Source organism: Pseudomonas iranensis (genome assembly GCF_014268585.2).
GTDB lineage: Bacteria > Pseudomonadota > Gammaproteobacteria > Pseudomonadales > Pseudomonadaceae > Aquipseudomonas > Aquipseudomonas iranensis.
Map to the genome: position 1 here is coordinate 3,259,346 of NZ_CP077092.1, position 55,928 is coordinate 3,315,273.

General features: G+C 59.4%; 56 protein-coding genes (2 of these 56 running past the window's edge). 24 read left to right on the top strand and 32 right to left on the bottom strand.

All coding sequences use genetic code 11. The annotated features are described in order from the left end of the window. Nucleotides 1-231 carry the 5' portion of a dermonecrotic toxin domain-containing protein gene (locus HU724_RS14545; protein ID WP_186566754.1) on the bottom strand. Its footprint begins 4,620 nt before the window's first position, so the window shows 231 of its 4,851 coding nt (coding positions 1-231); it begins with the start codon at nucleotides 229-231; the stop codon falls past the left edge of the window. A 231-nt stretch (nucleotides 232-462) separates the two neighbouring features. Between HU724_RS14545 and HU724_RS14550 the strand changes: the two genes are divergently transcribed. Beyond that, entirely contained in the window at nucleotides 463-1,491 is a 1,029-nt protein-coding gene (locus tag HU724_RS14550) for an Ldh family oxidoreductase (RefSeq protein WP_186566752.1), read from the top strand. Between the two features lie 202 nt (nucleotides 1,492-1,693). On the opposite strand, the gene HU724_RS14555 is transcribed toward HU724_RS14550, so the two are convergent. Then, nucleotides 1,694-2,011: an ElaB/YgaM/YqjD family protein gene (locus HU724_RS14555; protein WP_016774661.1), complete on the bottom strand. Its 318-nt coding sequence runs from the start codon at nucleotides 2,009-2,011 to the stop codon at nucleotides 1,694-1,696. A gap of 154 nt (nucleotides 2,012-2,165) precedes the next feature. Here HU724_RS14555 and HU724_RS14560 point away from each other — a divergent pair, with 154 nt between their 5' ends. Then, the gene (locus tag HU724_RS14560; protein WP_186566750.1) at nucleotides 2,166-2,420 is read left to right on the top strand and encodes a hypothetical protein; all 255 of its coding nucleotides are present in this window, start codon (nucleotides 2,166-2,168) and stop codon (nucleotides 2,418-2,420) included. 6 nt (nucleotides 2,421-2,426) lie between these two features. On the opposite strand, the gene HU724_RS14565 is transcribed toward HU724_RS14560, so the two are convergent. Continuing rightward, nucleotides 2,427-3,341, bottom strand: a complete 915-nt coding sequence (locus HU724_RS14565; RefSeq protein ID WP_186566748.1) for a LysR family transcriptional regulator — start codon at nucleotides 3,339-3,341, stop codon at nucleotides 2,427-2,429. Between the two features lie 84 nt (nucleotides 3,342-3,425). Between HU724_RS14565 and HU724_RS14570 the strand changes: the two genes are divergently transcribed. Next, the gene (locus tag HU724_RS14570; protein WP_186566746.1) at nucleotides 3,426-4,349 is read left to right on the top strand and encodes a carbon-nitrogen hydrolase family protein; all 924 of its coding nucleotides are present in this window, start codon (nucleotides 3,426-3,428) and stop codon (nucleotides 4,347-4,349) included. A 147-nt stretch (nucleotides 4,350-4,496) separates the two neighbouring features. Here HU724_RS14570 and HU724_RS14575 read toward each other — a convergent pair whose 3' ends face one another. Beyond that, nucleotides 4,497-4,970, bottom strand: a complete 474-nt coding sequence (locus tag HU724_RS14575) for an LEA/WHy family protein (protein ID WP_186566744.1) — start codon at nucleotides 4,968-4,970, stop codon at nucleotides 4,497-4,499. Between the two features lie 64 nt (nucleotides 4,971-5,034). Next, nucleotides 5,035-6,501 (bottom strand): nucleobase:cation symporter-2 family protein, encoded by a 1,467-nt coding sequence (locus HU724_RS14580; RefSeq protein WP_186566742.1) that lies wholly within the window; start codon nucleotides 6,499-6,501, stop codon nucleotides 5,035-5,037. Nucleotides 6,502-6,797: 296 nt separating this feature from the next. Here HU724_RS14580 and zapE point away from each other — a divergent pair, with 296 nt between their 5' ends. From zapE to HU724_RS14595, 3 genes are all read left to right on the top strand, one after another. Further along, complete coding sequence (gene zapE, locus HU724_RS14585; RefSeq protein WP_186566740.1) at nucleotides 6,798-7,916, top strand: cell division protein ZapE; 1,119 nt, start codon at nucleotides 6,798-6,800, stop codon at nucleotides 7,914-7,916. A gap of 18 nt (nucleotides 7,917-7,934) precedes the next feature. Continuing rightward, nucleotides 7,935-8,516: a DinB family protein gene (locus HU724_RS14590; protein ID WP_186566738.1), complete on the top strand. Its 582-nt coding sequence runs from the start codon at nucleotides 7,935-7,937 to the stop codon at nucleotides 8,514-8,516. 201 nt (nucleotides 8,517-8,717) lie between these two features. Next, on the top strand, nucleotides 8,718-9,215 hold the full coding sequence (locus HU724_RS14595; protein ID WP_186566736.1) for a GNAT family N-acetyltransferase: 498 nt from the start codon (nucleotides 8,718-8,720) through the stop codon (nucleotides 9,213-9,215). Between the two features lie 115 nt (nucleotides 9,216-9,330). On the opposite strand, the gene HU724_RS14600 is transcribed toward HU724_RS14595, so the two are convergent. The 3 genes from HU724_RS14600 to HU724_RS14610 form a co-directional block, all read right to left on the bottom strand. Beyond that, nucleotides 9,331-9,540 (bottom strand): hypothetical protein, encoded by a 210-nt coding sequence (locus HU724_RS14600; RefSeq protein WP_186566734.1) that lies wholly within the window; start codon nucleotides 9,538-9,540, stop codon nucleotides 9,331-9,333. A gap of 176 nt (nucleotides 9,541-9,716) precedes the next feature. After that, a complete protein-coding gene (locus HU724_RS14605) occupies nucleotides 9,717-11,459 on the bottom strand; it encodes a phosphoethanolamine transferase CptA (protein WP_186566732.1) in 1,743 nt (580 codons plus the stop codon). A 211-nt stretch (nucleotides 11,460-11,670) separates the two neighbouring features. Next, nucleotides 11,671-11,853 carry a DUF6026 family protein gene (locus tag HU724_RS14610; RefSeq protein ID WP_016774671.1) on the bottom strand — a complete coding sequence of 61 codons (183 nt, stop codon included), beginning with the start codon at nucleotides 11,851-11,853 and terminating at the stop codon, nucleotides 11,671-11,673. A 275-nt stretch (nucleotides 11,854-12,128) separates the two neighbouring features. Here HU724_RS14610 and gnd point away from each other — a divergent pair, with 275 nt between their 5' ends. From gnd to HU724_RS14625, 3 genes are read left to right on the top strand one after another with little or no spacing between them, the layout of a single operon-like run. Continuing rightward, nucleotides 12,129-13,109, top strand: coding sequence for a phosphogluconate dehydrogenase (NAD(+)-dependent, decarboxylating) (gene gnd, locus HU724_RS14615; protein ID WP_016774672.1), 981 nt, complete (start codon nucleotides 12,129-12,131; stop codon nucleotides 13,107-13,109). Then, on the top strand, nucleotides 13,106-14,629 hold the full coding sequence (zwf, locus tag HU724_RS14620) for a glucose-6-phosphate dehydrogenase (RefSeq protein WP_186566730.1): 1,524 nt from the start codon (nucleotides 13,106-13,108) through the stop codon (nucleotides 14,627-14,629). Before gnd ends, zwf begins: the two co-directional genes overlap by 4 nt. Next, entirely contained in the window at nucleotides 14,626-15,447 is an 822-nt protein-coding gene (locus HU724_RS14625) for an HAD family hydrolase (protein ID WP_186566728.1), read from the top strand. The genes zwf and HU724_RS14625 overlap by 4 nt, the downstream gene beginning before the upstream one ends. A 123-nt stretch (nucleotides 15,448-15,570) precedes the next feature. On the opposite strand, the gene nhaB is transcribed toward HU724_RS14625, so the two are convergent. The 4 genes from nhaB to HU724_RS14645 form a co-directional block, all read right to left on the bottom strand. Then, entirely contained in the window at nucleotides 15,571-17,073 is a 1,503-nt protein-coding gene (gene nhaB / locus HU724_RS14630; RefSeq protein WP_186566726.1) for a sodium/proton antiporter NhaB, read from the bottom strand. A 248-nt stretch (nucleotides 17,074-17,321) separates the two neighbouring features. Beyond that, nucleotides 17,322-17,942, bottom strand: coding sequence for a hypothetical protein (locus HU724_RS14635; RefSeq protein ID WP_186566724.1), 621 nt, complete (start codon nucleotides 17,940-17,942; stop codon nucleotides 17,322-17,324). Nucleotides 17,943-18,084: 142 nt separating this feature from the next. Beyond that, entirely contained in the window at nucleotides 18,085-19,374 is a 1,290-nt protein-coding gene (locus HU724_RS14640) for an NHL repeat-containing protein (RefSeq protein ID WP_186566722.1), read from the bottom strand. Between the two features lie 254 nt (nucleotides 19,375-19,628). Then, nucleotides 19,629-19,895, bottom strand: a complete 267-nt coding sequence (locus HU724_RS14645; RefSeq protein ID WP_095179983.1) for a hypothetical protein — start codon at nucleotides 19,893-19,895, stop codon at nucleotides 19,629-19,631. 523 nt (nucleotides 19,896-20,418) lie between these two features. On the opposite strand from HU724_RS14645, the gene HU724_RS14650 reads away from it, so the two are divergent. Next, nucleotides 20,419-21,744, top strand: a complete 1,326-nt coding sequence (locus HU724_RS14650; RefSeq protein WP_137213555.1) for a sigma-54 dependent transcriptional regulator — start codon at nucleotides 20,419-20,421, stop codon at nucleotides 21,742-21,744. A 54-nt stretch (nucleotides 21,745-21,798) separates the two neighbouring features. Here HU724_RS14650 and HU724_RS14655 read toward each other — a convergent pair whose 3' ends face one another. The 10 genes from HU724_RS14655 to HU724_RS14700 all read right to left on the bottom strand — a co-directional run bounded on the left by HU724_RS14655 (nucleotide 21,799) and on the right by HU724_RS14700 (nucleotide 32,632). Further along, nucleotides 21,799-24,012 (bottom strand): hypothetical protein, encoded by a 2,214-nt coding sequence (locus HU724_RS14655; protein WP_186566720.1) that lies wholly within the window; start codon nucleotides 24,010-24,012, stop codon nucleotides 21,799-21,801. A 230-nt stretch (nucleotides 24,013-24,242) separates the two neighbouring features. Further along, nucleotides 24,243-25,559, bottom strand: coding sequence for a fibril amyloid transporter FapF (gene fapF / locus HU724_RS14660; RefSeq protein WP_133337853.1), 1,317 nt, complete (start codon nucleotides 25,557-25,559; stop codon nucleotides 24,243-24,245). Nucleotides 25,560-25,604: 45 nt separating this feature from the next. Then, nucleotides 25,605-26,351, bottom strand: a complete 747-nt coding sequence (fapE, locus tag HU724_RS14665) for a fibril amyloid subunit FapE (RefSeq protein ID WP_186566718.1) — start codon at nucleotides 26,349-26,351, stop codon at nucleotides 25,605-25,607. Nucleotides 26,352-26,394: 43 nt separating this feature from the next. Next, nucleotides 26,395-27,075, bottom strand: a complete 681-nt coding sequence (gene fapD, locus HU724_RS14670; protein ID WP_024012915.1) for a fibril amyloid maturation endopeptidase FapD — start codon at nucleotides 27,073-27,075, stop codon at nucleotides 26,395-26,397. A 66-nt stretch (nucleotides 27,076-27,141) separates the two neighbouring features. Further along, nucleotides 27,142-28,125: an amyloid-like fimbrin subunit FapC gene (gene fapC / locus HU724_RS14675; RefSeq protein WP_133337851.1), complete on the bottom strand. Its 984-nt coding sequence runs from the start codon at nucleotides 28,123-28,125 to the stop codon at nucleotides 27,142-27,144. 73 nt (nucleotides 28,126-28,198) lie between these two features. After that, nucleotides 28,199-28,771: a fibril amyloid subunit FapB gene (fapB, locus tag HU724_RS14680; RefSeq protein ID WP_186566716.1), complete on the bottom strand. Its 573-nt coding sequence runs from the start codon at nucleotides 28,769-28,771 to the stop codon at nucleotides 28,199-28,201. Nucleotide 28,772: 1 nt separating this feature from the next. Beyond that, on the bottom strand, nucleotides 28,773-29,222 hold the full coding sequence (gene fapA / locus HU724_RS14685) for a functional amyloid chaperone FapA (protein WP_024012918.1): 450 nt from the start codon (nucleotides 29,220-29,222) through the stop codon (nucleotides 28,773-28,775). Nucleotides 29,223-29,544: 322 nt separating this feature from the next. Further along, nucleotides 29,545-30,069 (bottom strand): AAA family ATPase, encoded by a 525-nt coding sequence (locus tag HU724_RS14690; RefSeq protein WP_186566715.1) that lies wholly within the window; start codon nucleotides 30,067-30,069, stop codon nucleotides 29,545-29,547. Beyond that, complete coding sequence (pnuC, locus tag HU724_RS14695) at nucleotides 30,066-30,629, bottom strand: nicotinamide riboside transporter PnuC (RefSeq protein ID WP_186566713.1); 564 nt, start codon at nucleotides 30,627-30,629, stop codon at nucleotides 30,066-30,068. The genes HU724_RS14690 and pnuC overlap by 4 nt, the downstream gene beginning before the upstream one ends. Before the next feature lie 368 nt (nucleotides 30,630-30,997). Further along, nucleotides 30,998-32,632 (bottom strand): methyl-accepting chemotaxis protein, encoded by a 1,635-nt coding sequence (locus tag HU724_RS14700; RefSeq protein ID WP_122611301.1) that lies wholly within the window; start codon nucleotides 32,630-32,632, stop codon nucleotides 30,998-31,000. Nucleotides 32,633-32,936: 304 nt separating this feature from the next. On the opposite strand from HU724_RS14700, the gene HU724_RS14705 reads away from it, so the two are divergent. Together HU724_RS14705 and HU724_RS14710 are read left to right on the top strand one after the other, a co-directional pair. After that, nucleotides 32,937-33,767, top strand: a complete 831-nt coding sequence (locus HU724_RS14705; protein ID WP_016774688.1) for an undecaprenyl-diphosphate phosphatase — start codon at nucleotides 32,937-32,939, stop codon at nucleotides 33,765-33,767. After that, nucleotides 33,764-34,192 carry a DUF1294 domain-containing protein gene (locus HU724_RS14710; protein WP_186569698.1) on the top strand — a complete coding sequence of 143 codons (429 nt, stop codon included), beginning with the start codon at nucleotides 33,764-33,766 and terminating at the stop codon, nucleotides 34,190-34,192. The genes HU724_RS14705 and HU724_RS14710 overlap by 4 nt, the downstream gene beginning before the upstream one ends. Nucleotides 34,193-34,250: 58 nt before the next feature. On the opposite strand, the gene HU724_RS14715 is transcribed toward HU724_RS14710, so the two are convergent. Further along, complete coding sequence (locus HU724_RS14715) at nucleotides 34,251-34,610, bottom strand: MmcQ/YjbR family DNA-binding protein (protein ID WP_186569697.1); 360 nt, start codon at nucleotides 34,608-34,610, stop codon at nucleotides 34,251-34,253. Continuing rightward, nucleotides 34,607-35,515 carry a LysR substrate-binding domain-containing protein gene (locus HU724_RS14720; RefSeq protein ID WP_186569696.1) on the bottom strand — a complete coding sequence of 303 codons (909 nt, stop codon included), beginning with the start codon at nucleotides 35,513-35,515 and terminating at the stop codon, nucleotides 34,607-34,609. Before HU724_RS14720 ends, HU724_RS14715 begins: the two co-directional genes overlap by 4 nt. A gap of 126 nt (nucleotides 35,516-35,641) precedes the next feature. On the opposite strand from HU724_RS14720, the gene HU724_RS14725 reads away from it, so the two are divergent. Together HU724_RS14725 and HU724_RS14730 are read left to right on the top strand one after the other, a co-directional pair. Beyond that, complete coding sequence (locus HU724_RS14725; RefSeq protein WP_186569695.1) at nucleotides 35,642-36,253, top strand: FMN-dependent NADH-azoreductase; 612 nt, start codon at nucleotides 35,642-35,644, stop codon at nucleotides 36,251-36,253. Nucleotides 36,254-36,420: 167 nt separating this feature from the next. Continuing rightward, complete coding sequence (locus HU724_RS14730) at nucleotides 36,421-37,458, top strand: alpha/beta hydrolase family protein (RefSeq protein ID WP_122507326.1); 1,038 nt, start codon at nucleotides 36,421-36,423, stop codon at nucleotides 37,456-37,458. Between the two features lie 130 nt (nucleotides 37,459-37,588). Here HU724_RS14730 and HU724_RS14735 read toward each other — a convergent pair whose 3' ends face one another. Continuing rightward, complete coding sequence (locus tag HU724_RS14735; RefSeq protein ID WP_186569694.1) at nucleotides 37,589-38,776, bottom strand: MFS transporter; 1,188 nt, start codon at nucleotides 38,774-38,776, stop codon at nucleotides 37,589-37,591. A 326-nt stretch (nucleotides 38,777-39,102) separates the two neighbouring features. Beyond that, on the bottom strand, nucleotides 39,103-40,689 hold the full coding sequence (locus tag HU724_RS14740; protein ID WP_016774693.1) for an ABC-F family ATPase: 1,587 nt from the start codon (nucleotides 40,687-40,689) through the stop codon (nucleotides 39,103-39,105). A gap of 376 nt (nucleotides 40,690-41,065) precedes the next feature. On the opposite strand from HU724_RS14740, the gene HU724_RS14745 reads away from it, so the two are divergent. The 4 genes from HU724_RS14745 to HU724_RS14760 all read left to right on the top strand — a co-directional run bounded on the left by HU724_RS14745 (nucleotide 41,066) and on the right by HU724_RS14760 (nucleotide 45,670). Beyond that, entirely contained in the window at nucleotides 41,066-42,292 is a 1,227-nt protein-coding gene (locus tag HU724_RS14745; RefSeq protein ID WP_186569693.1) for a zinc-dependent alcohol dehydrogenase, read from the top strand. A 15-nt stretch (nucleotides 42,293-42,307) separates the two neighbouring features. Further along, nucleotides 42,308-43,237, top strand: a complete 930-nt coding sequence (locus HU724_RS14750) for a ZIP family metal transporter (protein WP_186569692.1) — start codon at nucleotides 42,308-42,310, stop codon at nucleotides 43,235-43,237. 106 nt (nucleotides 43,238-43,343) lie between these two features. Then, the gene (locus HU724_RS14755) at nucleotides 43,344-44,711 is read left to right on the top strand and encodes an iron-containing redox enzyme family protein (protein WP_186569691.1); all 1,368 of its coding nucleotides are present in this window, start codon (nucleotides 43,344-43,346) and stop codon (nucleotides 44,709-44,711) included. 14 nt (nucleotides 44,712-44,725) lie between these two features. Next, complete coding sequence (locus tag HU724_RS14760) at nucleotides 44,726-45,670, top strand: methyltransferase (protein ID WP_186569690.1); 945 nt, start codon at nucleotides 44,726-44,728, stop codon at nucleotides 45,668-45,670. A gap of 33 nt (nucleotides 45,671-45,703) precedes the next feature. Here HU724_RS14760 and HU724_RS14765 read toward each other — a convergent pair whose 3' ends face one another. Further along, the gene (locus HU724_RS14765) at nucleotides 45,704-46,138 is read right to left on the bottom strand and encodes a hypothetical protein (protein WP_024012933.1); all 435 of its coding nucleotides are present in this window, start codon (nucleotides 46,136-46,138) and stop codon (nucleotides 45,704-45,706) included. A gap of 309 nt (nucleotides 46,139-46,447) precedes the next feature. Between HU724_RS14765 and lpxO the strand changes: the two genes are divergently transcribed. Further along, complete coding sequence (gene lpxO / locus HU724_RS14770) at nucleotides 46,448-47,347, top strand: lipid A hydroxylase LpxO (protein WP_039764006.1); 900 nt, start codon at nucleotides 46,448-46,450, stop codon at nucleotides 47,345-47,347. Between the two features lie 132 nt (nucleotides 47,348-47,479). On the opposite strand, the gene ku is transcribed toward lpxO, so the two are convergent. Further along, the gene (ku, locus tag HU724_RS14775) at nucleotides 47,480-48,346 is read right to left on the bottom strand and encodes a non-homologous end joining protein Ku (protein ID WP_039762960.1); all 867 of its coding nucleotides are present in this window, start codon (nucleotides 48,344-48,346) and stop codon (nucleotides 47,480-47,482) included. A gap of 189 nt (nucleotides 48,347-48,535) precedes the next feature. On the opposite strand from ku, the gene HU724_RS14780 reads away from it, so the two are divergent. From HU724_RS14780 to nudC, 4 genes are all read left to right on the top strand, one after another. Beyond that, nucleotides 48,536-48,856, top strand: coding sequence for a hypothetical protein (locus tag HU724_RS14780; RefSeq protein ID WP_186569689.1), 321 nt, complete (start codon nucleotides 48,536-48,538; stop codon nucleotides 48,854-48,856). A gap of 52 nt (nucleotides 48,857-48,908) precedes the next feature. Next, a complete protein-coding gene (locus HU724_RS14785) occupies nucleotides 48,909-50,054 on the top strand; it encodes a PQQ-dependent sugar dehydrogenase (protein ID WP_186569688.1) in 1,146 nt (381 codons plus the stop codon). Nucleotides 50,055-50,243: 189 nt separating this feature from the next. Beyond that, on the top strand, nucleotides 50,244-51,056 hold the full coding sequence (locus HU724_RS14790; protein ID WP_122698299.1) for a crotonase/enoyl-CoA hydratase family protein: 813 nt from the start codon (nucleotides 50,244-50,246) through the stop codon (nucleotides 51,054-51,056). A 7-nt stretch (nucleotides 51,057-51,063) separates the two neighbouring features. Continuing rightward, complete coding sequence (gene nudC, locus HU724_RS14795) at nucleotides 51,064-51,894, top strand: NAD(+) diphosphatase (protein ID WP_186569687.1); 831 nt, start codon at nucleotides 51,064-51,066, stop codon at nucleotides 51,892-51,894. Here the strand turns inward: nudC and HU724_RS14800 are convergent. The 3 genes from HU724_RS14800 to HU724_RS14810 form a co-directional block, all read right to left on the bottom strand. Continuing rightward, nucleotides 51,862-52,641 carry a TSUP family transporter gene (locus HU724_RS14800; protein ID WP_133337817.1) on the bottom strand — a complete coding sequence of 260 codons (780 nt, stop codon included), beginning with the start codon at nucleotides 52,639-52,641 and terminating at the stop codon, nucleotides 51,862-51,864. The two genes, nudC and HU724_RS14800, sit on opposite strands and share 33 nt — an antisense overlap. Nucleotides 52,642-52,886: 245 nt before the next feature. Beyond that, the gene (locus HU724_RS14805) at nucleotides 52,887-53,366 is read right to left on the bottom strand and encodes a nuclear transport factor 2 family protein (protein WP_186569686.1); all 480 of its coding nucleotides are present in this window, start codon (nucleotides 53,364-53,366) and stop codon (nucleotides 52,887-52,889) included. A 54-nt stretch (nucleotides 53,367-53,420) separates the two neighbouring features. Further along, the gene (locus tag HU724_RS14810) at nucleotides 53,421-53,984 is read right to left on the bottom strand and encodes a TetR/AcrR family transcriptional regulator (RefSeq protein WP_186569699.1); all 564 of its coding nucleotides are present in this window, start codon (nucleotides 53,982-53,984) and stop codon (nucleotides 53,421-53,423) included. Between the two features lie 215 nt (nucleotides 53,985-54,199). On the opposite strand from HU724_RS14810, the gene pssA reads away from it, so the two are divergent. Beyond that, nucleotides 54,200-55,543, top strand: a complete 1,344-nt coding sequence (gene pssA / locus HU724_RS14815; protein WP_186569685.1) for a CDP-diacylglycerol--serine O-phosphatidyltransferase — start codon at nucleotides 54,200-54,202, stop codon at nucleotides 55,541-55,543. A 105-nt stretch (nucleotides 55,544-55,648) separates the two neighbouring features. On the opposite strand, the gene efeO is transcribed toward pssA, so the two are convergent. Beyond that, nucleotides 55,649-55,928, bottom strand: partial view of an iron uptake system protein EfeO gene (gene efeO, locus HU724_RS14820; protein ID WP_016774710.1) — the end only. The gene runs 545 nt beyond the window's last position; 280 of the gene's 825 nt are visible here — the last part of the coding sequence; its start codon lies beyond the right edge, outside the window; its stop codon occupies nucleotides 55,649-55,651.

Genomic DNA, 55,928 nt, shown 5'->3' on the forward strand with positions numbered 1-55,928 from the left:
AATGAAACTGCCAGCCAGAGGTACAGGCAATTGCTTGTCGGCGTTGAGCAGAATGCGTTCGGCCAGCATCGGCGGAGTTTGTGCGCTGCGCAGGGTCTGGGTGGCCAGCTGCACATGCGCGAGCCAAACAAAGTCTTTGCTGTTGAAACCGTGTGTTTTAGCCAGGCCGGCATGCAGGCCAGGGGATTTCAGAATGTCGGGGAACAGCAGTGGTGCGGTCGGACTGGACATCATCGGAGCTCTGAACGGGGCGCCATCAGGCAGGGACTCGACAGTAGGCCCCCAGCCCGGAGCAGGTGCGGTAGATGGATACCGCACGCGCCGGATCGAAATGTGAGGTCGGCGCCGCCAGCCATTGCCGTGCAATCGAAGGGTTGACAGCTGACAGCTCTGGCGGGGTTAATCGGTGGGCAAATTGACCGTACGCTGTTGTTCCCTCCAATAATCATTCTGGAGCTTCAGATGTCTGCGCCACACGATCAGGGCACGCCCACGTTATCCCTCGAAGCACTCACGCAACTGCTTGAAACGATTTTCCTGCGCCACGGCACTTCCAGCGAAGTGGCCCGGGTACTGGCCGCCAATTGCGCCGGCGCCGAGCGCGATGGCGCGCACAGCCACGGTGTATTTCGCATTCCCGGCTATGTCTCGACACTGAGAAGCGGCTGGGTAAATGGCTACGCGGTACCACAGGTAGAAGACGTCGCCTCGGGTTTTGTCCGCGTCGATGCCGGCAATGGTTTTGCTCAGCCAGCGTTGGCCGCCGCCCGGCCTCTACTGGTGGAAAAAGCGCGTAGCGCCGGGATCGCAGTGCTGGCGATTCGCAACTCGCATCACTTCGCCGCGTTGTGGCCGGACGTCGAGCCGTTTGCCGATGAAGGTCTGGTCGCGCTGAGCGTGGTCAACAGCATGACCTGCGTGGTGCCCCATGGCGCCGACCGGCCACTGTTCGGCACCAACCCGATTGCCTTTGCCGCGCCAAGGGCCAATGCCGCGCCGATTGTTTTCGACCTCGCCACCAGCGCCATCGCCCATGGCGATGTGCAGATCGCGGCGCGCAAAGGTGAAAAACTTCCGGCCGGGATGGGCGTCGACAGCCTCGGTCAACCGACCCAGGACCCCAAGGCGATTCTCGAGGGCGGGGCGTTGCTGCCGTTTGGCGGGCACAAGGGGTCGGCGCTGTCGATGATGGTCGAGCTGCTGGCGGCGGCTTTGACCGGCGGCAATTTTTCCTTCGAGTTCGACTGGTCCAACCATCCTGGCGCGAAGACGCCATGGACCGGCCAGCTGTTGATCGTCATCGACCCGAGCAAAGCGGCGGGGCAGAGCTTTGCCCAACGCAGCGAGGAACTGGTGCGGCAGATGCACGGGGTCGGGCTCAAGCGTTTGCCGGGGGATCGGCGGCATTTGCAGCGCAGTCGGTCGATGGCGCAAGGGATTGCGCTGGATGAGCAGACGTTGGGGCAGTTGCGGGAGTTGGCGGGGGAGTGAGTCTTTTGTTGTTCTGACGATTGCAGTGATAAGGTCAAAAGCCCCTCACCCTAGCCCTCTCCCAGAGGGAGAGGGAACTGACCGCGTGGTTTGGGCGAGATACGCCGACTTGGGGTACCGAGGTGAATTCAGTAATGGAAAAGCAAAGCGGTGGGCATAAAAAAAGCGAACCCTGAGGTTCGCCTTTTTCCGTGCGCCTGACTCAGCGACGGCCGAGTAGCAGGCCCACCACCAGACCGAAACCGGCGGAGATCGCTACGGTTTGCCATGGATGGCCACCGATGTAATTTTCCGTGGCTTCAACGGCGGGTTTGGTGCGGTCGCGCACGCTGGACACCGAATCCAGTGCCAGCTGCAGCTTCTGGGCGATTTGTGCGCGCAGGGTTTCTGCTTCTTCGCCTACCAGTGAAGCGCTGCTCTTGAGCAGTTTGTCCGATTCTTCGATCAGCGCCTGAAGCTCGCTGAAAGCTTGATCCTTGATTTGCTCTTCGGCAGCTTGCGAGGCGGTTTTACGGGCCATTGGGTGACTCCTTGCAGGTGAATGGACAGTGACCAATGGAGTGTAGCGGCAGGTGAAAAGTTGCATGTCATTCGTGGAGAAGGGAAAAACCTGCACCGGAGATTTGTGTCGAGCGTGTAAGATGTCGCCATTTTACGCAGCAGGATAAATCCCCATGAGTTTCAATCTGGCCGACAAATCCCTCGCAGAGCGCGCAGCGCTGGAAGACGAGAAATCCCGTCTGTTCGAACTCTGGCAGAACAATCTGGGCAAAGCCAAAGGCGAAGCCGCGCGCTTGTTTGGGGAGCGCTCCAAGCGCAAGGGCAAATGGGCCGAGTGGGTTCGCGCCGAGCTGGACAGCATGTCGCCGCCGGAATTCGCCAACATGGTGCGCAGCGAAGTCAATCGCCTGATGGCGGCGAACAAGTAAAGCGCGTCACGCCTGGGTGAACGTGGCGGCAATCGCCTCGCGAACCTTGAACAGCACCGGATCGATCTGCGTGCTGGTACGCCAGCCCAGTTCCACCGGATAGCGCGGCAAAGCCAAAGGGCAGGGCAGCAATGCCAGTCCGCTCAGCGCCGCGATGCTTTCTGCGGCATGGGCCGGGATGGTCGCCACTGCCTGACTGCCCTTGAGCAGGAAGGGCAGCGCGGCGAAATGCGTGGTCGACGCGCATACCCGGCGACTCAATCCCACAGCCGCCAACCCTTCATCGGTAATGCCGATAAAACCGCCCGACGACACCAGAATGTGCTCGCGCTCAACGAACTCCTGCAATTCGATCTGCTGCTGGCCCGGTGCAAGACTGCCCGGATCAACCAGGCACGCATAGCCGCCTTCCCCCAACACCTGACGACTGAGCAGGCGCTCGGCAAATCCTCCGGCGGTGATCGCCAGGTCAATGCTGCGCTCCATCAACGCACGGGCGACGATCTGGCTGTGGGTCTGGCGGAATATCAGCCGCAGTTTCGGCGCACGACGGGCGATTTCCTTGATCAAGCGGCGGCCGTAGGCAATTTCAAAATCATCTGACAGACCGATCGCCACCGAGCGCCCCTCGTACTGATTGGCCGCTGGATCAAGCATGGCCAGACTTTGCCGGCATTTATTCAGGGCATCGCTGATCACCGGTTTCAACTGATTGGCCTGCAGGGTCGGCGCCAGTCCGCGCCCGGTGCGTACGAACAACTGATCGCCATACACCTCGCGCAAGCGACGCAACGCCGCGCTGACCGCCGACTGCGTTACGCCCAGGCGCAGGGCGGCGCGGCTGGCACTGGATTCCTCGTGCAGCGCTTCGAAGACTTTCAGCAGATTGAGGTCGATGTCGGCGATATTCATTTGGTTCATATCATTCAGCAGTGGGCAGGGCTTTATTCATGATCGCGTGACGCTGGAGAATCGGCAACACCTGAACCTGATGGAGTAAACACGATGGCTAAATCCATAGTGGCGGCGTTGCAGATCGGCGCCTTGCCCGGTGGCAAAGACGAAACCCTTGAACAGATCCTTTCTTGGGAAGATGCAATCCGCGACTCCGGCGCTGCGCTGGTGGTAATGCCGGAAGCCTTGCTCGGTGGTTATCCGAAAGGCGAAGGTTTCGGCACCCAGTTGGGTTATCGACTGCCCGAGGGGCGCGAGGCCTTCGCGCGGTACTTTGCCAACGCCATTGATGTGCCTGGCGCCGAAACTGAGGCGCTGGCCGGATTGTCAGCGCGCACCGGGGCCAATCTGGTGATCGGTGTGATCGAGCGCGCCGGCAGCACATTGTATTGCACTGTGCTGTATTTCGATCCGCAGGCCGGGCTGCTCGGCAAACACCGCAAGCTCATGCCCACCGGCACCGAGCGACTGATCTGGGGCAAGGGTGATGGTTCGACGCTGCCGGTGTTCGACACCCAGGTCGGCAAGCTTGGCGCGGTGGTCTGCTGGGAAAACATGATGCCGCTGCTGCGCACGGCGATGTATGCCAAGGGCGTTGAGGTCTGGTGTGCGCCGACCGTTGACGAGCGCGAAATGTGGCAGGTCAGCATGCGCCACATCGCCCATGAAGGCCGCTGCTTTGTGGTCAGCGCCTGTCAGGTACAGGCCTCGCCGAATCAGTTGGGGGTGGAGATCGCCAACTGGCCGGGGGATCGGCCGTTGATCGCCGGTGGCAGCGTGATCGTCGGTCCGATGGGCGATGTCCTGGCGGGGCCGTTGCGTGGCGAGGCGGGGTTGCTGACGGCGCAGATCGACACCGATGAACTGATCCGCGCGCGGTACGACTACGACGTGGTCGGCCACTACGCGCGGCCGGATGTCTTCGAGTTGAGCGTTGATGAGCGCGCGAAGCCGGGGGTGCGGTTCAACTCCTGACCTTGAAACTTGCAGAGAACCTGTGGGAGCGAGCCTGCTCGCGAAGACGTAGGCACCTGCAATATTGGAATTGCCTGAACTACCGCTTTCGCGAGCAGGCTCGCTCCCACAGGGGTTGTGTGTTGTTCTGCCGATTGGGACCGCTGTCTACCACGTCGCCGCACTCGCTTTAGGCAAGCTCAACTTGCCGCTGTCGGTAAAGCGCATCGTGCCAAACAAACCGCCCGCCAGTTTGCCGCGCAGTATGTAGGGCAGGTTGTCGAGGCTTTGCGTCTGGCTCAGGCCCAAGGTCTGGCGCAGGAACGAGAACGCCGAGACGCTGACGGGTACCGTGACAATGGCTTCAGAGAAACGCGGGATCGAGCCGCTCTGATCGCTCACGCCGGACGCCAGCGAATGGCCATTAACCTCCAGATCCAGCGCGATGCCGTTGTAATCGATCGCCGTTTCATTGGGGTTCTGTACGCGCAGCTTGATCGCGAAGCGTACTTCCAGTTCCTGACTGGGCAGCGGTTCGAGGCCGACCACGTTGATGTTCACCGGGTCGCGATTGGGAAACAATGCGCAGGCACTGAGCGACAACAGCAGAAGCGACAGGGTGACGGCGTGGAGGTGGCGCATAAAAAACTCTCGACAAAAAAGGGCTGAACCGTTGCCGGTGCAGCCCTTTTTTCGAGGCGCGACGTCAGCGGTTCAACTGTGCGACAGCCGGCGCTTGGCCGGGTTCACCTTTGGCGGTGACGTCGGGGTTTTCCATGACCTGCAGGATCGAAGCTTCCGGGTCGAAATCGTCTTCTTCCAGCTCGATGAATTCCTCGGGCAGGAAGATGTTCAGCACGATAGCGCACAACGCGCCAACGGTGATCGGCGATTCGAAGATATTGCGCAGCGCTTGCGGCAGTTCGCGCAGGACTTCCGGCACCGCCGCGATGCCCAGGCCCATGCCCAGGGAGATCGCCACGATCAGCATGTTGCGACGATGCAGGCCGGCCTCGGCGAGGATCTTGATCCCGGCAACGGCGACGGTGCCGAACATCACCAGCTCGGCGCCGCCCAGCACCGGTTTCGGCATCAGTTGCAGCACCGCGCCGATCATCGGGAACAAACCGAGCAACACCAGCAGCCCGGCGATGAAAAACGCCACATAGCGGCTGGCCACGCCAGTCAGCTGGATCACGCCATTGTTCTGCGCGAACGTGACCATCGGCATGCTGTTGAACACTGCCGCCATGGCCGAGTTGAGGCCATCGGCGAGCAGGCCGGATTTGATGCGACGGATGTACAGCGGGCCTTTCACCGGTTGCCGCGAGATCATCGAGTTGGCGGTCAGGTCACCGGCAGCTTCCAGCGGCGACACGAGGAAAATCACCGCCACCGGCACGAACGCCACCCAGTCGAAATTGAAGCCGTACTTGAACGGCACCGGCACGCTGAACAGCGGCACCTCGGGCATCGAAGCGAAATCCACCGTGCCCATCAGCCATGCCACTAAGTAGCCGAGGGTCAGGCCGATGACAATCGCGCCCAGGCGCAGAAACGGCACGTCGACTCGGTTCAACACTACGATGGTGCCGATCACCAGTGCCGCGAGAAACACATGGCTGGCCGCGCCAAGATCTGGCGCACCGAAGCCGCCGGCGATGTCGGTCATCGCCACTTTGATCAGCGACAGGCCCATCAGCGTGATGATCGTGCCGGTCACCACCGGCGTGATCAGCATGCGCAGTTTGCCGATGAACTGGCTGAGCACCACTTCGATGAACGCGGCGAAGAAGCACACGCCGAAGATCGTCGAAAGGATTTCGTCAGTGCCACCGCCACGCGCCTTCACCATGAAACCGGCGCTGAGGATCACACTGATGAAGGAGAAACTGGTGCCTTGCAGGCAGAGCAGACCGGAACCCACCGGGCCGAATCGCTTGGCCTGGACAAACGTGCCGAGGCCGGAGACGAACAGCGCCATGCTGATCAGGTAGGGGATTTCACTGTGCAGACCGAGGGCGCCACCCATGATCAGGGTCGGGGTGATGATGCCGACGAAGCTGGCCAACACGTGCTGCAATGCTGCGAACACCGTGGCGGTCAGGTGCGGACGGTCGTTGAGGCCGTAGATCAGGTCGTTGTTGCGCGGGGTTTTGTCAGAGGCGGTCATGGTGATGTGCGCGCCGCAAGGCGGGGCCGGGTCAGAAAATGGGTGCGCAGAATGCCGGAAGAGGGCGGCGAGGGCAACGAGCAATAACTGCCTGAAAGGTCAGGTTTTACTGCCTTTGTGGGAGCGAGCCTTCTGATCGTTCCCATGCTCCGCGTGGGAATGCCGCCCGGGACGCTCCGCGTCCCTTCCAGAGCTGGAACGCGGAGCGTCCCTTGAGGCATTCCCACGCAGAGCGCGGGAACGATCAAACGTGCCTCGATCAGCAATGGAAAAGCGCCCGTGGCATACTCCCGCGCATGACTTTCGACTCCCCCCTCAGTGCCTGGCAATACGCAGTCGACCACAAGGGTTTCATCCAGGATGAAGCCCAGGAACACGCGGTCTGGGCCTTGCAAAAATGCCATGAAGCCTTGCACGCCGGTGCCCGTTCGGTCGGCGGCGTGTACCTGTGGGGGCCGGTCGGGCGCGGCAAGACCTGGTTGATGGATCAGTTCTACCTGAGCCTGCGGGTGCCAGCGCGGCGTCAACACTTTCATCACTTCATGGGCTGGGTGCATCAGCGTTCGTTCCAGCTCAGTGGCATCGCCGATCCGTTGCGCGCCTTGGCCAAAGAGCTGGCCGGCGAAGTGCGCGTGCTGTGCTTCGATGAACTGTTCGTCAATGACATCGGCGACGCGATCATTCTCGGCCGGCTGTTTCAGGTGATGTTCGAGGAAGGTGTGGTGATCGTTTGCACGTCCAACCTGCCGCCGGATGATCTGTACGCGGACGGCTTCAACCGCGACCGTTTCACGCCGGCGATTGCGGCGATCAAGGCGCACATGACCGTGGTCGCGGTGAATGGCGCCGAGGATCATCGCTTGCACCCGGGGGCGATCGAGCAGCGTTATTTTGTTCGCGCGGATGATTTACCGAGCGCACTGGAGGCCGTGTTCAAGTCGCTGGCTGCAGATGAGACTGTCAGCGAGAAGCCAGTCGCCGTGGGCCACCGCACACTCAACGTGGTGCAAGCCAGCGAATCCTTGCTGTGGTGCCGCTACAGCGATTTGTGCGAACAACCTTTCGCCGCCATGGACTTCATCGCCCTGTGTGATCGCTACCGGGCTATTCTGTTGAGCGAAGTACCGAACCTCAGCGCACAGAAGCGCGAGGGACGCATTGCGCGCGGTACCGAAGACGGCGCTGAGCGTGTGGTCGCCGGCGACCGAGAATTGCCGCAATTGTCGGTACATGATGACGGCGTTCGCCGCTTTATCGCGCTGGTCGACGAATGCTACGACCGCAAGGTGCCGCTTTACGTCGAGGCAAGCGTACCGATGGACGCGCTGTACACCGAGGGCTATCTGGAATTCCCGTTCCGCCGCACCCTCAGCCGTTTGCAGGAGATGCAGTTGCAGCGTTTCGCCGAAGCTTGAGAGAAGAGGGCGCCCGACATGAGTCAACCGCTGTCCCATCATTTGCTGACCATGGCCTACCAGAATGCCTGGGCCAACCATCGCCTGGCCAAGGCCTGGACCCAGCTCGACACCACTGAACTGGCGGCGCCACGGGTGAGCTTCTTCCCCGGCATCCGCCTCACGCTTAATCACATCCTCACCTGCGACTGGTTCTACGTCGACGCGCTGGAGCGCGAATTGCGCGGGGACGAGCCGCACCCGGATTGCTACGTTTTCTTCAATGCAGACGAGCCGTTTACCGATGCCGCAACGCTGCGTGCCGAACAGGCCCGCGTTGATCGCCGGCTGATCGCCTATTGCGAGCAACTGCGCGATGCCGATCTGGCGAGAATCGTCACTATCGCTCGCGACGAACCGCAACATGACAGCCGCCTGCGCATGCTCTCGCACCTGTTCGAACACCAGATCCATCATCGCGGCCAGGTGCACGCGATGCTCAGCGGCACGACGGTAAAGCCACCGCAACTGGATGAATTTTTCTGTATCGGCGAAAGCGCATTGCGCGCCGAAGACTTCGCCGAACTGGGCTGGACTGAAGAGCTCATCTGGGGCCATTGACCGCAAAAGATCGCAGCCTCGTTGCGCTCGTCAACTCCTACACATATCGGACCGTAGGAGCTGACGAGTGCAACGAGGCTGCGATCTTTTGATCTTCAGCTTTTCAAGTTGCCCTCTCCGGCGCACCCAAGCTAATGTCCCCCCTAGGCCTTCCAGCTAGCACCTTGCGCGCCGGGGCTCTTTGCTTAATCGGGGATGGAAATGGATTCCGCAGAAATACTCGTACTTCAGGCCAGCTACAGCAACCCGGTGCATGCCGAAGCCGTTGGCATCGTGCTCAACCACTATGCCGAGGACCCCATGGGCGGCGGTCATTCCCTCGACCCCGACCTGCTGCGCCGCCTGCCCGAAGAACTCGCCCGCCGCCCGCATGCCTTCAGCGTGCTGGCCTTCGTCGGCGGCGAACCGGCCGGGCTGGTCAACTGTTTTGAAGGGTTCTCCACTTTCGCCTGCAAACCGCTGGTCAACGTCCACGACGTCGCCGTGGTCGGCAAATTTCGCGGCCTGGGGCTCAGTCAAAAAATGCTGCAGAAGGTAGAAGAAATCGCCCGCCAGCGTGGCTGCTGCAAGATCACCCTGGAAGTGCTGGAAGGCAACGCTGTGGCGCAGGGTTCGTATCGCAAATTCGGCTTTGCACCGGGGATGTTCAATCCGGATCACGGACGGATGCTGTTCTGGATAAAGGACTTGCAGGCCTGAAGGCTCCTCACCGCAAATCACCAACATAAAAAAAGGCGCCCCAATCAGGGCGCCTAACTGTCATCTCCCGGGCCAGAGCGGAGCCACGGAAGGTTCATCGGTTGCTCGGTAAAATTCAGTCGCGATAAGACTCGGTCACCTGGGCCGTCTGGTCAGCAGGGACGCGAATTTCTTTCGCACTGGAGTCGGCCTTTTGCTCGCTTTGCGCGTGCTGGACCGGGAAATTTTCGTAGTAATAACGCATCCGTTCGGCACCGCCTTCAGCGAAGGCGCTGGTGGAACCGAGGGCGAGCAGGGTGGTGAGAATGAAGGTAGTGGTTTTCATGGTGCCTCCTACTGAACAAGTGGGAGTCGGTTCGTCCGTGAAGCAGACCGCGAAAGAAGTCTGCGTCGCGGCCATTAACAATGGGTTAACGCTGGTTCAGCGCAAATATTGCGGCGTATTACAGAAACAATGCGATCGATAGGCACAAAAAAGGACCTTCTCGGCCCTTTGTCGTTTTACTTCTGCGCGACTTCCGCCGGATCCGGGTGCTTTGGCTTCATCAAACTGAAGTCAATCAACGCCCGCCGCGGTGCCTGATACGGATCGCCAATCAGCAGCTTGCGCGGTACGAAGCTGTCGCTGACCAGGCTTCTACTGCGATCCAGTTCATCGGAGCTCAACCCGGCCAAGTCCGCCCAGGTATGAATGAGCTGCGAGCTGCTGTACGGGCGGCTGAGGTCGCCGGCGAAGTTCCAGTCGTGGTTTTCCTTCCACTTCGGCGAGGCCCAGGCCATGAACGGGATAGTGTACATCGGCGCGGTCGGCTTGTTTTCGTTGCGCCCCAGCGTGCCGTGGCCGGCGGAGTCGAAGACATCCTCACCGTGGTCGGAAAGGTACAGCAGGAAGCCATTCGGGTCGGTTTTGGCGTAGTCCTTGATCAGGCTCGAGACCACGAAGTCGTTGTACAGCACGGCATTGTCATAGCTGTTGTAAGTCGGTACCTGATCGTCACGCACGCCAGCCGGAACGCCCTGGCGATCCTTGAACTTGTCGAACGTCGGCGGATAACGGTACTGATAGCTCATGTGCGTGCCGAGCAGATGCACGACGATCAGCTTGCGCGGCGCCGCATCGGCCAGCGCCTTGTTGAACGGCTCGATGACGTCGCCATCGTATTGCGCCGAGTTCTGGTTGCGGTTGTTGTTCAGGTACACCTGCTCGTCAGCCTGTTCGGAGAAGGTCGTGAGCATGGTGTTGCGCTTGGTCATGGTCTGCTGGTTGGTGATCCAGAAGGTCTTGTAACCGGCCTGTTTCATCACGCTCACCAGCGATGGCGTCGACAGGTACAGATCCGGGTTCTGCTCATCGGCGAAGGTCAGCACTTGCTGCAGCGCTTCGATGGTGTAAGGGCGCGGGGTGATGACGTTGTCGAAAACCGCCAGTTGATCCTTGAGCTTGTCCAGTTCCGGCGTGGTGTTGCGCGGGTATCCGTAAAGACTCATGCGCTGGCGGTTGGTCGACTCGCCAATCACCAGCACCAAAGTCGCCGGTTGCCCGGCCGAGGCGTCCTTGAGGTTTTTCAGCGGCGCGATCTTGCTGGCACTGTCGAGCATGCCTTGCATGTCCCCCAGCGTTTCCAGATAGCGGTGATAGGCCACAGCCATCTGCCACGGCACGGCAGGCTCGATGCGGGTTTCGAATTTCTCGAAGCCTTCAGCGAAATTGCCCATGCGCATGGTTTGCTTGACCAGCGGGTAGCCGACCACGGCGATGACAATCGCCGTCGCCGCTACCAGCGCGCGACCACGCGGCATGTACACAGGGCGCAGGCGCGTCCACAGAAACCAGGCAAACGCGGTATGGGCGAGGAACGCCGGGATCATCCACCAGGCGAAATACTGGGTCATGTACTCGCCGGCTTCCGACACGTTCGACTCGAACATGATGAAGATGACGCTCTGCGAGAATTCCTGCTGATAAATGAAAAAGTAGCCGAGGCTGGCCATCGAGCAGGCCCACAGCACCACACCGATGATCGCCGCGAGCAGGCGAGTCTGTTTGGGGAACAGCAGCATCGGCGCCAGCCACAGCGCGCTCATCACGAATGCCTGACGAAATCCGGTGAAGCCGGACGTGCCAGTCAGCTGGATCAGCAGTTGGGTAATACCCGAGAAGTACCAGAAGAAGACGAACAGCCAGATGAATCCGGCCCAGTCGAACCCGGTCGCAGTCGTTTTGCTGCGTTTGAACAATGCCATTCAGCGCTCCAGCTCAATCATCAGACCCACGCCGGAAACGCTTCCATGACACCGACGAACAGAGGCCGTACGCGCAGGCACGGCCAGAATGGGGCGGAGTATCCCCAAGGGCTTGTGAAAGATTTGTTAAGCGCCGCGTTTGTTGAGTATCAAGCGGTCAGAGGTGCAACGTGTCGGGAACGACGGGGGCCGTTCCCGATGCAGGCGGGGATCAGGCGTGGGGGGCGCGCTGGACAACCGGACGCGGTTGCGGCTGCGAGCCCTGGGTCAATGCGCGCAATTGCGCCAATTCGTGCTTCAACTGGTCGCGCTCGTCTTTCAACTGGCGCAATTCATCGCGACGGATCGTAACGTAGAGGGTTTGTGGCGGCATTGCTGTGTGTACTGTGCCCATTGCTCACCTCGCAAATGGCGTGCATCAACTGTAAGTCACTCCTCGTTCCGAGGCGCTTGATTTACTATCGGCGCCAATTTTGATTTCTTTTGCCCTGGAAGGGAACTTTTTTATTTTTCATGGTCGGTGTGTCTTCGGCAGGATTCGGGGCGTTATCACTCTGGATCGGGCACAATGCCCGGAAACTTCATCGCAACGCTCTGGACTAACCTCCATCAGTCGCGTTGGGCTATAACCAATGACACACATTTATTTGTAGTAAGGAGCATCAGCACATGCAACTCGGGATTATTGGACTGGGCCGCATGGGCGGCAATATTGCGCGACGTCTGATGCTCAACGGGCACACCACCGTTGTTTACGACCGCAATACCGCTTTCATCGATAACCTGGTCGCCGAGGGCTCCACTGGCGTCGCCGACTTGCCAGCGCTGGTCGCCGGCCTCGACAAGCCGCGCGCGGTCTGGGTCATGCTGCCGGCGGGCGCACCGACCGAAGACACCATCAACACCCTGAGCGAACTGCTCGAACCCGGCGATACCATCATCGACGGCGGCAACACCAACTACAAGGACGACATTCGTCGCGCAAAGACGCTGAACGAGAAGGGCCTGCATTACATCGACGTCGGCACCTCCGGCGGCGTCTGGGGTCTGGAACGCGGCTATTGCATGATGATTGGCGGCGACGCCGAGACGGTCAAACGTCTGGATCCGCTGTTCGCCGCACTGGCGCCGGGCATGGGCGACATCCCGCGCACCAAGGATCGCAAGTCCGATGACCACCGTGCCGAGCACGGTTACATCCACGCCGGCCCCGCCGGGGCCGGGCACTTCGTGAAGATGATTCACAATGGCATCGAGTACGGCATGATGGCCGCATTCGCCGAGGGCTTCGACATCCTCAAGACCAAATCCAGCGAACGCCTGCCGGAAGATCAGCGATTTGATCTGAACGTGGCTGATATCGCGGAAGTCTGGCGTCGTGGCAGCGTGGTTTCTTCGTGGCTGCTGGACCTGACTGCCGATGCGCTGGCCAGCGATCCGAAGCTCGACGGCTTCTCCGGCTCGGTCGCCGACAGTGGCGAAGGCCAATGGACCATCGAAGCGGCCATGGAGCAAGCGGTGCCGGTACCGGTGCTGTCCAACTCGCTGTTCTCCCGTTACCGCTCACGCGGGCAGGGCACCTTCGGTGACAAGATCCTGTCGGCACAACGCTTCGGCTTCGGCGGCCACGTGGAGATTGCCAAGAAATGACCCGTACGATCCGCAGAAAATCCAAGGCAGAACCCGCACCACCGACCACGCTGTTCCTGTTCGGTGCCCACGGCGACCTGGTCAAGCGCTTGCTCATGCCGGCGCTGTACAACCTCAGTCGCGACGGCCTGCTCGACGAGAATCTGCGGATCGTCGGCGTTGATCACAACGCCATTACCGATGAAGCCTTTGCGCACAAGCTCGAAGACTTCATCCGTACCGAAGTGGCGGCGAAGGTCGGCAAGGGCGATCAGATGCTTGATCCGGCCTTGTGGGCCAAGCTCGCCAAAGGCATCAGCTACGTCCAGGGCGATTTCCTCGACGACAGCACTTATTCAGCCCTGGCGGCGAAAATCGCCGACAGCGGCACCGGCAATGCGGTGTTCTACCTGGCCACCGCGCCGCGTTTCTTCAGTGAAGTGGTGCGCCGCCTCGGCAGCGCCGGTTTGCTCGAAGAGACTCCAGAAGCATTCAGAAGGGTGGTGATCGAGAAGCCGTTCGGCTCCGACCTGCACACCGCCGAAGCCTTGAACGCCTGCCTGCTCAAGGTCATGAGCGAAAAGCAGATCTACCGGATCGACCACTATCTGGGCAAGGAAACCGTGCAGAACATCCTGGTCAGCCGGTTCTCCAACAGCCTGTTCGAAGCGTTCTGGAACAACCATTACATCGACCACGTGCAAATCACCGCGGCGGAAACCGTCGGTGTCGAAACCCGTGGCAGTTTTTACGAACACACCGGCGCGCTGCGCGACATGGTGCCCAATCACCTGTTCCAGTTGCTGGCCATGGTCGCCATGGAACCGCCGGCTGCTTTCGGCGCTGACGCGGTGCGCGGTGAGAAAGCCAAAGTGGTCGGGGCGATTCGTCCCTGGTCGACGGAGGAAGCCCGGGCCAACTCGGTGCGCGGTCAGTACAGCGCCGGCGAGCGCGATGGCCAGCCATTGAAGGGTTATCGCGAAGAAGCCAACGTCTCGCCCGACAGCACCACGGAAACCTACGTGGCGCTGAAGGTGATGATCGATAACTGGCGCTGGGTCGGCGTGCCGTTCTATCTGCGCACCGGCAAGCGCATGAGCGTGCGCGACACCGAGATCGTCATCTGCTTCAAACCGGCGCCGTACGCGCAGTTCCGCGACACCGAAGTCGACGAGTTGCAGCCGACTTACCTGCGTATCCAGATCCAGCCAAACGAAGGCATGTGGTTCGACCTGCTGGCCAAGCGCCCGGGGCCGGCGCTGAACATGGCCAATATCGAGCTGGGTTTTGCATATAAGGATTTCTTCGAGATGCAGCCTTCCACCGGCTACGAAACCTTGATCTATGACTGCCTGACCGGTGATCAGACGCTGTTCCAGCGTGCCGACAACATCGAGAACGGTTGGCGAGCCGTGCAGCCTTTCCTTGATGCGTGGCAGCAGGACGCCAGCGTCGAGACTTATGCGGCCGGCGAAGATGGCCCGCAAGCTGCCGAAGATCTCCTGACTCGTGATGGTCGCGTCTGGCACAGCCTGGGATGAGTGATTTGTCGAAACAACCGATACGTTTTCTGCTCAGCGATATGGACGGCACGCTGTTATTGCCGGATCACACACTGAATCAACGCACCATTAACGCCGTTCGCTCGTTGCGCGAGGCCGGCGTGCTGTTCAGCCTCGCCAGCGGCCGCCCGCCGAAAGCCATGTTGCAGCAGATCGAGGCGCTAGGCGTTGATCTGCCGACAGCGGCGTTCAATGGCGGCACCATCGTCAAACCGGACGGCACTCTGTTGGCCGCGCATTATCTGCCGGCGACGACCGCGCTGATTGCTCTGGCGCAGTTTGCCGATCAGCCGGACGTGGAAATCTGGGTGTTCAGCGGCGGTGACTGGCTGCTCAAGGACCCGCACGGGCCGATGGTCCCGCGTGAACAGAGCGGCCTCGGCTATCCGCCGGTGGTGGTCGAGAGTTTCGAACCGTATCTGGAGCGTATCGACAAGATCGTTGCCACCAGCAACAACACTGAGTTGCTGATTGAGCTGGAGGCGCAGCTGTTGCCGAAGGTCAACGGCATGGCGCAAGTGTCGCGCTCGCAGCCGGTGTATCTGGACGTCACTGCGCTTGAGGCCAACAAAGGCACCGCGCTGACAACAATTGCCGAATACCTCGGCGTACCACTGGAACAGACCGCCGTCATCGGCGATGGTGGCAACGACCCGGCAATGTTCAAATGCGCCGGGCTGTCGATTGCCATGGGCCAGGCGGAAGAGGCGGTGAAGCGCCAGGCTGACGTCGTTACCGCATCGAACACCGAAGACGGCGTGGCACAGGCGATCGAAAAGTACATCCTCCCGCGCTGACCCGACACAAAACCCAATGTGGGAGCGAGCCTGCTCGCGATGAAGGCGCACATTCAACACCTTCTTTGCCTGACCCAACTCATTCGCGAGCAGGCTCGCTCCCACAGGGTTATTCAGTGTGGCTTAGAGCCAGTAGCTCACCGCATACCAGCCCAACGAGCCCATCACCACCGTGTACGGTACCGCCATCCACACCATGCGTCCGTACGACAAACGCACCAGCGGCGCGATCGCCGAGGTCAGCAGGAACAGAAATGCTGCCTGACCATTCGGCGTCGCCACGCTCGGCAGGTTGGTCCCGGTGTTGATCGCAATCGCCAATGTCTCAAAATGCTCCCGGCTCATGTGCCCGGCGAGGAACGCCTGTTTCACTTCGGTGATGTAAATGGTCGCGACAAACACGTTATCGCTGATCGCCGAGAGCAGGCCGTTGGCGATAAACAACATCCCCGGCTGCTGATCCACCGGCAATGCCAAAACCCAGTGGATCAGCGGCGCGAACAGCTGCTGATCATGGATCACCGCCACCACGGCGAAAAACACCACCAGCAGCGCGGTAAACGGCATGGCGTCCTTGAACGCGCTGCCCAGGCGATGCTCGTCGGTGATGCCGGTAAACGCAGTGATCAACACAATCACCATCAAACCGATCAGGCCGACTTCAGCCAGGTGAAACGCCAGGCAACCCATCAGAATCAGCGCCGCCGCGCCTTGCACCAGCAGCGCTGCCGTCTGACGAGGCGTGCGTTTGGCGTTGTCCTCGGCAGCGTAGTTGGCCAACACAGCGCGGACGTTGTCCGGCAGCAGCGTGCCGTATCCGAACCAGCGCAGCTTCTCCAGCAGCACGCAAGTAACCAGACCCGCCACCAGTACCGGCAGCGACACCGGGGCAACTTTCTGGAAGAACTCGCCGAAATGCCAGCCCATCTCATGGCCGATCAACAGGTTCTGCGGCTCACCGACCAAGGTGCAGACGCCACCGAGCGCTGTGCCGACCGCACCGTGCATCAGCAGGCTGCGCAGGAAAGCGCGGAATTGATTGAGGTCTTCGTGGTGCAGGGTCGGCAGATGCTGATCGTCACTGAATTCGCTGTCCTGACGGGGATCGTTGCCCGACGCCACCCGGTGATAAACCGAATAAAAACCCACCGCCGCACTGATGATTACCGCCGTCACCGTCAGCGCATCCAGGAACGCAGAAAGAAACGCCGAGAGAAAGCAGAACATCAACGCCAGCGCTGCTTTCGAACGTACGCCCAACAACAGCCGCGAAAACAGGAACAGCAGCAGATCTTTCATGAAGTAGATTCCGGCAACCATGAACATCAGCAGCAGGATCACCGGGAAGTTGTGCAGCAACTCATCGTAAAGCGCTTGCGGCGTGGTCATCTTCAGCAGCAGCGCTTCGATCAACAACAAACCGCCCGGCATTAACGGATAACACTTGAGCGCCATGGCCAGGGTGAAGATGAATTCGATCACCAGCAGCCAGCCTGCGGCGACAGGTCCCGCGGTAAATAGCACCAAGGCATTGAGGATCAGAAAACCGACGATGGTCGCCTTGTACCAGCGTGGCGATTGCCCGAGGAAGTTGTGCGCGAACGCTTGGGCGATTGAACCGGACATCGGCTGCTCCTTTTATTTAGAAGCGCGAAAGTTGCCGGATGTGTCGAGTAAGATCAAGTAGTGGTCGCGCCTTACGATCCCGAAAAAGCTCGGGATCCGTTCATCGATACAACAGCGGGCCGTCGAGGCATGTCTCGGCGGCACACTATTCTGCGCAAGGGAATATCCGAGCCGATCATCCAGCTCGTGTAATCACCAGCAGGGGGAAGTTGATTTGAGTTCCTTTTCCGCTCAGATCCGCAGCAAGCTCAATTGACCACTACGATCCGCATGTCGGATATTTGATTATTAATCCCCCAAGCGGTGAACCGCTGGGGACCCGCTTGAAGGCCTTCCACCTTAGCTCTCCATTCCCCGGATGGGGCAACTTCAAGATTCTGCACACGCCTACCATTGTGCAGCAGTCCGACGGAGGTCTCGGGCTGACTGAAACCGACAATTATCAAGCTGCTATAGGAGGTACTGCCGCCTTCGTGGATTTCCCGGTTGCCAGAATCACTGATGGAGTCGATATAGGTGTAGTCCTCCGGCACTATTTCGATTTGCCAATAAGGGGGTAATGCGCTCTCGGCGCCTCGAACATAATACAGGTGCGCCCCCAGTTCCTGATTCTCCAACGACACCTTGAACTCGCCATTGGCCATCGACACGTGAGCTTGAAGGTAGGTGTTTTTGTCAGCAATTCCAAGAGCCTGATCATCAGCCGTCGAGCCAGTAAGCGTGAACGTCCTGCTCTTGGTGCGGCCACCGTCCTTGATGGACCGGCCACGGTCATCAACCACTTTCAGGATCTTTGGAGCGCTGTCTGATTTTCCATTCGCAGAAAAGATCTCGGTCTGCGAGTCGGTAGGTCTCAATTTATCAGTCATTTTGAATTCCTTTTTCAGGTAGTACACGCAGCCATCTGCGCGCCCTGTCATCTGATCCCTGATCAAAGGAGACGTCTACTGTCAGAAATTACAGGTACAGCTATCTATCCGACAGACGGTAAGTCCGGGTGCAGGTGTCGACTTATTGATTCAAATAACGCGCAACCACTGCCCGATAGTTTCCATCCAACGAGTAACCACCAACGACAATGCCTCCGTCAGCCTGCACGGCCAACGAATTGGCTGTATCAAGACTTCGTCTCAAGCGCGTGCGCAACCAACCGTGGCCGTGGCCGAATTCTGGGTCGAGGCTGCCATTGAGTTGAAACCGTGCAACCATGAAGTCGGCTTCAATCCCGCCAATAGTTGCCCCCACGGCGATGATTCGACCGTCACTCATTAGCTGGGCGGCGTTCCATTGGCAGCCGCTGGGACCGATGTCCAAGACGTGTGGCTGGCCATGGTGACTGTGCAAGTCGGGCCGGCCATTGGCGTGCAGGACGAACGTCAGACAGCGAATCGGATCGCGGCTGCTGCCGAAGCAGTAGAGCCTGTCGGCGGACTCGATGATCTGGCTGACCTGAGCGCTTTTGCCATGGGCCTTGAAGGACATGAAGCCGTCTACGGCAAAACGTTCGTCCAGCCTGCCATCGGGTTGATACACCGCCAACAGGCCTTGTTGAGGAAAGTCGATGCAACCCGCCACCACGATGCGGCCGTCCTTTTTCAACAAGAGAGTGCTCAGCCAGGTATTGAGCAGCAGATGGCGCACCACGACGAATCCGCGCCCGTTGAACGATTCGTCCAGGCTGCCATCGGGGCGAAGGCGGATCAGCATGCCGGCGTGATCGGCGAGGCTGAAATTATGATTGGCGATCAGCAGAATGCGGCCGTCGTCCTGCAGCGCAAAGTCGCAGGCTTCGACACCCGGCACGCCCGGCGGTAACCAGTTGTCGCGGGTGCCCATGGACAGCTCGCCGGGCAGGCGCACGATCTGGAAGCCGTCATCACCGAAGGTTCGGTCTGGCTGGCCGTTGGCATCGAACATGGCGAGGGCGGGCAGGGTGCGATGGGTATTTTCATAATGCAGGCCGGCCAACAGGATTCTTCCGTCGGGCAGCACCTGGACCTTGCCGGCCTTGGCTTCGAAACCGTTAACGAAGCTGCTGATCACGCTGCCCTGATCACCAAAGGACAGATCGGCCGAGCCATCCGCCAACAGCCGCGCCAGGCCAAATCGGCTACCTTTTGGCGTGCCAACTTTGGCCGCGACCAGAATCCGCCCCTGTGCATCGAGCGCTACATGCTGAGTCTGGCTCGATAGACTGCCGGCAAAGTACACCTGCGCAACACCGCCAATGGCGAATGCCGAGTCGAGCGAACCGGGGTTGTTCCATGCAGTAGGCAGCGCAAAAGCGTTCAGGGTGGACATGCCCGCATCTCCTTGCGAGTTGAGCAAAACCGGGGACCCGGTCGGCTAACTGCACGAGCGAAACATTCAATCCCTGAACCGCGAGAAGTACAACTGGATGAACTAACAGAACGACGGTCGCACTGTGCCAGAACAGTGTCTTGTTGAACCAGTCGCAAGCATGCCAAGCATTCCCGTAAAACTGGCCTGACAAGTTACGGTTTACCAATATGAAAAGGGCGGATGACTTTGCGTCATCCGCCCTTGTTCGGTTATCAGTGTGGCATCGACCACGATTGCAGTGTGTGGCCGTCTTCGCTGAGCTCAGCGCGGGCCTGTTGCAGCAGTTGTTCGAGTTGCGCCGGGTCAGAGTAGGCGCTGCTCGGGATCTGTTTGCGACCGATGTGGGAATTGGTGCGGTCGACGACGGTCAGGCTCAGTTCGCCATTGCCGTCTTGTGGCGCCCAGGCTACGCATTGAAAAGGCTTGAACGCGTGGTTGGCAATCAAAAGAGCTTCGTTGATACGCAGCGGGGCAGTCATGGGGTCTTCTCTCTATTGGCGCCCAATCAAGTGATGTGCCGTCGGTTGGGCTTACCGTGCGGCGGGTTACTTGTACTGATGCACGCAACCGGGGGGCGGGTCACACTTGAAACAAAGAAATTTCATGTTCTTTACATAACGGCCGTTCGCTTCGGTAGTCCTGCACATGTCAGGACACCGCGCTGAATTCACCCCTCACCCCAGCCCTCTCCCCGAGGAGAGGGAGCCGACTTGTGGGCTTCTCAAACTTGGATTCGGCTCGATAATTCAGGTCGGTGTAACTCGAACAAACACCACGGTCAGTTCCCTCTCCCTGGGGAGAGGGCTAGGGTGAGGGGCCGCTCTCTGACACAACACAAATAGTCGATAGCTAACTAACAACCAGTTTTCTTATAACTCTTTCATCAAGCTTCATATAAGCAATCGATACAAGCCCCCGTCAAAATCTTGCTAGTGTTACAACCGGGTCTGCCAAATGACTGTTTTTACAATCATTTATAAAATTTGGCGCCAAGGAGCAGTCATGAGCGAAGCGCCCGCGTCGAGACGTTTACTGGTGGTCGATCCATGTGACGACTGCCATCGCCTGTTGCCCGGATTGCGCGCCGTGGGTTGGGATGTCGACAGTTGTAATCTTGAAAACGCCGCATCCCGCGCCTGTGACGTCGGCCTGCTGCGTTTGCAGCCATTCCACCTGGAACGTCCCGAAGCGGTCAAAGAGCTGATCAGCCGCAGCGGCACCGAGTGGATTGCGGTGCTCAATCAGGAAGTCCTGCGCTTACAGAACGTCGGCGACTTCGTCTGTGAGTGGTTCTTCGATTTCCACACCTTGCCCTTCGACGTCTCCCGCGTCCAGGTCACCCTCGGCCGCGCCTTCGGCATGGCGCGTCTGCGCGGGCAGGGCACGATTCATGTCGACCAGCCGGAACACGAACTGCTCGGCGACAGCAAACCGATCCGCGAACTGCGCAAACTGCTGAGCAAACTGGCACCGACCGAGTCGCCGGTATTGATTCGCGGCGAAAGCGGCACCGGCAAAGAACTGGTCGCCCGCACCCTGCACCGCCAATCCCAGCGGCACAGCAAACCATTTGTGGCGATCAACTGCGGGGCGATTCCCGAGCATTTGATTCAGTCTGAACTCTTCGGCCACGAGAAGGGCGCGTTCACTGGCGCTCACCAGCGCAAGGTCGGACGCATAGAAGCGGCCAATGGCGGCACGTTGTTTCTCGATGAAATCGGCGACTTGCCGTTGGAGTTACAGGCCAATCTGCTGCGATTTCTTCAGGAAAAGCACATTGAGCGGGTAGGGGGCAGCCAGCCGATCCCGGTGGACGTTCGCGTTCTGGCCGCTACCCACGTCGACTTGGAAGCGGCAATCGAGAAGAAGCGCTTTCGTGAAGACCTGTATTACCGGCTAAACGTCCTGCAAGTGGTCACCGCACCGCTACGCGAACGTCACGGCGATCTGTCGATGCTGGCCAACCATTTTTCGCACTTCTACAGCCACGAAACCGGGCGCCGGCCTCGTAGTTTTAGCGAGGATGCGTTGATCGCGATGGGCAAGCACGACTGGCCGGGGAATGTGCGCGAGCTGGCCAACCGGGTCAGACGCGGGTTGGTGTTGGCGGAGGGCCGGCAGATCGAGGCGCGGGATCTCGGCTTGATAAGCCAGCACTCCATTGCCACGCCGATGGGAACCTTGGAGGATTACAAGACTCGCGCGGAACGGCAGGCGTTGTGTGATGTGTTGAATCGGCACAGTGATAATTTGAGTGTGGCCGCGAAGGTCCTAGGTGTTTCGCGGCCCACTTTTTATCGGTTGTTGCATAAGCATCAGATTAGGTGAGGACCAAGCTCAGAAAATATACCTTCAAGAGATGAAGTACATAAAGTTTCATGCTCATATGCGCGAAATTTTTTTAATAAAAATGTTATCCAAAAAACTGATGCCCGGAACCCACAAATCGATTCGAAAATCGCCAACGACGGTTGCCGCAAAAAAGGTGCCACTCAGAGTCTGCCAATCGGAACTGGGTGTGATTATCTCGCTAAATACATTCAAGTCATTTTGTCTTACCTCAATGTGTGAGTCCTTTTGAATTCGGCAATCAAAACTCCAGTAATATTTTTCGCCGGGTTCAATTTGAGGGAAGTATTTCTTAATAAAAATGGCGGCAAGGCCACCATTTGGATTAGAGGCTAGATAATAATTCCCAGCGACTTGCTCGATTCTTGAAGTCCATGATTGAGGCGCCTTTAATGTCCATTCATTCCAATCGCTGTTTGAGAAAGTGGTGAGATCTTCGAAACCAACCGTCAGAAGGTAAAGTCTGAATTTACATTTGGTGGCTTCCTCCATAACTGCTTCGCTAAACAATGCCACATTTAGTGAGATCTCGATTCCCGAGTCATCTTTACACCCCCGCAACCACTCCACCTCCGCTAAATAACTAAGCCCCACCCCCTGATCATGCACCGCCCCCACAAACTGCTCCTTAACCCGCTCCCCACCACCCGCAAACGTCTCCACGTATTTCAACCAGATCGGCAACCCCGCCCGCTGAAACGGCCAAGCCTCACACAACACCTTCGTATCATCCTTGATCAACCCAACTTCCAACTCGTCTCCAAGAAACCCCTCAAGCTTCGGCATCGGCATGCTTGACTGCAGCAACTCGCCAATCTTCAATTCCACACTCTGAACCGGCGTCCCTTGCCCACCACTGATCACCCGGTATTTCAATACCACCGTGCGCTGCAGATTCGCCCCGGTAATCGAGAAAGGAATCTTGAACTCGACTTTGGTTTGCCCAGCTGCCACGACCTTTTCCTCTGGCGGCACTGAACCGTCCCCCGGACGTCCGACCACTTCCAGCTCAAGCCTGTCATTGGCGTTCAACTTCAAGTTATCGAACAGCACCGTGAACCCATTTTGCTGAACATTCGCGACATTCGGGTCAAGCATCAGGTTCAACGCTTCGGGTACCGTCGGTGGCTGCAACTGGCTGACTTCACCGGTTACGGTGACGCTGGCATCGTGGGACGCGCCGACAGGCAGGGTGCCCCGCAATACTTGATATTTCGCTTTGGCCGAACCGCCACCCAGCGCCCGCACTGAAGCGTTGGGGATTTTGAAGGTGATGTGGCCCGGCACTGACGTGACCGTTAGTTTCAGCGGGCCGACAACAATTGGCTGTCCCTCAGCCGGAGTACCGGTCCAGGTCAAGTGGACTTCGTCGCCGACCTCGAAAGGCGGGGATGACGTGGAGTAAACCAGGACAGTCACGTCGCTGCTACCCAGGACCTTGAGGTCTATCACTGTGACGACTTTGTCATTGACCAGAACGGACGGTGCTGGCAAGCGCTCGGTCAGATCCACCGTCACATATGTGAATTTCGCCCAAGGGTCTTTATGATCAGTGAGATTGCCAACACGGTCTACCACACGGAAGGTGACCGGAATATCGCGGCCGCTGCCCTGTCGTTTGATGACCGGCTCGGTAAAGGTCACGAAGATCGGATGATTGTCCGGATCGTCGATTTGCTCCCGCGTCACTGGATAGAAAGACACTTCTTCGTCTTTCCACTTGCCAACGACCCGGTCGCAAGTGGCGATGTTCTGGTAGTGCTCAATGAGCATCCGAATTCCGCCCTTGGCCATTTCCGCATCCACTCCCTTGGATGGATCCGGTACTAGGCTGTATTTGAGGCCTGAGTGCCCCGGCTCGCTGTCGGTATCTTCGCCGCCGGGGCGGTTGAGCTTCACCCACATCAGCAACTCCCCGGACTTGACCGGTTGCTGAGGAAAACGGGTGACGGTATAAAACACCTTGGCGGAGTCATTGGTGATGAATCCAACCGGGACTTCAAATCTCAGCCGCTGGACCGTGGTGTCGCTGATTATTTGTGTTTTGACCGGCGTGTCGTCGTTATCCCAATGCAGTTCGCATTTGTCGTCCAGTGCCAGATTCAACCAAGCGTCGACAAGTAAAACAAGGTTTCCGTCTACGATGGACTCTAATGAAATACCACCGTGGTAAATCTCCGGTGTCTCCAGCTTGGTAGCCGAGGGAATATGAGGCGGAAACAGGTCTGATGCGAGAAGAGTGGTCAAGGCTGATGCTCCTGAACATGCTGATCACGGGCGACCAGACAGTGCAACTATCAGAAGTTAATTACGTGAAAAGCACACCTGTCATACCTGACAGGTGCGGGCATGTTTCCGATGAATGGTCGATGAGCAAAAAGCCTGAAAATCAAAAGATCGCAGCCTTCGGCGGCTCCTGCATTTGGATTGCGTAATCCCTGTAGGAGCTGCCGAAGGCTGCGATCTTTTGCTTTTGCCTAGAAGTAATACGGGAATTTCAGGCTGAACGAAAAGTCCGGCGCATCATCGGTCATGCCGATCGACAAGTTCGGCACGATCGTCAGGTTGTCGGTTGCCGCAATCGTCATGCCGACGTTGAAGTAACCGGCGTTCGCATCACTGGAAACCACCGATTCCCAATCGCCGCCGTCCTGTTTCAGCTTGCTCTTGCGTTGCACCAGGTCGGAGACCGAGAACGACATACTCATCTTCTCGTTGAGCGCAAAGGCGATACCGGCGCCGATCTGGAAGCTGTCGCCAATCTTCACCTTGCCCGGGGTTTTCTGGTTGACCGTGGAGCTGATGTCGTCGAACGACTCCTCGAGGTTGTGGGTGTAGGAGAGGCTGCCGAACAGCACGGCCGGGTCGAACGTCTTGACCAGCGAGATCCCCGGGGTGATCGACCAGACGCCGTTGCCGGTGGGCAGGGTGTCGGGGACGAACAGGTTGGAGTTGGCGTCGGTCTGGCGCAGCTTGATGCCGAACGGGTCTTTGCCGGTCGGCGCCTTGACGCGCAAGGTGACGACGGCGTCCGGGGTGTTGACCGACTCGTCGAGGAATTTGTAGGCGATACCGAAGTTGACGTCGCCGATGGTTGGATCCTTGGTCACGGTTTCTTCGGTAGTTACACCTGCCGCGCCCTGATTGCCGCCGCCGGACTGATACGTCGACTCGCGATAGACCACCGGCACGTTCAGGTCGAACTGCCAGCGATTGTCGAAGTTGTAGCGGCCGGTGAGGTCCAGGGTCCAGGTGTCGGCCTTGATCCGGTCGAGGTTGATGTTGCCGAGGAAGATCGAATCCAGCGCAAGGAACCCGTTCAGGATCAACTGACGGGTGTCGTAGCGCGAATAGGTCAGGCCGGTTTCGACGCTGAACTTGCCGCCGCCAAAGAAACCACTGGCTTCGTCATACAGGTTGGAAACGCTCTGTGCCGGTTGTGAATCATCGGCCAGTGATTGACCGTAGGACGCGCCACTGCCCCCGGCGGCGCCTCCCGATGCAGCGGCCGCACCGGTGCCTGTGGCGGCTCCGGCGGCGACGCGATTGCCTTTCATGTCGGACGGCGATTTGGCCAGCCGTTTTGGCGGTGGGGCGGCGGGTGTTTCTTCTACCTGGCGGACCCGTTGTTCAAGTACCGCCAGCGCTTGTTGTTGTTGTTCGTATCGTTGTCTCAGTTCCAGAAGTTCCCGTTTCAGGGCTTCTACATCGGCGTCGGGTGCTGCTTGCAGCATTGCCGCCGGGAGAAGGGTACTCAAACACACTGCAGCACGCAGTGATACTGATCGATACATGAATAAGCCGTCCCTTTAAGCCCAATGATCGAGACTCAGCGTAGTTCAATATCCGATATTGCGTAGGGCCCCGAGTTGGGTCAGGTTGCAATCCAGTGCACCGGCGCTTCTGCCGTTATTGTTAAGTACGACGTTGAGTTGCGTAAGGTTGTTGACCACGTTGGCGCTGCCCAGCAATCGGGTGTTCTGCAGCAGCCCGCCCTGGGCGACCTGCTGCAGTGCGGTGCCTTGATTGCCGCTGGCCTGAATGGCCATCTGCACGCCACCGCCATTGGCTGAAACCGCAACACTGCCGGCGCCGTTGCTACCGGTGATGGTTTGCCCGGCGACGAGGGCCTGGCCTTGCGACGGCACCAGTGCCGGCGCCTGACTGGCTTCGCTGACGTTGATCGCGACGTTGTTGTTGGCGGTGTTGCCATCGCCGGCCGCACGCACGCTTTGCGTAACGCCCTGGCTGCTGTTGAGGCCGGCGCCACCAATCACAGTGCCAGTGCCCAATGTGGGCGTACTGCCGTTGCCCGACTCCTTGATGGTCGAGACATAGAATTCCGGTTTGACGGTTGCGGCCTGGATCTGCATCGAGGTCGCGGCCCCGATCAAGTCGCCGCTGGCGTTGCGCCAGGTGCTGCTCATGACAATGCCGAAGCTGATGATCCGCCCCGGCATGACGTAACGACCGCGCAGCTCGGCGAGCTCGTGGTCCTTGATTTCGATGGGTTTGAATCCGGCATGGGCTAAACCTGACGCACTCGCTGCCAGGCAGGCGGCGGCCAGCCAGTATGAGCTTTTCATCTGCTGCTCCCGGGACATCCAGTCCCATTCTCTAACTCGGCGATTAAAAGAAGTCGCTCTGAATGAACCCGAAATCCATCAATTCTGCATCTTTGACCGGGTTGAAACTGTCCAGCGAGTTCTTCGCCGTCAGCGGCACGGGAGGGCTGCGCAAGGCGTTGGCCTTGTCGTAACCGGGGCCGACGATGGCAAAGACAATGCCGTTCCAACCTTTGACAAAGTCGTCGTGCTTGTAGCGCTTGTGGCCGAGAACCGGGTCACCGATGTAAACCCAATCCTTGTCCGAACGCTGCAGGACGACGAAGTGCTTGTAGCCGCGAATGTCCATCAGGACCACCACCGGAATGGTCACCGCTTCGAGTTTCTCGGGCGGGATCCGGTAGCCACGGGCACGCATGCCGATGCTTTCTACGTAGCGCTTCATGTCGAGCATGGAGAAACCCTGGGTTCGCACCAGGTCCTGGTCAGCGTTGACCAGCATGCCTTTGATGATGTGCTCCTCATCGACGTCGAGCCAATAGGCCTGGCGCAGAACCGTTGCCAGTGCGGCTGCGCCGCAGCTGAAATCGGTTTTCTGTTCAACGATGTCGGCAAACTTGCGCTCACGAATGCTTTGCACGTCCTTGTAGACCAGCACGCCACCCGGCAGGGCAGCGACCGGCATCTGGGCTGCCTGAGTCAGGCCGCACAGACAAAGCAGAGCGAGGAGGGCAGGGGTCCGCATGATCGAATACGCCTTGTGGAACCTGGGAAAAAAGCCCCGTTGCCGGGGCTTTCGTTTCGATCGCGATTACATGCAGGCTTTGCAACCTGCGGCGATGGACAGCGAGTTGCTTTGTTGGTTGCCGACACCCGCCGAGACGTTGGCTCCGCCGTTGCCGGAGAAGTTGTTCATCGAGTTGGTCATGTTGGCGTTGTTGACGACTGGAGTTTTCCAGCCATCTTTGGTCAACACTTGTTGGGTGGTGACGCCAGCGAGGCCAAAAGTACCCACGGCTTCGAACTTGGCTTTCTGATCATCGTTGCCGCCATGGCCGCCGCCACGGTTGCCCCAACCGCCGTGGTTGTCGTCTTCGATGGTCGCGGTGCCTTTGGCTTTGAACGCGCCAGCGGCTGCATAAGTACCGGTGAGGGTGTCGGTTTTGTAAGCCTGCACGCCTTTGTTTTCCACGACCAGGCCAGTCGAGGACTGGTTGGCAGAAGCGGCAGCCTGCGCTACACGACCACCGGAAACGGCGATGGCGAGGTTGTTTTTCTGTTGGTTGAAGTTGCCCGAGCTCACGTTGATGCCGATGTTGCCGGAACCGTTGTTGCCTGCATTGTTGAGCGTGGCGTTGTTGAAGGTGGACGAGTTTTTCACGTAGTTGTTGTTGTTCACCTGAGTCGCGCTCGAGGCGGCAACAGCATTGCCGAAGATAAAGCTTTCGTCAGCGGTGGCCAGTGCAGCAGCGTTGTCCTGCTGGTTGCCGTCGCCGGCGGCGACGTTGGCGCCCATGTTGCCGTTGGAGCCGTTGAGCGAGTCGCTGGCATTGGCGTTGTTCAGGGTGCCCTGGTTTTTCACCACGTTGCCGTCGCTGTTTTGCGCATCGAGTACAGCGGCGCCGGCGCCGGCGGTGATTTGCAGCAGTTGTTCAAGATTCGGACCTTGTGGCTGGCCGTGACCGTTGCCATGTCCATTGCCATGCCCGTTACCACGACCGTCGGCCTGTGCTGCCATTGCCATCACTGCTGCGAGTGCGAAAACCAGTGGTTTGAGAGCCATTGTAGGTTTCATGGTTGTTTCTCCGTCGTGCTTATTAGTTGGTTAAGTGTTGGGACTTTTCTAATTGCACTGCTTTTTGTTTGGGTCAGTCTGCGACCCGGATGCTCAGGGTGTTAGCCATTCGGTTCCCCACCCCGGCACTCTGGTTCACCTGGATTACCCCGCGGCTGCCGGTGAAGGCCTGATCACTGGTGGTGACCTGGCGACTGCCGATTGAGGTACCAGTTGCTCCTGAGCTCGGTAAAAACGCCACGTTCTGTTGTGAAAGGGCGCTGTCGTCAACGCTCTGCGGGCCGGCACTGATGCTGACGCGCGTCACGTTGGCCATTTGGTTGTTGGCACCGGCGCCCTGGTTCACACCGAGGATGCCGTTGCCATTGCTGAAAGAGTTGCCGCCGATATTGGCGCTCGCGTCGATGGCGCGGCTGGCGGGTGTGTCGATGGTCTGCCTGACGCTGGTGGTGGCATGGGCTTCGGTGCCGATGGCAATCGCCTTGGTGTTGGCTTGTTGCATCTGGTCACCGGCGGCCTGGTTGACGTTGAAGTTGCCGCGATACTGAACACCGGAATCCTGAATGTTGGCCTTGTTGACTGAAGCCGAATCGGCCATGGCGCTGGTGCAGCCGAGCAGGGCGAGAAGCAGCAGGGTGCGATTCATGTCATTGGCCTCCGGCCATGCGGGTCAGAGGCGCCAGGCCGGTGCTCATCGCCCGGTTGACCGTGTTTGAGATCGAGGCACCGGAGCCGCCGCCGCTGCCCGTGCGCATACCGGGCAGGCCGTTCTGATTGGTCAGGGTGTTCATGCCGGGCAGGTTGGAACTGGGCGTGGTCATGTTGCCGCGAATCGATGAGCCGCTGGCGACGCTGGCGAAATCACCGTCAGTGAGTTCGGTACTGCTGAGGGTCTGGTTGATCCGCGCCGAAGGGTTGGCGTTGACCGTGGTTGGATAGGGATCTTTGCCGCCGTTGCGCCCGATCGGGATGGGTTGAACGTCACGGTTGAGGACGATCACCCCGTTGCCTTCGGCCTGGGCGCTGACACTGATCAATGCGCTGGCGGCTGATCCGATCAGCAGGAGGCAGGTCAGGCTTTTATTGAAATTCCCCACGGCTGCAATTCCTTCTTCAGTGGGCTGGGTTATTCAGCGTTGTGAAGGAGAGAGCGAAAGCTGTGCCGGTTTTGAATTGTGTCGTTATTTCAATGGGTTAGGTGTTTTCCGGGAATGCTCAAAGCGGGTACTGTTACAGTGCTGAGACACATGCAGGGGCGCTTGAACGGTGCTTGACGTCGGAAAGCTCTGGAACAAGGGTTTGCGCCGATGTGTTTCATCGGCGTAACAGGTGACGTGACGGAGTGATGAACAGCGTTTGGACGGGGGCTTTGCGCGGTGAGGAGTGTTTCAAAAACGGACAGGTTCGTCCCAACGCGGCTCAACTGGACAGCAGAAGCTCGACCGCCGCAAAGGCTTGGGCGTGCCGTTCGGCCCAATTGCCCTCGATAACTTGCAATGGCTGCTGATGCTCAATCAACCAGGCGCGCGTGGCTTCGAAAAATGCCATGCGATCCGCAAGATCCGGTTGGCAGCGCTGGCCGTCTTCGGCCCAGTCGACCTGATGCGGTGACAGCAGCAGGTGCAGGTCGTAATGACGCGCAAGCAATTCCGCTTCCAGCCAGTCTGGGCAGTCGCCGAACAGGGTCTGACTCCAGAGGATGTTGCTCAGCAAATGCGTATCGAGGATCAGCAGCGCGGGCAGCTTCGCCCGTGCCTGATCTTCCCAGCGCAACTGACCCCGGGCGATATCAGGAATATCCGCCAAACAGGTGTCGCGGGGATTTTCCTCAATGAACCGACGCACATATTCATCAACGCGCACGCCGCCGAAACGCTGCTCCAACCCTGCCGCCAGCCAACTCTTGCCGGTGGATTCCGGGCCGGTGAGAACAACGACTTTCATGGGCGCAACGCCGGATCGGCACGCCATTCCCGCCAGCCTTGCACGGCGAGCAGGGTAAACAGCGCGTACAGCGCAGCAGTCAGATAGAGGCCTTTATAGATGAACAGGCCGACAAAGATCACATCGAGGACGAACCACAACGCCCAGCATTGCAGGCGTTTTTGCGCCATCCACAGTTGCGCCACCAGACTGAAACCGGTGAGCGCTGCATCGAGCCACGGCTGTGCGGCGTCGGTCCAATGCGCCATCGCCGCGCCCAGCGACAGGCTGCCGATCGCTCCGATGCCAAGACCGAGCAGAATCGAGCGTGTATCGAGGCGGGTGACTTGGCGACCGTCATGCATCGTCCCGGCGCGGGTCCATTGCCACCAGCCATAGATTTGCAGCGCGGCGTAGATGACTTGCAGCAACATGTCCGAATACAGCTTCACCTCAAAGAAGATCCAGCTGTAGAGCAACACCATGACCAGCCCGATCGGCCAGCACCACGGATTCTGCTTGACCGTCAGCCACACGGCGATGACACCGAGGGCAGCGGCAAACAGTTCAAGCCCGGACATGGCGGATCCTTGGGGGAGTTGAGAAGGGGGCGGATTGTACTGCATTAGTCAGATCAAAAGCCCCTCACCCTAACCCTCTCCCGGAGGGAGAGGGAACTGACCGCGTTGTTTGGTCGAGGTACGCCGACCTGGAATATCGCGTCGAACGCAGATCATGAAACGCCCAGTGATCTGCGATCAAAAGCCCCTCACCCTAACCCTCTCCCGGAGGGAAAGGGAACTGACCGCGTTGTTTGGTCGAGGTACGCTGACCTGGAATATCGCGTCGAACGCAGATCATGAAAAGCGCAATGATCTGCTCCCTCTCCTCGGGGAGAGGGCTGGGCGGGCGGCGTTCCGATGAGGGGTGGGCTCACCTCGGTGACCGGTCAGACCCGGAACTGGCGCAGCAACCCGTTGAGCTGTTCGCTCAGTTGCCCAAGCCGCAGACTGGCTGCACTCGACTGTTCAGCCGCCAACGCGGTGCTATGGGAAAGCCCGGCCGCCTGGGTCACGTTCTGGTTGATGTCCTCAACCACCTGCGCCTGTTGCAAGGTAGCGCTGGCAATCGACGCATTCAGGCCGTTGAGATTACGCAACGCCTGGCCAATGGCATTAAGGCTCGCCCCGGCCAGTCCCGCCTGTTCGATGGTCAATTGCGAGGCCTTGCTGCTGTCGCCGATCACCTTCACCGCAGCCTCCGAGTGATTCTGCAAACGCTCGATCATCGACTGAATTTCAGCGGTCGATTTCTGCGTACGCTGAGCCAGCAAGCGCACCTCATCGGCCACCACGGCGAACCCGCGACCCTGTTCCCCCGCGCGCGCCGCTTCAATCGCCGCGTTCAAGGCCAGCAGATTGGTCTGCTCGGCAATCGAGCGAATCACTTCCAGCACGCTGCCAATCTGCGTGCTCTCCGCCGCCAGGGTGCGGATCACTTCCACCGCCTGATCGATCGTCCCGGACAGCTTGTCGATCTGCTGCAAGCTGCCGTCGATGTTGATCTGCCCCTGTTGCGCCTGCGCTTCGGCGTCGCGCATTTCAGCGGCGGCGTGCTCGGCGTTTTTCGCCACGTCCTGCACGCCGTAGGTGACTTCGTTGATCGCCGTGGCCACCAGTTCCATCTGCTGCGATTGCTGCTGACTGCGCTGCTGCGCCTGCGAGGCATCGTTGCCCAGCTCGCTGGAAGACTGGCCCAAAGCGCTGGCCGACACCTGCAGGTCACCAATCACTCGGCGCAACTTGGCCGTGAACGCATTGAAGTGATGGGCCAGTTCAGTGACCTCGTCCTTGCCGTGGGTATCAAGGCTGCGGGTCAGGTCGCTTTCGCCGCTGGCGATGTTCGCCATGGCATTCACGGTCTCCTGCAACGGACGGACGATGCTGCGTGCGATCAGGATCACCAGCAGCGCCATGATCAGCGCAATCGCCAGGCCGATCGCCGACGCCTTGATCATTTGTTCCTGAAATTCCGCCTGAACATCGTCGACGTAAACACCGGAACCGATCACCCAGCCCCACGGCTCAAACAGCTTCACATACGAGGTCTTCGCAACGGGGTCAGTCGCCCCCGGTTTGGGCCAGCGATAATTGACCATGCCCGCGCCTTTGGCCTTGGCGATGGCGACCATCTCGTTGAACACCGCAAAGCCGTCCGGGTCGCGGATCGCCGAAAGATTCTGGCCTTCGAGCTTGGGATTGGTCGGGTGCATGACCATCACGGGGGTGAGGTCGTTGATCCAGAAGTAGTCGCTCTGGTCATAGCGCAGGCCACGGATCGCGGTCAGCGCCTGTTTTTGCGCGGCATCCCTGGTCAGGGTGCCGGCGGTTTCCAGGCCGTGGTAATAAGTCAGCAGGCCACTGGCGGTCTGCACCACGTGCTGGGTTTTCTGCGCCTTGGCGTGGTAGAGGTCGTCGTGGATCTGCTTGAGCATCAGCACGCCCAAGGTCAGCAACATGACCACCGCCACGATCAAGATGAGCCACAAGCGTCGGCTGATCGACACACTGCGCAAGCTGTTCATAACGCTGTCACTCCGGATTCTTGTTCTTGTAATAAACGATCGCCAGCATCCAGCCACCGCTGTGGGCTTGCGATTGTGCGACTTGAGCCGCCTAACGCGGGGAGCGCTATTAAGGCTTGTCTGTTAGGATTTCGGCCCCGCGCGCAAAAACCTGAATCCGGTTTTGATATTTCACGGAATTTTTACCGTTTCGTGTGGATCCTGTGCGCGCGCAATCGCTACAGCTTTTACCGGCTACGCTGGACGCAGTGAACGAAAAAATACTATCGGGGCATGCCCGCGCGCATCGCTCTCTGGGGGATTGATGGATCTTTGGACCGCCTTGCAGGCACTGATTCTAGGAGTTGTAGAAGGGCTGACGGAGTTTTTGCCCATTTCGAGTACCGGACACCAGATCATCGTCGCCGACTTGCTGAACTTCGGCGGCGAACGGGCCATGGCGTTCAACATCATCATCCAGCTCGGCGCGATCCTCGCCGTGGTCTGGGAGTTTCGCCGCAAGATCCTCGACGTGGTGATCGGCCTGCCGACCCAGCCGAGCGCCCGGCGTTTCACCGCCAACCTGCTGATCGCCTTTTTGCCCGCCGTGGTACTGGGGGTGATCTTTGCCGACCTGATTCACGAATACCTGTTCAACCCGATCACCGTGGCGGCGGCGCTGGTCATCGGCGGGATCATCATGCTGTGGGCCGAACAGCGCCAACATGAAGTCCACGCCGAAACCGTCGACGAGATCCGCTGGACCGACGCGCTGAAAATCGGCTTCGCGCAATGCCTGGCGATGATTCCCGGCACCTCACGTTCCGGCTCGACGATCATTGGCGGCTTGCTGTTCGGGCTGTCACGCAAGACCGCCACCGAGTTCTCGTTTTTCCTCGCCATGCCAACCATGGTCGGTGCGGCAGTGTATTCGGGCTACAAATACCGCGACCTGTTTGTGCCGGCGGATTTTCCGGTGTTCGCCATTGGTTTTGTCACGGCGTTCATCTTCGCCATGATCGCTGTGCGCGGCCTGCTCAAGTTCATCGGCAGCCACAGCTACGCAGCCTTTGCCTGGTACCGGATTGCGTTCGGCCTGTTCATTCTGGCGACCTGGCAGTTCGGCTGGGTGGACTGGTCGGCGGCCAAGGCATGAACGATTCCCGCACGCGCCGCCCTGAGGGACGACCTTCAGGCGGGCGCGTTCAGCATCTGAAATTGAAGCTCGTGGTGTTGCTGATCGTCTGCGCGCTGCCGCTGTTCGGCTCGCTGTCGATGTGGCTCAGCGGCATCTCGCGAGTGCCGCTGGCGGCGTACGGGATTGTCAGTGTGCTGGCGTTCTTTCTGTACTGGGCCGACAAGCGCAAGGCCCGCGCCGATGCCTGGCGCACTCCGGAGAATATCCTCCATGCGGTCGAACTGGCGGGGGGCTGGCCGGGTGCGCTGATCGCCCAGCAGGTGTTTCGGCACAAGACGCGCAAGGTCTCGTTTCAGATTCTGTTCTGGGTGATTGTGCTGCTGCATCAGGTGTTCTGGATTGACCAGATTTTCCTCGGATCGAACTTGCTGTCGCTGATTTAACGTCCACCGAAAATCCCCTGTGGGAGCGAGCCTGCTCGCTCCCACAGGGTCTGCGTGCTTACAAAAGCAGGCCGATTTGGGTTTTTTTAGGCAACTTGCTCACTACCAGTTGATGGGATCGCTGCAACAGTCCCCGCAATTCCTCGGCACCCAGCGGGTAGGGCGGGTGCATGATGATCCACTGCGCCCGTGCCAGATACGGCGCCGGATGAATCCCCGGGCGGTCGCAATGGCCGAGAAACAGGTCCTTGTCGACCTTGAACGCCAGCGAATCACCACGTAATCCTTGCAAGGCAAACATCTTGTTGTCGGCAATCGAGAACACCCGTACGCCGCCCCATTTGTAATCTTCCCGGGCGCCGGGCAGGGCCAGACAAAACTCGGCGACCTCGGCTTCGCTCATTCTTCCTTGTTTCATAGAAATCTATCCCCGCAGGCATTGAACGATTCGACCAGGTGATCGATCCATGCGCGCACCGCCGGCATTACCCCGCGCCGGTGCGGGTACACCGCTTGCAGCCAGCCGCCAGGCAATGACCATTGCGGTAGCACTTGCACCAGCGTGCCGTTACGCAATTCGGTTTCGCAGAACATCATCGGCAGCACGGTAAAGCCCTGACCGGCGAGCACGCAGGCCTTGCGCACCACGAAGTCATCGATGCCCAGCCGCGCTTCCATGCTCAGATCGACGCTCTTGCCTTGCTGATCGAGCAGGCGCACATGGACCATGCGATCGGCTTCCAGCGCGCCCAGTACCGGCAGGGTTTTCAGGTCCTGCGGATGATTGATGATCTTGCCTTGCATGAACGCCGGGCTGGCGATCACCACCGCTTGCGCCTGACGCAAGCGGCGGGTGACCAGCAACGGGTCTTCATCGCCGTGATCGCGCACACGCAAAGCGACATCGATGCCTTCAGTGACCAGATCGACCCGGCGGTTGAGCAGCACGACTTCCAGCTGCACCTGAGGAAACTTGCCAAGAAAGTCGCTGATCACCGTCGGCAGCATTTCATGGGCAAGGCCGGTCGGGCACGACACCCGCAAGCGCCCGCGCGGTTCGCTGGACATGCTCGCCACCGCTTCGTCAGCCATTTCCGCTTCCAGCAACATCGCCTGACAGTGACGCAAATAGCGTTCACCGACGGCAGTGAGATTCAGTTGACGGGTGGTGCGTTGCAACAGACGCGCACCGAGGCGTTCTTCCAGTTCGGCAATGCGTCGGGACAAGCGTGACTTGGGAATGCCGAGCAGGCGCCCGGCGGCGGCAAATCCGCCGGCCTCGACCACTTTGGCGAAATAGTAGAGATCATTGAGGTCCTGCATGCGCGTTTCCAGTCGTTCTATCAATGGGACGAACTATCGCATTGTCGGCGACTAATCACCTATTGGTTTGTTGCGTAGGATTGTCTCCATTCCGTCGCCACAGGCGATTCTTTCAGGAGAACCCACATGAAACTGTTGCACATCGATTCAAGCATTCTCGGCGACAACTCGGCTTCCCGTCAGTTGAGCCGTCAAGTCGTCGACGCCTGGCGAGCCGCCGAGCCGAGCGCCGTGGTCACCTACCGCGACCTGGCCGCCGACGCTATCAGCCACTTCTCGTCGACCACGCTGGTTGCCGCCGGCACCACCGCCGAACTGCGCGACGCTGCGCAACAGCACGAAGCCGAGCTGAGCGCTTCGACCCTGGCCGAATTCATCGCTGCCGACGCCGTGGTGATTGCCGCGCCGATGTACAACTTCACCGTTCCAACCCAACTGAAAGCGTGGATCGACCGCGTTGCCGTCGCCGGCCAGACGTTCCGCTACACCGAAGCCGGCCCTGAAGGCCTCTGCGGCGGCAAGAAAGTGGTGATCGTGTCGACTTCCGGTGGCATTCATGCCGGTCAGGCCAGCGGCATCGCTCATGAAGAATATCTGAAGCTGGTGCTGGGCTTCCTCGGCATCACCGATATCGAAATCGTTCGCGCTGAAGGTCTGGCCTATGGCGAAGAAGTGCGCAACAACGCCATGAGCGCTGCGCAAGCGAAGATCAGCGAGCAACTGTTCGCCGCCGCGTAAGGCTTGCGTAAAGAACAGGTGATGTTCAGGTAATCCCCCAAAAACTCTGTATTCTGGTTCCGCAAGGGCCGAATACGGAGTTTTTTGTTTCTGGCTGTTACATAATCTGGCCCGGGTTATGCAGTTTCAGCACATCCGACGATGTGGTCCGACAGGGTAGGGCATTCATGAGGCATCTTTGTGCACTGTTGCTGATTTGCCTGCTGGCCAGCCTGAATTCAGTGCAGGCCGCACCGGGGCGACACCCTGTCTGGAGCGTCGGTTATCACGAGATGACCTTTCTCGACCCGCTCGACCTGCAACCGATGCGCGCCATCGCTTTCTACCCGTCCAGTGACCGCGAGCACATGAGTTTGCTTGAGGGCTATTCCGTAGAGGCTGGTGAGGACACTAAGGTCGCCATCGGCCGCTTTCCGATGTTGATGTTGTCCCACGGCAACACCGGCACGCCGCTGGCCTTGCATGATCTGGCGACGTCGCTCGCGCGCAAGGGTTTTGTCGTGGTGGCGGTGATTCATCCCGGCGACAACTGGCGCGACCACAGCCGACTTGGCACGTTGAGCAATCTCTACGGGCGGCCAATCCAGATTTCCCAAGCAATCACCGCGACTCTCGCCGACAACATGCTGGCGCCGTTCGTCAACGCTGAACAGGTCGGTGTGATCGGTTATTCGGCCGGTGGCGAGACCGCGCTGATTCTTTCCGGGGCGCAACCGGATCTGGATCGTCTGCGCCGCTATTGTCAGGAACGCCCGGACGATCACGACGCCTGTAACACCCAGGGCGAGCTGATTGTTGATCGCGATGACTTGCAGCCAGTGGCCGATCCACGGGTTCACGCGTTATTGCTGATGGCACCGCTGAGCCTGAAATTCGGCCGCCATACCCTCGCCGATGTGCACGTACCGGTGCTGCTCTACAGCGGCGACGGCGACAAACTGGTGGCCTTCGATAAAAACGCTGCGGCTTTGGCGCGCAAACTGCCCACTGCGCCGGACTTCAAACTGCTCGCCGGGGCAGGGCACTTCGTGTTCATGGCGCCGTGCACCGAAGAGCAGATCCGCGCCATGCCGGCGTTGTGCACCGATGCCGACGGGGTGGATCGCGAGGATATTCATCGCAACCTGATCTCCGAGGCCGGACGGTTTTTTGCTCATGCGCTGGGCAGATCGACACGGGCGGGGATGCAGACGGCGGATCAATAACTTCATCGCCGCCACCAATTCCTGTAGGAGCTGACGAGTGCAACGAGGCTGCGATCTTTTGATTTTGCTTTGAAGATCAAGAGATCGCAGCCTCGTTGCACTCGTCAGCTCCTACAAGGGGATCGGTGTTTCATGAGGTCGCGCGGCGCTTTAGGAGCAGGGTCAAGCCCAACCCGGTCACCGACAACAATGCCGCGCAGAAGAAGATCCACGAATAGCCCAGATTCAACGCCACCGCGCCCATCAGCGGCCCGGCAATCGCCAGTGCCAGATCGAAGAACACCGCATAAGCCCCCAACCCCGAACCACGGCTGGAACTCGGCACCTGTTTGATCGCCTCAACGCCCAGCGCCGGATACACCAGTGACAGCCCGAACCCGGCCAGCCCTGCGCCGATCAACGCATACGCAGTGGAGGGCGCCAGCCACAACATCACCAGGCCGACAGTTTCAACCGACATGCAAACGATGGCCGAGGCAAACCCGCCAAACCGGGCGATGGCCGAGATGAACAACAGCCGCGAGAGAATGAAGCACACGCCAAACACGGTCAGGCAGTACGCCGCGCCGGTCCAGCCTCGGTTGAGGTAATAAAGGGTGATGAAGGTGGTCAGGGTGCCGTAGCCGATCGAGGCGAGTGTCAGGCTGGTGCCGTATGGTGCAATCTTGCCGAACACCGCCCAGAACGACAGGCGCTCGCCACGAATCACCGGCACCGAAGGCTTGTTGCGGATCAACCACAGCGCACCGGCCGCCAACGCCGACAGCGCGATGCCAAGGCTGACAAAACCATATTCGGCAACCATCACCACGCCCAGCGGCGCGCCAATGGCGATCGCGCCGTAAGAGGCGATGCCGTTCCAACCAATGGATTTCGCCGTGTGCTCGACCCCGACCTGGCCCATGCACCAACTGATGGTGCCGACGCCGATCAGGCCTTGGGCAATACCAAGCAGCAAGCGCCCGGCAATCAGGATCAACAGGCTGGTCAGCGGAAAGCTTTGCAGCAAGGTCGACAGCAACGTCAGCGCGCCACTGAGGACAATCCCCCACAAGCCATAAATGATCGCCCGTTTGGTGCCGAGCGTGTCCGACATGCGCCCGGCCATTGGCCGGCTGAGCAGGGTGGCCAGATACTGCGAACCGATCACCAGGCCGGCAATGATCGCGCTGAAACCCAGTTGCTCATGGACGTAACCGGGCAATACTGCAATCGGCAAACCGATACAGAGAAAGGCAATGAAAGTGTAGAAAACGATGGAGACGATCTGCAGGGTGATCGCCAGGGAGCTTTGCGGTGGCAGTGGCTGCGCAGACATGAGCACTCGTTCGCGGGCGGCGGTGGGAGAGTTGCCGACATCATGGCGCGGGGCCGGGATAAAAGAAAGCAGGCTAACTACTTCGCCTTAATGATCGTTCCCACGCTCTGCGTGGTAACGCCGCCATGGACGCTCTGCGTCCGCTGTTGGGACGCGGAGCGTCCCGGGCTGCATTCCCACGCGGAGCGTGGGAACGATCAATGTGGGAGCGAGCCTGCTCGCGAATATCTGCGCACCCACAATTCCCAACCGCCGAATGCAAAAAGCCCCGTCACACGGACAGGGCTTTTAACTTGCAGCTTGCAGCTGGAAACTTGCAGCTGCCCTTAAAAAACGACGCCCTGGCTACGCAGGTAATCGTCATAAGTGCCGCTGAAGTCGGTCACGCCGTTCGGGCTCAGCTCGATGATGCGTGTGGCCAGGGACGATACGAACTCACGGTCGTGGCTGACGAAAATCAGCGTGCCCGGGTAGTTTTCCAGCGCCAGGTTCAGCGCCTCGATCGATTCCATGTCCAGGTGGTTGGTCGGTTCGTCCATGATCAGCACGTTCGGCTTTTGCAGGATCAGCTTGCCGAACAGCATGCGACCTTGCTCACCACCGGAGATCACCTTGACCGACTTGAGGATCTCGTCGTTGGAGAACAGCATCCGGCCCAAAGTACCGCGAATCATCTGTTCGCCCTGGGTCCACTGACCCATCCAGTCGAACAGGGTGACGTCGTCTTCGAAGTCGTGAGCGTGATCCTGAGCGTAGTAGCCCAGTTCGGCGGCGTCGGTCCATTTCACGCTACCGGCGTCCGGGGTCAGTTCGTTGACCAGGGTGCGCAGCAGGGTGGTCTTGCCGATACCGTTCGGGCCGATGATCGCAACGCGCTCGCCGGCTTCAACCTGGAAGCTGAAGTCCTTGAACAGTGGCTTGCCATCGAAACCCTTGGCCATTTTCTCGACCATGACCGCCTGACGGTGCAGCTTCTTGTTCTGCTCGAAACGAATGAACGGGCTGACGCGGCTGGAAGGCTTGACCTCGGCCAGCTGGATCTTGTCGATCGCTTTGGCGCGGGAGGTGGCCTGCTTGGCTTTCGAGGCGTTGGCCGAGAAGCGGCTGACGAACGATTGAAGCTCGGAGATCTGCGCTTTCTTCTTGGCGTTGTCCGACAGCAGTTGCTCGCGGGACTGGGTCGCCACGGTCATGTATTCGTCGTAGTTGCCCGGGAACAGACGCAGCTCGCCGTAATCCAGGTCAGCCATGTGTGTGCACACGCTGTTCAGGAAGTGACGGTCGTGGGAGATGATGATCATCAGGCTGTTGCGCTGGGTGAGGATGTTTTCCAGCCAGCGAATGGTGTTGATATCCAGGTGGTTGGTCGGTTCGTCGAGCAACAGCACTTCCGGATCGGAGAACAGTGCCTGCGCCAGCAACACGCGCAGTTTCCAGCCTGGCGAGACTTCGCTCATCGGGCCGAAATGCTGTTCCAGCGGAATGCCCAGACCCAGCAACAATTCGCCGGCGCGGGATTCGGCGGTGTAGCCGTCCATCTCGGCGAACTCGGTTTCCAGCTCGGCAACGGCCATGCCGTCTTCTTCGGACATTTCCGCCAGCGAATAGATGCGATCGCGCTCGGCCTTGACCTTCCACAGCTCTTCGTGACCCATGATCACGGTGTCGATCACGGTGAATTCTTCGTAGGCGAACTGATCCTGGCGCAGCTTACCCAGACGCACGTTCGGCTCGAGCATCACCTGGCCACCGGACGGATCGAGATCGCCGCCGAGGATTTTCATGAAGGTCGACTTGCCGCAACCGTTGGCACCGATCAGGCCGTAGCGATTGCCTGCGCCGAATTTGACCGAAACGTTTTCGAACAGCGGCTTGGCGCCAAACTGCATCGTGATGTTAGCTGTGGAGATCAATTACCTTACCTATCAATGGGTTAGAGCTGGTCTGTGGTGCCTGGTACCGGGCTTGAATACCAATCTGGAGCTTTTCCAGCTCCCCCCAGTCTGTGCTTGAGTTGAGCCAACGCGCATAAGCCGTCCGCAACTGGGGCCGTTGAAGGCAAGCTGCTGAGCGACGAGTACGGGGTTCTTGTTGGACATTGGCGCGCATTGTCGCATAACTCAGACGGCAGTTATATGGCAGGCAAACGGGCGTACGCATCGGCTCGTCCGAGAAGTCACCGATATCCGCTGATCAAAATCTCGAAAACCCGAATGAACTCACTCGGCCATTTTCACTTCGGAAAGTGGAGCAGTAGCCATTTTCGTTCAAACGAGTGAGGACCAAGCCATGCGAGCAATGACCTATCACGGCGCCCATGACGTGCGCGTCGAAACCGTACCGGACCCGAAACTTGAAGCCGCCGACGACATCATCCTGCGCGTCACCGCTACCGCCATCTGCGGATCGGACCTGCACCTGTACCGAGGCAAAATACCCACCGTCGAGCACGGCGATATCTTTGGCCATGAGTTCATGGGCATCGTCGAAGAAACCGGCCCAGCCGTCACGGCCGTGCAGCGCGGCGACCGCGTGGTAATTCCGTTCGTGATCGCCTGTGGCGATTGCTTCTTCTGCCAGCAAGAGCTTTACGCCGCCTGCGAGACCACCAATGAAGGCCCTGGCGCGGCGCTGAACAAGAAAATGATTCCGCCGCCAGCAGCGCTGTTCGGCTACAGCCGTCTGTATGGCGGAATTCCCGGTGGCCAGGCGGAACTGGTGCGGGTACCGAAAGCCAATACCGGGCCGTTCAAGGTGCCGGGCACGCTGTCGGACGAGAAAGTACTGTTTCTCTCTGACATCCTGCCGACTGCCTGGCAAGCCGTGATCAACGCCGGCGTCCAACAGGGTTCGAGTCTGGCCATCTATGGCGCCGGGCCGGTCGGTTTGCTCACCGCAGCCTGCGCGAGAATGCTCGGTGCTGAGCTGATCTTCATGGTTGATCACCATCAGTACCGCCTCGATTATGCCCAGCGCACCTACGGCGTGATTCCGATCAACTTCGATGAAGACGATGACCCCGCCGACACCATTACCAGCCAAACTCCCGGCCATCGCGGCGTGGATGCCGTGGTCGATGCCGTCGGCCTTGAAGCCAAGGGCAGCACCACCGAAACCGTCATGGCTACACTCAAGCTTGAAGGCAGCAGCGGCAAGGCCTTGCGCCAATGCATCGCCGCCGTCCGGCGCGGTGGTGTGGTCAGCGTTCCGGGGGTGTATGCCGGGTTTATCCATGGCTTTATGTTCGGCGACGCTTTTGACAAGGGCCTGACCTTCAAAATGGGCCAGACTCATGTGCAGCGCTTTCTGCCGGAACTGCTTGGCTACATCGAAACCGGCAAGTTGCAGCCTGAGGCGATCATCACCCACAGGCTGTCGCTGGAGCAGGCCGCCGAGGGTTACAAGATCTTCAATAAAAAGCAGGAAGAATGCCGCAAGGTGATTCTGACCCCGGGTGGCAGCGATGTTCCGCTGGCGCAGCTGGATGAAACCACGCCGTTCGCACCGGCCACCTGAAACCGAGGAGTTTTCATGGCGCTACCGTCATCTTCATTCGCAGCTCCCGTACGCGCATGGTTCGTGAACCTTTCGCGTACGGGCTGGGGAGGGCGCATTTTCTGGCTGACCTTGGTCGGTGTAACCGTGTTGCTGTTGATCAGTGGCTACACCGGTTTGGTCAGCACGGGCCGCGACACCTTGCGCCTCGCCACACTTGGCGGGCTGTCGGGTTTTGCCGCCACGGCAGTCGGTGCGTTATTGGCCTTGGCGCTGCGGGCAATTACTTCGCGAACCCAGGACACCATGCTTGGCTTTGCGGCGGGGATGATGCTGGCCGCCAGTTCCTTTTCACTGATCCTGCCGGGCACTGCGGCGGCGAAGGAGGCGGTGAGCAGTCCCATGCTCGCCGCTGCCGTCGTTGTGGCCGGCATGGCCTTGGGCGTGGCGTTGATGGTCGGCCTCGACCGCTTCGTTCCTCACGAACATGAGAAAAGCGGCCGGCGAGGGCCTGAAGCCAAGCGCTTCAATCGGGTCTGGCTGTTCGTGTTGGCGATCACTTTGCACAACCTGCCGGAGGGCATGGCGATCGGCGTCAGCTTCGCCACCGGCGACATGAAAATCGGCTTGCCGCTGACCACTGCGATCGCCATTCAGGACATCCCCGAAGGTCTGGCCGTGGCGTTGGCGCTGCGCGTGACGGGCATTTCCGCAGTGCGTGCAGCGTTGATTGCCGCTGCGTCAGGATTGATGGAGCCGTTGGGCGCGATCATCGGTTTGGGCATCACCAACAGCTTCGCGTTGGGCTTCCCAGTGGCGATGGGCCTGGCCGCCGGCGCGATGATTTTCGTGGTGTCCCACGAGGTCATTCCGGAAACTCACCGCAACGGCCACGAAACGCCTGCCACGCTCGGGCTGATGCTTGGCTTCGGCGTGATGATGTTTCTCGACACGGCTTTGGGTTAGTCAACCCACACCACTGAGCGCATCACCCCGCACAAAAAAGGAATTTTTTTCAGCGCCAATCACTCTTTCGTTTATAGGCAATGCCAATAACGCAGGGGAATGAGTCATGTCGCTGATCGAAATCCCGACCAGGAAGTCTTCGGGTAAAACATCCACGCCGGCGGATACCGAGCGCCGGCTCTATGACCGATTGCTGGCGGAAGACTCCACGGTTGATCGCGCGGCACTGGACTTCCTGCGCCGGCAACTGGGCAAGGCGGCTGCGCTGTCTGACGATTTGCCGGCCAGCGCCGAAGATCTGCTGCAATGGTCGGAAACCCGCTGCGCCAGCGTGGCGGCCGAGTACGCTGATTACCTCGAGCAACGTCAGCAGGGCGCGCCGCGCCGCTATTTCCGCAACAAATCCCACGCGTTGTATTTCATTCTGCATGTGGCACCGACCAAAGAGGTCGATGGCGCCTGGCTGGCCGGGTTGTTGCCGCAGTGGCAGGACCCGCGATTTGACGATTTGCTCGATACCTATCTGGAAGAGCTGGGCGAGGGCGTGCCACGGCAGAATCATGTGGTGATCTATCGCAAGCTGCTCGCCGAGCATGACTGCTCCGATCTGAGCGGTCTTGCCGACGAGTATTTTCTGCAAGGCGCGGTGCAGTTGGCGCTGGGACGTTTCGGCGGGCAGTTTTTGCCTGAAGTTATCGGTTTCAATCTCGGCTACGAACAACTGCCTCTGCATCTGTTGATCAGCGCTTATGAATTGGCAGAGCTGGGCATCGATCCGCACTATTTCCGCCTGCATGTGACCATCGACAACGCCAGCACCGGCCACGCGCGCAAGGCTGTGCAATCAATGCTCGAACTGATGCCGCTGGGCGAAGAGCGCGATGAGTTCTATCGGCGCATGGCCGTCGGTTATCGCCTCAATGACATTGGCAAGGGCACAACCGCCGTGATTACAGAGTTCGATCTGGACCATGAAGTCATCGCCATGCTTGAGCGCAAGGCTGTGTTTGGCCGTCACATGCATTCCGATTACTGCCGCATCGAAAACCGCACCATCAATCAATGGCTGGCCACGCCGGGGCAAATGGGCGAGTTTCTTTCGGCGCTGGAGCGCAAGAGCTGGATCAAGCGCGGCGAGGCGGTGGAAGAAAGTCGCTTCTGGCGGTTGATCGACGGTAGCGATGCGGCCATGTTCGGTGTGTTCAACGGCTATGAAAAACAGCTGCTGCGCGACTGGATCACTCAGGATTGCCCGGCCTCGCGGCCTCGGCCTTATGTGCGCCGCGAAGCTGCGGTAGAGGAAACCTTTGACGATGATGCCGATCTGCTCAATCTGGAAGCGGCACTGGCTGACAAACCTGCCGCCGAGCAAATGGCGTTGTTGATGCCTTGGCTGCAACCGCAGCGACACTGGCGCCCGGCCGGACTTTTCGCGACGCGTCGCTTCATCCAACTGCGCGCCCGCTTGCGTTGAAACAAGGAGGCTTCATGTCGGCACAAGAAACATCCGATAGAGCCCTGTTCGAGTTAGGCAAGCGCCTGCTCGACAGTGGTTATCACTTCATTACTCCAACGCCATTGACTCACGAACGATTTCTGCAGCGCTTTGCCACGCCTTTGGCCAAGGATCTGCGCGATGTGTTTGGTTGGTCGATGCCGTTTCCTTCAGAGCTATTTCGCGCACAGGAACTGGCCACGCTGGAGCAGGCCGGCGTAGTCGAACGCGATGGCGCCGTGTGGCGCAGCCATGTGCGCTGGTCGACCCTGAATGACCGGTTGTTCGCCCATTCGGCGTTCCCGACGACGGCGAGTGATGCGGTGTTCTTCGGCCCCGACACTTATCGCTTCGCCCAGGCCATCGAAGCGCAATTGCAGCAACGCTTTTCGCCGATCAGACGCGCGGTGGACATCGGCTGCGGAAGCGGCGCCGGCGCGGTGGTCATGGCCAAGGCACGTCCTGATGCCGACGTGCTGGCGGTCGACATCAATCCGCGGGCGCTGCGCATGAGTGCGGTCAACGCCGAGCTGGCGGGCGCAAACAATGTGTCGGTGTATCACAGCGATCTGCTCGCCAGTGTCGAAGGGCAGTTCGATCTGATCATCGCCAATCCGCCGTACATGAACGACGAACAACAGCGCGCCTATCGCCACGGCGGCGGGGCGCTGGGTGAGGGTTTGTCGGTGCGGATCGTGCGTGAGGCGTTACCGCGTCTGGAAGTCGGCGGCACGTTGCTGGTGTACACCGGCGTGGCGATCGTCGCCGGGCAGGATCCGTTCCGCGAGGCCGTGGCGCCTCTGCTCAAGGGCGAGCGATTTGGCTGGACTTATCGCGAACTCGATCCAGATGTGTTCAGCGAGGAACTGCTCAAGCCTGAATACGAGCGCGCCGAGCGCATCGCCGTGGTCGCACTGACGGTAACCCGCGAGCAGTAACCGATAGTTGGGCCACTGCTCGCGCGGTGGCCTTCAGCGATTTCTGATGCGCGAGATCGTCAGCAGGCAAACCCCTACCAGCATCGCAGCCCCGGCCACCAGAAGCGGTGAAGGGCGAATTGGCTGCCGCGAGATACGCTCGATGCGCCCGGCGACGGAAGCGCGCACTGGCGCAGCAGGTTCCGCCAGATAAGGCGCTTCTTCGATCTCCAGCCGTAAGCCGTCCGGCATTACCAGCGTCAGCCCTTCGATCGTGCCGGCAATTCTGCCCGGATAAACCGGCTCACCGGTCGGGTCGAGCTGGTCGTAGAAGAAGATTTGCCCTTCAAGCCAGCCGATGGCGGTCTGCAACTCAGGTCCCAGGTAATACTTTCCATCGAGAAAAAAGCCAGAGAATTGTGGCGCGCGCTCGACGCTTTCAATTCGATAGCGCTGACCTGGTTTCATACCGGTTTCTGGGGCGATCATGGGGGTTCCTCCGTTATTGGTAAGCGATAGAGGAGCGCGTGCCAAGCGTGGTTCCATCGAAATGAGCAACGGGCGTTTGTATGGATTCAAGTGGGCTAGAGCTTTAGCCGCAAACGCGCAAGACAGTTTTTCACAGTTGAGGGTTCACTATCGGTTACGAACTGTGGCTAAAATGCCACCCTTTCACCGAGCGCCCGGAAACGGCGCGGGCCAAGGACGCGCCCTGTGCATCAAGACCGCTGCATAAGACGCTGGGCCTCAGGTCGCCACGCGCGCAGTTTGTTCACTTTTGACGTGTGACCCTTTTCCGTGAAACTCATCATTGCCGCTGTTTATGTCATCTCCATTGCCTACGTTCACTTGCGTGGGCGCGTGCGCCACAAACTGGGGCGGCAACTGAGTGACCACTCGACGTTCCTCGCGCCGATCAACTGCTTCCTCTATCTGTTTTCCAGGATGCCGAACAAGCCGTATCTGAACCCTGCAGACTTTCCCGATCTGAGCCCGTTGCAGGCGCACTGGGAAGAGATTCGCGAGGAAGGCCAGAATCTGTTGCGTGCCGGCGAGATCAAGCGCTCGAATCAGTATGACGATGTCGGCTTCAACTCCTTCTTCAAGACTGGCTGGAAGCGCTTCTACCTCAAGTGGTACGGCGACAGCCATCCATCGGCGATGAAGCTGTGCCCACGCACCACCGAACTGGTGCAAAGCATCGGCTCGATCAAAGCGGCGATGTTTGCCGAGCTGCCACCGGGCTCGAAACTGGTGCGCCATCGCGATCCGTATGCGGGTTCCTACCGTTATCACCTGGGCCTGGATACGCCGAACGATCCTGGCTGCTACATCAACGTCGACGGTGAGAACTATCACTGGCGCGACGGCGAAGCGGTGATGTTCGACGAGACGTTTATTCATTACGCCGAAAACACCACGGATCAGAATCGCATCATTCTGTTCTGTGACATTGAGCGGCCGCTGAAATACCGCTGGGCCGCCGCGTTCAACCGCTGGTTCAGCCGCACCGTGATGTCAGCGGCAGGCGCGCCGAATGATGCGGGGGACAAGACTGGCGGCATCAACCGCTTGTTTACCAAAATCTACAAGATTCGTTTGCGCGGCAAAGAGCTGAAGAAGCGCAACCGCACGCGGTATTACCTGGAAAAATGGGCGATTTTTGCCGCGTTGCTGGCGATCTTCATTCTGATCTGAAGACTTGCGGTGTCAGTACCGGCCTCTTCGCGAGCAGGCTCGCTCCCACAATCTGGAATGCGTTCCCCAGTGGGAGCGAGCCTGCTCGCGAAGGCGGTTTCACTTCCAACATACCTCTAGCTGGCCCAACGCTTACTCCCCGGACGCCTTCCGAGTCTTCTTCGCCGGCGCCGCCTTACTGGTTGATTTGGCCTTGGGCTTGGCCGGTGCCTTGCCGCCGAGGCTGCGTTTAAGCAGCTCGGTCAAATCGATAACGTCGGCAGTCTTGCGCTCTTCCTCGCCAGTGGCGGTCTCGACGTCCTCGATCTTGCCTTCGTGGGCTTTCTTCTCGACCAGCGCCATGATCTTGTCTTCGAACTCGTCCTTGTAGTCCTCAGGCGACCACTCCGAGGTCATGTCTTCAACCAGACGTTTGGCCATGTCCAGCTCGCCCTTGGCCAACTGAGGCTTGGTCACTTCACTGCCCAGCGCCAGTTCATCAAGGCTGCGCACTTCCTGTGGCCAGCGCAGCTTCACCAGAACCAGCGCCGACTCCAGCGGCATCAACGCGGCGAGGTATTGACGGGTATGCAGGACAACGCGGGCGAGGGCGACCTTGTTGGTTTTGCTCAGGGTTTCGCGCAGCAACGCGTAGACCTTGCCGCCGCGTTTGTCCGGTGCCAGGTAGTAGGGCGTATCGATGTTCTGCAGCGGAATCTGCTCGGCGTCGACGAAAGAGAAAATGTCGATGGTCTGCGTGGAAACCGGGTGCGCCGAGCGGATTTCTTCCTCGCTGAGCACCACATATCGGCCCTTTTCGTAGGCCACGCCTTTGACGATGTTCTCTTTGGTGACTTCCTTGCCGGTGACCTTGTTGATGCGTTTATAGCCCACCGGGTCCATGCTGCGGCTGTCGAGCCAATCGAAGTCCACGCCTTGGGACGACGTCGCTGAAACCAGCGCCACGGGGATGTGTACCAGTCCAAAACTGATTGCGCCTTTCCAGATTGCCCGAGCCATGACCTGTCCTCCGAGTGATGATCAGGTGACCCGTGGCGCGGTGAGAAAGTTTCCGGTGATTGCGCGGCTTCCAGCGGTACGGTCAAGCCGTGTTACATGTTGTTTAAGGCGCGAGGGTTAACAAATCCGAACCCACGGCGTAGCGTGGGCTCCAAGGCTCTAGTCCACGCACATCGAGAGGTATTTCCCATGAACCGGTTTCTGCTTGGCATCGCCGTCCTCGCCCTCAGTGGTGGCCTGGTTCATGCCGATGTCGTGCTGGCGCAAAGCCCTACCGGCAACAGCAACAATCCCTACAACAGCCCGATCCGCCGGGCCAATCCCAACAGCATGCAGGGCACCCAGCCCAGCGCTCCGCCGCTTCGCGGGCCGAACACCGTTCCCGTGCCACGTCAGCCGACCGTCGAGAATCGCGGCATCGGCGATGGCCAGCCAATTCGCTCGGTGCCGAGCAATCCGCCAACCTTCATTCCCAACCCGCCCCCACGGGGCACCGGCAGCAACCGTTGAACGGCAGGACTGATGTTCTGTCAGCCTTTCACACGAACAAAAGGAATCGTGCATGTTGCGTAAAACCCTGCTAGCCACCTGTTGCGCCGCCGCGCTGATCAGTGCCCCGGTCTTCGCCGCCGCGCCCAAAGAGCTGAAAAGCGAACAGGGCATTCTTGAAGTCACCACCGTTGCCCAAGGCCTGGAACATCCTTGGGCGCTGGCGTTTCTGCCTGATCAGAAGGGCATGCTGGTGACCGAACGCCCGGGGCATCTGCGCGTCGTCAGCAAGGACGGCAAACTGTCGGAGCCGATCAGTGGCGTGCCGCAGGTCTGGGCCAAAGGGCAGGGCGGTTTGCTTGATGTGGCGCTTTCGCCAGACTTCAAGCAGGATCGCATGGTCTATCTGTCGTATGCCGAAGGCGGTGGTGAGGGCGGCAAGGCTGGCACGGCGGTAGGGCGCGGACGGCTTTCCGATGACCTGAAGACGCTCAAAGACTTCAACGTGATCTTTCGTCAGGAACCGAAACTGTCGGTGAGCAACCACTTCGGTTCACGGCTGGTGTTCGATCGCGACGGGTATCTGTTCATCACCCTCGGCGAAAACAACGACCGGCCGACTGCGCAGGATCTGGACAAGCTGCAAGGCAAAGTCGTACGCATCTTCCCGGACGGCAAAGTGCCGGACGATAACCCTTTCGTTGGCCAATCCGGTGTCAGGCCTGAAATCTGGTCCTATGGCCTGCGCAACCCGCAGGGCGCGGCGCTCAATCCGTGGACCGGCACGCTGTGGGAGAACGAGCACGGGCCACGTGGCGGCGATGAAGTGAACATCATCGAGCGCGGCAAAAACTATGGCTGGCCGTTGGCGACCCATGGCATCAATTACTCGATGCAGCCGATTCCGGAGGCCAAGGGCAAAACTGCTGAAGGCACCGTGGCGCCGCACCATGTCTGGGAAAAATCCCCCGGGGTTACCGGCATGGCGTTCTATGACGCCGATCGCTTCACGCCGTGGCAGCACAACGCGTTTATCGGCGCACTGGTGTCCCAGGAGCTGATTCGACTGCAGTTCGATGGCGACAAAGTCGTGCATGAGGAGCGTTTGCTGGGTGAGTTGAATCAGCGTATCCGTGACGTGCGCCAAGGGCCGGACGGCTATCTGTATGTGCTGACGGATGAAGAAAATGGCTCGCTGTACAGGCTGGGGCTGAAATAAGCCAATCGATCGTTCCCACGCTCTGCGTGGGAATGCAGCCCGGGACGCTCTGCGTCCAAAAAGATCGCAGCCTTCGGCAGCTCCTACATATGGGGGCGCGCCAGGCAGTCCCGCATTTGGCCGAACCGCCGCCCCGTTGCCTTGTTATAGTTCGGGCCTTAATTCCCAGCCCGGTAAAGGATCACTGCCATGACTCAATACTCCGCCTTCAGCGTCGAACTGGCCGACAACATCGCGCATGTGCAGATCAATCGCCCGGAAAAGATCAACGCAATGAACGCGGCGTTCTGGAGCGAGATTGTCGAGATCTTCCAATGGATCGACGATACCGACGAAGTCCGCGTGGTGGTGCTCAGCGGTAACGGCAAACACTTTTCCTCCGGCATTGACCTGATGATGCTTGCCGGTGTCGCCAATGAACTGGGCAAGGACGTGGGCCGCAATGCGCGCCTGTTGCGGCGCAAGATCCTCAATCTGCAAGCCTCGTTCAACGCCGTCGACAACTGCCGCAAACCGGTACTCGCCGCGATTCAGGGCTATTGCCTGGGCGGGGCGATCGATCTGATCTCGGCTTGTGATATGCGTTATGCCGCCGAGGACGCGCAATTTTCCATCAAGGAAATTGACATCGGCATGGCCGCTGACGTCGGTACGCTGCAACGGTTGCCGCGAATCATCGGAGACGGCATGCTGCGTGAGCTGGCTTACACCGGTCGCACCTTTGGCGCCGAGGAAGCACGCAGCATGGGCCTGGTCAATCGCGTCTACAGCGACAAGGACACACTGCTCGAAGGCGTGTTCGGCATTGCCCGTGACATCGCTGCGAAGTCGCCGATTGCCGTGACTGGCACCAAGGAAATGATCAGCTACATGCGCGATCATCGCATCGACGATGGTCTCGAATACGTTGCCACCTGGAACGCCGCCATGCTGCAATCCACCGATCTGCGCGTGGCCATGGCCGCCCACATGAGCAAACAGAAACCCGAATTTCTGGATTGAGTTAACCATGACCTCTCGCTGGACCACTGCAGTACTCGACACCGATCAACCCGGCGGCTGGGCCGTAGCGCGCAGCCCGGAAGGCTTTCTGTTCGATGACAATGGCGCACTGTTCCCGCGCGAATGGCTCAAGCGCCAGGACCTTTCAGTCCTCGCCGAGCATGGGATTGGTCATCTGGATGGCGAACCGGTCTATCTGCTTGAGTTGCGCAGCGTCAGCGAAGTGCCCGGATGCGGCTGGAAAGGCCTGCGAGCGTTCATGCTCGAAGGCGATCACACGCTGTACAAGGTGCTCGGTTATGCCGCACAGATCGGCACTTGGGCTCGCGAGCACCGCTTCTGCGGCAACTGCGGGCAGCCGATGACGCAAGTCCCGCGCGAACGAGCGATGTATTGCCAGCCGTGCGAGCTGCGCAGTTATCCGCGCATTTCACCGAGCATGATCGTGCTGATCACCCGTGGCGACGAAATCCTTCTGGCACGCTCGCCGCGTTTCGTCACCGGGGTTTACAGCACGCTGGCCGGCTTCGCAGAGCCGGGGGAATCGGCCGAGGAGTGCCTGATTCGCGAAGTTCGCGAGGAAGTGCAGATTGAAGTGAAGAACATCCAGTACATCGGCAGCCAGTGCTGGCCGTTCCCGCATTCGATGATGCTCGGCTTCCATGCCGAATATGCCGGTGGCGAGATTATCTGTCAGGAAGACGAGATCGAAGACGCCCAGTGGTTCAACGTGCATGACCTGCCGCCGTTGCCGGCATCGCGTTCGATTGCCCGTTACCTGATCGACGTCTATGTGGCGCGGCGCTTAGGCCACGCTGAACCAGTGCTGCCAGGCTAAGCGCACAGTCAAGCCGAGCACGACGGTGATGAACACCGGACGAATGAATTTGGCGCCGCCGCTGATCGCGGTGCGCGCGCCAAAGAAAGCCCCGACCATCACCGACAGGCCCATGCACAAGCCAATGATCCAGTCGACTTGTCCGGAGAAGATGAACACCGACAGCGCCGCGATGTTGCTGACAAAGTTCATGCTTCGCGCCACGCCGCTGGCCTTGACCAGGTCGATCGGATACAGCAGCAGACTGCTGACTGTCCAGAACGCGCCCGTGCCGGGGCCGGCCACGCCATCGTAGAAGCCGAGGCTGAAGCCTTGGGTCGATTGCCATTTCTTTTTGATCGGCGCGTCGCTGTCCAGCGGCGCTTTCGGCGTGCCGCCAAATAGCAAATACAGGCCACAGGCGAAAACGATCACCGGCAGCATCTTGTTCAGCCACTCGGCCGGCAGGTAATGCGCAACCACCGCGCCGGTAAGCGCGCCAACCAGAGTGCCGACAATCGCGTGGGTCCACTGGCGTGGATGAAACAGTTTGCGCCTGTAGAAGGTGAAACTGGCGGTCGCCGAACCGAAGGTCGAGCTCAGCTTGTTGGTGCCTAATACCAGATGCGGCGGTAAACCCGCAGTCAGCAGCGCCGGCGTGGTCAACAGACCGCCACCGCCAGCGATGGCATCGATGAAACCGGCAAGGAATGCAACAGCAGCCAGAATGGCCAGGGTGGTGAGGTCAACGCTGAGTTCGAAAGGCATGGAGTCGACTTATTCGGCAAGGCGCAGAACGTGGGCTGCGGGAGGGCGGTTATGTTACCTGTATCGAAGTGTTGCGGCGAGCCAGAGCATGCCGTCGTCAATTACAGTCTGGAATACATTCCTGCGTAGGAGCTGCCGAAGGCTGCGATCTTCTGGGGCGCGGTGCGCCCCGGCTGCTGCGCGTGGGAACGATCAGATCAAAAGATCGCAGCCTTCGGCAGCTCCTACACAGGGGTGGGTTGGCTTTAGAGACCGAGTTCACTCAACCCCGGATGATTATCCGGCCGGCGGCCCAGCGGCCAGTGGAACTTGCGCTCGCTTTCCTTGATCGGCATGTCGTTGATGCAGGCATAGCGCTGGAACATCAGGCCGTTGTCATCGAACTCCCAGTTCTCGTTACCGTACGAGCGGAACCAGTTGCCCGAATCGTCGTGCCATTCATAGGCGTAACGCACCGCGATACGCGTATCGGAGTAGGCCCAGAGTTCTTTGATCAAGCGATAATCCAGTTCCTTCGCCCATTTGCGCGTCAGAAAAGCCTTGGCCTCTTCGCGGTTGTTGGCGAACTCGGCGCGATTGCGCCACTTGGTATCGAGGGTGTAAGCGAGCGAAACCTTTTCCGGATCGCGGCTGTTCCAGCCATCCTCGGCCAGACGCACCTTCTCGATCGCTGACGCATGGTTGAATGGCGGCAATGGCGGACGTACCTGGGCTGCAGTCGACATGTTCAATCTCCTGATTCATTTAATGTATGAACAACAAGTCCGGCTTATTAAGAGTTACAGGCCCAATAACTTTTGCGCCATGCATTGCGCATTATCGGCGGCACTGTGATCACCCATCACAAGCGCTACGGTAATGGCGCCTTCAATCAGGATCAGCAACTGTCTGGCCAATAGTTGCGGATCCTCGGCACCATATTCGGTACACAGCTTGCTCACGTAGTCGAGCAGCTTCTGTTTATGTTCTTTGGCCACCAGCCGCACTGGATCCTGCGGATCACCCGTTTCGCCACTGGTGTTGATAAAGGCACAGCCGCGAAAGCCTTCCGAGTCGAACCAGCCCTTGAGCACGGTAAACAGGTTGAGCAGGCGATCGGCTGGGGTTTCGGCCTGGTCGACAGCATGTGTGAACCAGTGCATCCAGCGAACATCGCGTCGCTGAAGGGCTGCGACAACCAGTGCGTCTTTGTCGGCAAAGTAACGGTAGATGCTTTTTCTGGAGACGCCGGCGGTCTTCACCAGAAGATCCATGCTGGTGGCAGCGATGCCACTTTTGTAGATCAACTTTTCGGTGACATCCAGAATGATGTCGCGTGTGTCATTGCTGATTGATTCGTTCATGTGGCGAACAGTAGAACGAGTGTTCTTCTTGGTCAAGCGAATTTCTTCAGCGTGTGTGAAAACGCTTTCGCGAGCAGGCTCGCTCCCACAGGGGAATGCAATTCAAAGGTGGGAGCGAGCCTGCTCGCGAAGGGGCCATTACGGACACTGACAAGACCCGGCGCAGACGATGGTGTAAGCTCTCAAACTCTTCGGAATCGAACCTTGCGAGCCTTATGCCGTTGCTTTTCAAACGTTCTCTGCTGCCTAAACTGCGCAGCTTTGCGCTGACCGCCGAGGCGGTGAGCATTCTGTCCAGTGCTGCCGAATTCCGACGCTGCCTGCTCGAGCAAATCGCCGCAGCGACCCAGCGCATCTACATCGTCGCGCTGTATTTGCAGCAGGACGAAGCCGGCCAGGAAATCCTCGATGCCCTGCACGCGGCCAAGCTCAAGCGTCCCGAGCTGGAAATCGCCGTGGTGGTCGACTGGTTGCGCGCCCAGCGCGGTTTGATTGGCGCCGGCAAGCAGCCGGGCAACGCCGCCTGGTATCAGGACATGACCCGCACGCACCAGAGCGAAGTGCCGATCTACGGCGTGCCGGTGCAGACCCGCGAGCTGTTCGGCGTGCTGCACCTCAAAGGCTTCGTGATCGACGACAAGGTGGTTTACAGCGGTGCGAGCCTGAACAACGTCTACCTGCACAAACTCGACAAGTACCGTTTCGACCGTTACCACGTGCTGCGCAGTCGCGAGCTGGCGGATTCGATGCATCACCTGGTCAAGCATGGCCTGATCGAATCGAAAGCCGTGCACCGCCTCGACCTGCCCAACCTGCCGACTACCCGCAGCCTGCGCAACGACATCGGCGACCTGCGCAGCCGTCTCAAGTACGCGACTTACGACACCGGGGCCGGCAGCACCAGCCGTGAAGGGCTGTCGGTCACGCCACTGCTCGGCGTCGGCAAGAACAACCCGCTGAACCGGGCGATTCTCGAATTGATCGCCAGCGCGCAAAAGCAGCTGACCATCTGCACGCCGTACTTCAACCTGCCACTGGGCGTGATCCGTGAAATCAACCGAGCGCTGGCCCGGGGTGTGAAGATCGACATCGTGGTTGGCGACAAGACAGCCAATGACTTCTACATTCCGCCGAGCGAGCCGTTCAAGGTGATCGCCGCGCTGCCGTATCTGTACGAAATCAGCCTGCGCCGCTTCGCCAAACGCCACCAGCACAGCATCGACAGCGGCCAGTTGAACCTGCACTTGTGGCGCGACGGTGACAACACCTATCACCTCAAAGGCATGTGGATCGATCAGCGCTACACCTTGCTGACCGGCAACAACCTCAACCCACGGGCGTTCCGCCTCGACCTTGAAAACGCGCTGCTGATCGACGATCCGAAAGGCGAATGGCTGGAGCCAAGGGCGAACGAGCTGGAGAACATCTTCCGCCATACCACGCGGATCGACAGCTTCCAGACCCTGGAGACACTGCCGGATTACCCGGCAGGGGTGGCGAAGTTTCTCAAGCGGGTGAGTCGGGTGAGGATTGAGCGGTTGCTCTACAGGATTCTCTAGCGCGTCCGGAATTGCTTTCGCGAGCAGGCTCGCTCTCACAGGGAAATGCATTCCAACTGTGGGAGCGAGCCTGCTCGCGAAGGGGCCAGACCAGAGGCTAAAAAATCAGTTCAGCCCCAACTTCCCGCGCATCATCGACAAATCCTCCGCCAGCGTATTCACCGGCCCGACCAGCGCTTTGCGGTCGTTGTCTTTCACTTTGTCGTAGGTCTCAAAGCCACCATCCGCAGTCTTGTACTTGGCCAGAATCCGGTCGACCGTGGCGAAGTTCTTGTCGACTTTCGCTACAAACGCCTTGTCCTGCTGTTCGATCTGAGGGCGGAACAGATCGACGATTTTCTTGGCGCCGTCGATATTGCCCTGGAAGTCATACAGGTCGGTGTGG

Coding starts and splice junctions, on each gene's coding strand:
- HU724_RS14780 (WP_186569689.1), top strand. CDS start 48,536: ATGAACCGGTTTCTGCTTGGCATCGCCGTCCTCGCCCTCAGTGGTGGC.
- HU724_RS14760 (WP_186569690.1), top strand. CDS start 44,726: ATGTCGGCACAAGAAACATCCGATAGAGCCCTGTTCGAGTTAGGCAAG.
- HU724_RS14645 (WP_095179983.1), bottom strand. CDS start 19,895: ATGACTGCCCCGCTGCGTATCAACGAAGCTCTTTTGATTGCCAACCAC.
- HU724_RS14560 (WP_186566750.1), top strand. CDS start 2,166: ATGAGTTTCAATCTGGCCGACAAATCCCTCGCAGAGCGCGCAGCGCTG.
- HU724_RS14605 (WP_186566732.1), bottom strand. CDS start 11,459: ATGGCATTGTTCAAACGCAGCAAAACGACTGCGACCGGGTTCGACTGG.
- nhaB (WP_186566726.1), bottom strand. CDS start 17,073: ATGTCCGGTTCAATCGCCCAAGCGTTCGCGCACAACTTCCTCGGGCAA.
- HU724_RS14725 (WP_186569695.1), top strand. CDS start 35,642: ATGAAACTGTTGCACATCGATTCAAGCATTCTCGGCGACAACTCGGCT.
- HU724_RS14745 (WP_186569693.1), top strand. CDS start 41,066: ATGCGAGCAATGACCTATCACGGCGCCCATGACGTGCGCGTCGAAACC.
- pnuC (WP_186566713.1), bottom strand. CDS start 30,629: ATGTCCGGGCTTGAACTGTTTGCCGCTGCCCTCGGTGTCATCGCCGTG.
- HU724_RS14755 (WP_186569691.1), top strand. CDS start 43,344: ATGTCGCTGATCGAAATCCCGACCAGGAAGTCTTCGGGTAAAACATCC.
- HU724_RS14570 (WP_186566746.1), top strand. CDS start 3,426: ATGGCTAAATCCATAGTGGCGGCGTTGCAGATCGGCGCCTTGCCCGGT.
- HU724_RS14640 (WP_186566722.1), bottom strand. CDS start 19,374: ATGTCCACCCTGAACGCTTTTGCGCTGCCTACTGCATGGAACAACCCC.
- fapF (WP_133337853.1), bottom strand. CDS start 25,559: ATGTATCGATCAGTATCACTGCGTGCTGCAGTGTGTTTGAGTACCCTT.
- HU724_RS14610 (WP_016774671.1), bottom strand. CDS start 11,853: ATGGGCACAGTACACACAGCAATGCCGCCACAAACCCTCTACGTTACG.
- fapE (WP_186566718.1), bottom strand. CDS start 26,351: ATGAAAAGCTCATACTGGCTGGCCGCCGCCTGCCTGGCAGCGAGTGCG.
- zapE (WP_186566740.1), top strand. CDS start 6,798: ATGACTTTCGACTCCCCCCTCAGTGCCTGGCAATACGCAGTCGACCAC.
- HU724_RS14785 (WP_186569688.1), top strand. CDS start 48,909: ATGTTGCGTAAAACCCTGCTAGCCACCTGTTGCGCCGCCGCGCTGATC.
- HU724_RS14730 (WP_122507326.1), top strand. CDS start 36,421: ATGAGGCATCTTTGTGCACTGTTGCTGATTTGCCTGCTGGCCAGCCTG.
- HU724_RS14580 (WP_186566742.1), bottom strand. CDS start 6,501: ATGACCGCCTCTGACAAAACCCCGCGCAACAACGACCTGATCTACGGC.
- HU724_RS14550 (WP_186566752.1), top strand. CDS start 463: ATGTCTGCGCCACACGATCAGGGCACGCCCACGTTATCCCTCGAAGCA.
- HU724_RS14650 (WP_137213555.1), top strand. CDS start 20,419: ATGAGCGAAGCGCCCGCGTCGAGACGTTTACTGGTGGTCGATCCATGT.
- gnd (WP_016774672.1), top strand. CDS start 12,129: ATGCAACTCGGGATTATTGGACTGGGCCGCATGGGCGGCAATATTGCG.
- HU724_RS14575 (WP_186566744.1), bottom strand. CDS start 4,970: ATGCGCCACCTCCACGCCGTCACCCTGTCGCTTCTGCTGTTGTCGCTC.
- HU724_RS14720 (WP_186569696.1), bottom strand. CDS start 35,515: ATGCAGGACCTCAATGATCTCTACTATTTCGCCAAAGTGGTCGAGGCC.
- HU724_RS14590 (WP_186566738.1), top strand. CDS start 7,935: ATGAGTCAACCGCTGTCCCATCATTTGCTGACCATGGCCTACCAGAAT.
- HU724_RS14765 (WP_024012933.1), bottom strand. CDS start 46,138: ATGATCGCCCCAGAAACCGGTATGAAACCAGGTCAGCGCTATCGAATT.
- HU724_RS14595 (WP_186566736.1), top strand. CDS start 8,718: ATGGATTCCGCAGAAATACTCGTACTTCAGGCCAGCTACAGCAACCCG.
- HU724_RS14700 (WP_122611301.1), bottom strand. CDS start 32,632: ATGAACAGCTTGCGCAGTGTGTCGATCAGCCGACGCTTGTGGCTCATC.
- HU724_RS14735 (WP_186569694.1), bottom strand. CDS start 38,776: ATGTCTGCGCAGCCACTGCCACCGCAAAGCTCCCTGGCGATCACCCTG.
- HU724_RS14690 (WP_186566715.1), bottom strand. CDS start 30,069: ATGAAAGTCGTTGTTCTCACCGGCCCGGAATCCACCGGCAAGAGTTGG.
- HU724_RS14625 (WP_186566728.1), top strand. CDS start 14,626: ATGAGTGATTTGTCGAAACAACCGATACGTTTTCTGCTCAGCGATATG.
- fapD (WP_024012915.1), bottom strand. CDS start 27,075: ATGCGGACCCCTGCCCTCCTCGCTCTGCTTTGTCTGTGCGGCCTGACT.
- HU724_RS14635 (WP_186566724.1), bottom strand. CDS start 17,942: ATGACTGATAAATTGAGACCTACCGACTCGCAGACCGAGATCTTTTCT.
- ku (WP_039762960.1), bottom strand. CDS start 48,346: ATGGCTCGGGCAATCTGGAAAGGCGCAATCAGTTTTGGACTGGTACAC.
- HU724_RS14805 (WP_186569686.1), bottom strand. CDS start 53,366: ATGTCGACTGCAGCCCAGGTACGTCCGCCATTGCCGCCATTCAACCAT.
- HU724_RS14750 (WP_186569692.1), top strand. CDS start 42,308: ATGGCGCTACCGTCATCTTCATTCGCAGCTCCCGTACGCGCATGGTTC.
- fapC (WP_133337851.1), bottom strand. CDS start 28,125: ATGAAACCTACAATGGCTCTCAAACCACTGGTTTTCGCACTCGCAGCA.
- zwf (WP_186566730.1), top strand. CDS start 13,106: ATGACCCGTACGATCCGCAGAAAATCCAAGGCAGAACCCGCACCACCG.
- pssA (WP_186569685.1), top strand. CDS start 54,200: ATGCCGTTGCTTTTCAAACGTTCTCTGCTGCCTAAACTGCGCAGCTTT.
- HU724_RS14810 (WP_186569699.1), bottom strand. CDS start 53,984: ATGAACGAATCAATCAGCAATGACACACGCGACATCATTCTGGATGTC.
- fapB (WP_186566716.1), bottom strand. CDS start 28,771: ATGAATCGCACCCTGCTGCTTCTCGCCCTGCTCGGCTGCACCAGCGCC.
- HU724_RS14710 (WP_186569698.1), top strand. CDS start 33,764: ATGAACGATTCCCGCACGCGCCGCCCTGAGGGACGACCTTCAGGCGGG.
- nudC (WP_186569687.1), top strand. CDS start 51,064: ATGACCTCTCGCTGGACCACTGCAGTACTCGACACCGATCAACCCGGC.
- HU724_RS14600 (WP_186566734.1), bottom strand. CDS start 9,540: ATGAAAACCACTACCTTCATTCTCACCACCCTGCTCGCCCTCGGTTCC.
- HU724_RS14565 (WP_186566748.1), bottom strand. CDS start 3,341: ATGAACCAAATGAATATCGCCGACATCGACCTCAATCTGCTGAAAGTC.
- HU724_RS14715 (WP_186569697.1), bottom strand. CDS start 34,610: ATGAAACAAGGAAGAATGAGCGAAGCCGAGGTCGCCGAGTTTTGTCTG.
- HU724_RS14790 (WP_122698299.1), top strand. CDS start 50,244: ATGACTCAATACTCCGCCTTCAGCGTCGAACTGGCCGACAACATCGCG.
- HU724_RS14555 (WP_016774661.1), bottom strand. CDS start 2,011: ATGGCCCGTAAAACCGCCTCGCAAGCTGCCGAAGAGCAAATCAAGGAT.
- HU724_RS14800 (WP_133337817.1), bottom strand. CDS start 52,641: ATGCCTTTCGAACTCAGCGTTGACCTCACCACCCTGGCCATTCTGGCT.
- HU724_RS14705 (WP_016774688.1), top strand. CDS start 32,937: ATGGATCTTTGGACCGCCTTGCAGGCACTGATTCTAGGAGTTGTAGAA.